General features: G+C 71.7%; 47 protein-coding genes and 2 pseudogenes (1 of these 49 running past the window's edge). 19 read left to right on the plus strand and 30 right to left on the minus strand.

From position 1 onward, the window contains the following. Positions 1-47: 47 nt before the first annotated feature. The 6 genes from ACFTWP_RS24085 to ACFTWP_RS24110 form a co-directional block, all read right to left on the minus strand. The gene (locus ACFTWP_RS24085; protein WP_380266785.1) at positions 48-1640 is read right to left on the minus strand and encodes an amino acid adenylation domain-containing protein; all 1593 of its coding nucleotides are present in this window, start codon (positions 1638-1640) and stop codon (positions 48-50) included. A 35-nt stretch (positions 1641-1675) separates the two neighbouring features. Further along, positions 1676-1912 carry a phosphopantetheine-binding protein gene (locus tag ACFTWP_RS24090; RefSeq protein ID WP_380266787.1) on the minus strand — a complete coding sequence of 79 codons (237 nt, stop codon included), beginning with the start codon at positions 1910-1912 and terminating at the stop codon, positions 1676-1678. Positions 1913-2021: 109 nt separating this feature from the next. Continuing rightward, complete coding sequence (locus ACFTWP_RS24095; protein WP_380266789.1) at positions 2022-2306, minus strand: DUF6059 family protein; 285 nt, start codon at positions 2304-2306, stop codon at positions 2022-2024. Beyond that, positions 2303-3283, minus strand: a complete 981-nt coding sequence (locus tag ACFTWP_RS24100; RefSeq protein WP_380266791.1) for an SRPBCC family protein — start codon at positions 3281-3283, stop codon at positions 2303-2305. The genes ACFTWP_RS24095 and ACFTWP_RS24100 overlap by 4 nt, the downstream gene beginning before the upstream one ends. Before the next feature lie 162 nt (positions 3284-3445). Then, positions 3446-4267, minus strand: a complete 822-nt coding sequence (locus tag ACFTWP_RS24105; protein ID WP_380266792.1) for a BTAD domain-containing putative transcriptional regulator — start codon at positions 4265-4267, stop codon at positions 3446-3448. A 251-nt stretch (positions 4268-4518) separates the two neighbouring features. Beyond that, entirely contained in the window at positions 4519-6729 is a 2211-nt protein-coding gene (locus tag ACFTWP_RS24110; RefSeq protein WP_380266793.1) for an MMPL family transporter, read from the minus strand. 439 nt (positions 6730-7168) lie between these two features. On the opposite strand from ACFTWP_RS24110, the gene ACFTWP_RS24115 reads away from it, so the two are divergent. The 3 genes from ACFTWP_RS24115 (at position 7169) to ACFTWP_RS24125 (ending at position 8919) form a co-directional block, all read left to right on the plus strand. Next, on the plus strand, positions 7169-7909 hold the full coding sequence (locus ACFTWP_RS24115) for a hypothetical protein (protein ID WP_380266794.1): 741 nt from the start codon (positions 7169-7171) through the stop codon (positions 7907-7909). A gap of 177 nt (positions 7910-8086) precedes the next feature. Continuing rightward, a complete protein-coding gene (locus ACFTWP_RS24120) occupies positions 8087-8482 on the plus strand; it encodes a DUF5958 family protein (RefSeq protein ID WP_380266795.1) in 396 nt (131 codons plus the stop codon). 101 nt (positions 8483-8583) lie between these two features. Then, on the plus strand, positions 8584-8919 hold the full coding sequence (locus ACFTWP_RS24125) for a toll/interleukin-1 receptor domain-containing protein (protein ID WP_380266796.1): 336 nt from the start codon (positions 8584-8586) through the stop codon (positions 8917-8919). Between the two features lie 125 nt (positions 8920-9044). Here ACFTWP_RS24125 and ACFTWP_RS24130 read toward each other — a convergent pair whose 3' ends face one another. Further along, positions 9045-10553, minus strand: a complete 1509-nt coding sequence (locus tag ACFTWP_RS24130; RefSeq protein WP_380266798.1) for a glycoside hydrolase family 6 protein — start codon at positions 10551-10553, stop codon at positions 9045-9047. Between the two features lie 439 nt (positions 10554-10992). Further along, positions 10993-11664, minus strand: coding sequence for an NAD(P)-dependent oxidoreductase (locus ACFTWP_RS24135; RefSeq protein ID WP_380266799.1), 672 nt, complete (start codon positions 11662-11664; stop codon positions 10993-10995). A 132-nt stretch (positions 11665-11796) separates the two neighbouring features. On the opposite strand from ACFTWP_RS24135, the gene ACFTWP_RS24140 reads away from it, so the two are divergent. Beyond that, positions 11797-12195 (plus strand): winged helix-turn-helix transcriptional regulator, encoded by a 399-nt coding sequence (locus ACFTWP_RS24140; protein WP_380266800.1) that lies wholly within the window; start codon positions 11797-11799, stop codon positions 12193-12195. Between the two features lie 224 nt (positions 12196-12419). Then, entirely contained in the window at positions 12420-12923 is a 504-nt protein-coding gene (locus ACFTWP_RS24145) for a hypothetical protein (protein ID WP_380266801.1), read from the plus strand. 76 nt (positions 12924-12999) lie between these two features. Here the strand turns inward: ACFTWP_RS24145 and ACFTWP_RS24150 are convergent, their stop codons facing one another. Continuing rightward, positions 13000-13506: a hypothetical protein gene (locus tag ACFTWP_RS24150; RefSeq protein WP_380266802.1), complete on the minus strand. Its 507-nt coding sequence runs from the start codon at positions 13504-13506 to the stop codon at positions 13000-13002. Positions 13507-14197: 691 nt separating this feature from the next. On the opposite strand from ACFTWP_RS24150, the gene ACFTWP_RS24155 reads away from it, so the two are divergent. From ACFTWP_RS24155 to ACFTWP_RS24175, 5 genes are all read left to right on the plus strand, one after another. Next, the gene (locus ACFTWP_RS24155) at positions 14198-14839 is read left to right on the plus strand and encodes a LysE family translocator (protein WP_380266803.1); all 642 of its coding nucleotides are present in this window, start codon (positions 14198-14200) and stop codon (positions 14837-14839) included. A 284-nt stretch (positions 14840-15123) separates the two neighbouring features. Beyond that, positions 15124-15882, plus strand: a complete 759-nt coding sequence (locus ACFTWP_RS24160) for a hypothetical protein (RefSeq protein WP_380266805.1) — start codon at positions 15124-15126, stop codon at positions 15880-15882. A gap of 224 nt (positions 15883-16106) precedes the next feature. Further along, entirely contained in the window at positions 16107-16985 is an 879-nt protein-coding gene (locus ACFTWP_RS24165) for a nuclease (RefSeq protein ID WP_380266806.1), read from the plus strand. A 348-nt stretch (positions 16986-17333) separates the two neighbouring features. Next, a complete protein-coding gene (locus tag ACFTWP_RS24170) occupies positions 17334-20912 on the plus strand; it encodes a hypothetical protein (RefSeq protein ID WP_380266807.1) in 3579 nt (1192 codons plus the stop codon). Positions 20913-21094: 182 nt separating this feature from the next. Continuing rightward, positions 21095-21601 (plus strand): hypothetical protein, encoded by a 507-nt coding sequence (locus ACFTWP_RS24175; RefSeq protein WP_380266808.1) that lies wholly within the window; start codon positions 21095-21097, stop codon positions 21599-21601. A gap of 294 nt (positions 21602-21895) precedes the next feature. Here the strand turns inward: ACFTWP_RS24175 and ACFTWP_RS24180 are convergent, their stop codons facing one another. Continuing rightward, on the minus strand, positions 21896-22453 hold the full coding sequence (locus tag ACFTWP_RS24180) for a winged helix-turn-helix transcriptional regulator (protein WP_380266810.1): 558 nt from the start codon (positions 22451-22453) through the stop codon (positions 21896-21898). A gap of 60 nt (positions 22454-22513) precedes the next feature. Between ACFTWP_RS24180 and ACFTWP_RS24185 the strand changes: the two genes are divergently transcribed. Next, positions 22514-23938 (plus strand): MFS transporter, encoded by a 1425-nt coding sequence (locus ACFTWP_RS24185; protein WP_380266812.1) that lies wholly within the window; start codon positions 22514-22516, stop codon positions 23936-23938. Positions 23939-24114: 176 nt separating this feature from the next. Here the strand turns inward: ACFTWP_RS24185 and ACFTWP_RS24190 are convergent, their stop codons facing one another. After that, on the minus strand, positions 24115-25095 hold the full coding sequence (locus ACFTWP_RS24190; protein ID WP_380266813.1) for a LysR family transcriptional regulator: 981 nt from the start codon (positions 25093-25095) through the stop codon (positions 24115-24117). A gap of 107 nt (positions 25096-25202) precedes the next feature. On the opposite strand from ACFTWP_RS24190, the gene ACFTWP_RS24195 reads away from it, so the two are divergent. Together ACFTWP_RS24195 and ACFTWP_RS24200 are read left to right on the plus strand one after the other, a co-directional pair. Further along, complete coding sequence (locus ACFTWP_RS24195; RefSeq protein WP_380266815.1) at positions 25203-26096, plus strand: NAD(P)H-binding protein; 894 nt, start codon at positions 25203-25205, stop codon at positions 26094-26096. A gap of 175 nt (positions 26097-26271) precedes the next feature. Next, positions 26272-26862 (plus strand): GNAT family N-acetyltransferase, encoded by a 591-nt coding sequence (locus ACFTWP_RS24200; RefSeq protein WP_380266904.1) that lies wholly within the window; start codon positions 26272-26274, stop codon positions 26860-26862. Between the two features lie 155 nt (positions 26863-27017). Here ACFTWP_RS24200 and ACFTWP_RS24205 read toward each other — a convergent pair whose 3' ends face one another. Beyond that, the gene (locus tag ACFTWP_RS24205) at positions 27018-27749 is read right to left on the minus strand and encodes an SDR family oxidoreductase (protein ID WP_380266816.1); all 732 of its coding nucleotides are present in this window, start codon (positions 27747-27749) and stop codon (positions 27018-27020) included. 107 nt (positions 27750-27856) lie between these two features. Between ACFTWP_RS24205 and ACFTWP_RS24210 the strand changes: the two genes are divergently transcribed. Beyond that, a complete protein-coding gene (locus tag ACFTWP_RS24210) occupies positions 27857-28345 on the plus strand; it encodes an RrF2 family transcriptional regulator (RefSeq protein WP_380266817.1) in 489 nt (162 codons plus the stop codon). A 221-nt stretch (positions 28346-28566) separates the two neighbouring features. Here the strand turns inward: ACFTWP_RS24210 and ACFTWP_RS24215 are convergent, their stop codons facing one another. From ACFTWP_RS24215 to ACFTWP_RS24280, 14 genes and pseudogenes are all read right to left on the minus strand, one after another. Continuing rightward, positions 28567-29250, minus strand: a complete 684-nt coding sequence (locus ACFTWP_RS24215; protein ID WP_380266818.1) for a DUF402 domain-containing protein — start codon at positions 29248-29250, stop codon at positions 28567-28569. Positions 29251-29695: 445 nt separating this feature from the next. Then, positions 29696-30325, minus strand: coding sequence for a class I SAM-dependent methyltransferase (locus ACFTWP_RS24220; protein ID WP_380266820.1), 630 nt, complete (start codon positions 30323-30325; stop codon positions 29696-29698). 142 nt (positions 30326-30467) lie between these two features. Beyond that, positions 30468-31001 (minus strand): DinB family protein, encoded by a 534-nt coding sequence (locus ACFTWP_RS24225; protein WP_380266821.1) that lies wholly within the window; start codon positions 30999-31001, stop codon positions 30468-30470. Between the two features lie 139 nt (positions 31002-31140). Next, the gene (locus ACFTWP_RS24230; protein WP_380266822.1) at positions 31141-31476 is read right to left on the minus strand and encodes a hypothetical protein; all 336 of its coding nucleotides are present in this window, start codon (positions 31474-31476) and stop codon (positions 31141-31143) included. 114 nt (positions 31477-31590) lie between these two features. Continuing rightward, a pseudogene (gene araD, locus ACFTWP_RS24235) lies at positions 31591-31704 on the minus strand (L-ribulose-5-phosphate 4-epimerase); the annotation flags it as partial. Next, positions 31703-32095: pseudogene (locus tag ACFTWP_RS24240) on the minus strand (ribulokinase); the annotation flags it as partial. The pseudogenes ACFTWP_RS24240 and araD, both read right to left, overlap by 2 nt. Before the next feature lie 286 nt (positions 32096-32381). Beyond that, positions 32382-33356, minus strand: a complete 975-nt coding sequence (gene yjfF / locus ACFTWP_RS24245; protein WP_380266823.1) for a galactofuranose ABC transporter, permease protein YjfF — start codon at positions 33354-33356, stop codon at positions 32382-32384. Next, positions 33353-34393, minus strand: a complete 1041-nt coding sequence (locus ACFTWP_RS24250) for an ABC transporter permease (protein WP_380266824.1) — start codon at positions 34391-34393, stop codon at positions 33353-33355. The genes yjfF and ACFTWP_RS24250 overlap by 4 nt, the downstream gene beginning before the upstream one ends. Then, entirely contained in the window at positions 34390-35907 is a 1518-nt protein-coding gene (locus ACFTWP_RS24255) for a sugar ABC transporter ATP-binding protein (RefSeq protein ID WP_380266825.1), read from the minus strand. The genes ACFTWP_RS24250 and ACFTWP_RS24255 overlap by 4 nt, the downstream gene beginning before the upstream one ends. Positions 35908-36014: 107 nt before the next feature. Further along, complete coding sequence (locus tag ACFTWP_RS24260; RefSeq protein WP_380266826.1) at positions 36015-36998, minus strand: ABC transporter substrate-binding protein; 984 nt, start codon at positions 36996-36998, stop codon at positions 36015-36017. Between the two features lie 897 nt (positions 36999-37895). Then, on the minus strand, positions 37896-38969 hold the full coding sequence (locus tag ACFTWP_RS24265; protein ID WP_380266827.1) for a LacI family DNA-binding transcriptional regulator: 1074 nt from the start codon (positions 38967-38969) through the stop codon (positions 37896-37898). A gap of 888 nt (positions 38970-39857) precedes the next feature. Beyond that, positions 39858-40466 carry an SMI1/KNR4 family protein gene (locus ACFTWP_RS24270; RefSeq protein WP_380266828.1) on the minus strand — a complete coding sequence of 203 codons (609 nt, stop codon included), beginning with the start codon at positions 40464-40466 and terminating at the stop codon, positions 39858-39860. A gap of 442 nt (positions 40467-40908) precedes the next feature. Beyond that, positions 40909-41667, minus strand: coding sequence for a DUF2071 domain-containing protein (locus ACFTWP_RS24275; protein WP_380266829.1), 759 nt, complete (start codon positions 41665-41667; stop codon positions 40909-40911). After that, the gene (locus ACFTWP_RS24280) at positions 41664-41996 is read right to left on the minus strand and encodes a metalloregulator ArsR/SmtB family transcription factor (RefSeq protein ID WP_380266831.1); all 333 of its coding nucleotides are present in this window, start codon (positions 41994-41996) and stop codon (positions 41664-41666) included. The genes ACFTWP_RS24275 and ACFTWP_RS24280 overlap by 4 nt, the downstream gene beginning before the upstream one ends. 613 nt (positions 41997-42609) lie before the next feature. On the opposite strand from ACFTWP_RS24280, the gene ACFTWP_RS24285 reads away from it, so the two are divergent. Then, positions 42610-45075 carry a glycoside hydrolase family 9 protein gene (locus tag ACFTWP_RS24285; protein WP_380266833.1) on the plus strand — a complete coding sequence of 822 codons (2466 nt, stop codon included), beginning with the start codon at positions 42610-42612 and terminating at the stop codon, positions 45073-45075. A gap of 203 nt (positions 45076-45278) precedes the next feature. Here the strand turns inward: ACFTWP_RS24285 and ACFTWP_RS24290 are convergent, their stop codons facing one another. From ACFTWP_RS24290 to ACFTWP_RS24305, 4 genes are all read right to left on the minus strand, one after another. Then, entirely contained in the window at positions 45279-45794 is a 516-nt protein-coding gene (locus ACFTWP_RS24290; protein WP_380266835.1) for a hypothetical protein, read from the minus strand. Positions 45795-45804: 10 nt separating this feature from the next. Further along, a complete protein-coding gene (locus ACFTWP_RS24295) occupies positions 45805-47520 on the minus strand; it encodes an alpha/beta hydrolase (RefSeq protein ID WP_380266836.1) in 1716 nt (571 codons plus the stop codon). Between the two features lie 2 nt (positions 47521-47522). Next, positions 47523-47930: a hypothetical protein gene (locus ACFTWP_RS24300; RefSeq protein ID WP_380266837.1), complete on the minus strand. Its 408-nt coding sequence runs from the start codon at positions 47928-47930 to the stop codon at positions 47523-47525. Between the two features lie 428 nt (positions 47931-48358). Next, the gene (locus ACFTWP_RS24305) at positions 48359-51631 is read right to left on the minus strand and encodes a LamG-like jellyroll fold domain-containing protein (RefSeq protein ID WP_380266838.1); all 3273 of its coding nucleotides are present in this window, start codon (positions 51629-51631) and stop codon (positions 48359-48361) included. Between the two features lie 895 nt (positions 51632-52526). Between ACFTWP_RS24305 and ACFTWP_RS24310 the strand changes: the two genes are divergently transcribed. The 4 genes from ACFTWP_RS24310 to ACFTWP_RS24325 all read left to right on the plus strand — a co-directional run. Continuing rightward, a complete protein-coding gene (locus tag ACFTWP_RS24310) occupies positions 52527-53624 on the plus strand; it encodes an ABC transporter substrate-binding protein (protein WP_380266839.1) in 1098 nt (365 codons plus the stop codon). A gap of 127 nt (positions 53625-53751) precedes the next feature. Then, positions 53752-55434: a sugar ABC transporter ATP-binding protein gene (locus ACFTWP_RS24315; RefSeq protein WP_380266840.1), complete on the plus strand. Its 1683-nt coding sequence runs from the start codon at positions 53752-53754 to the stop codon at positions 55432-55434. Further along, on the plus strand, positions 55431-56402 hold the full coding sequence (locus tag ACFTWP_RS24320) for an ABC transporter permease (RefSeq protein WP_380266841.1): 972 nt from the start codon (positions 55431-55433) through the stop codon (positions 56400-56402). The genes ACFTWP_RS24315 and ACFTWP_RS24320 overlap by 4 nt, the downstream gene beginning before the upstream one ends. After that, positions 56399-57017, plus strand: the 5' portion of a protein-coding gene (locus tag ACFTWP_RS24325; RefSeq protein ID WP_380266842.1) for an ABC transporter permease. The gene runs 395 nt beyond the window's last position; the window shows 619 of its 1014 coding nt (coding positions 1-619); the start codon lies at positions 56399-56401; the stop codon falls past the right edge of the window. The genes ACFTWP_RS24320 and ACFTWP_RS24325 overlap by 4 nt, the downstream gene beginning before the upstream one ends.

The following is a 57017-nucleotide window of genomic DNA, read 5'->3' on the forward strand; positions in this document are numbered from 1 at the left end:
GGGACCGGGGCGCGCCGCCGTCCGCGCGGGCTCAGGGCCTCCCGCTCTCAGTCCAGGGTGGCGAGCAGCGCCCTCTCGTCGATCTTGCCGTTGGGCGTCATCGGGAACCCGGCGACCACCCGGACGACCTCCGGTACCAGGTAGGCGGGCAGCGCGACGGCGAGCGTCGTGGCCAGCCCCGCCGGGTCCTCCGGCGTGGCGTCCTCGGCCGGCGTCTCCTCGGCGGTGACGCCGGTGCCGGCGACCGTGTAGAAGAGGGCGATCCGCGCCCAGGCCGCGGTGGTGCCGGGGACCGGAACGGCCACGGCGCGGCCGATCCCGGGGGTGTGGACGGCCGCGGCCTCGATCTCACCGAGTTCGATCCGGTAGCCGCGGACCTTCACCTGCCGGTCGGACCGGCCGCGGTAGTGCAGCACCCCGCTCCCGTCCACCAGGCCCAGGTCGCCGGTCCGGTAGACGCGCACCGGGCGGCCGTCCAGCAGCAGGGTCGGGAACTTCTCCTCGGTCAGCTCCGGCAGGCCCAGGTAGCCGATCGCGAGCCCGGCGCCGCCGATGCAGATCTCGCCCTCCTCGCCGGTGGCGGCGACGCTCTCCCCCGCCAGTACGAACACCTCGGTGGCGGCGACGGGCGTGCCGATCGGCAACCCGCCCGGGGTGGCCAGGTCGTCCGTCCCGAGCTCGTGCGTGGTGGCGAAGATGCAGTCCTCGACCGGGCCGTAGGCGTTGAAGAGGCGGATCTCCGGATGCCGGGCCAGGAAGCGCCCGACGTGCGCGACGGAGTGGCGTTCGCCGCCGGTGTACACCTCGCGCATGCCCGCGAAGCAGTCCGGGTCCATGTCCACGAACAGGTTGAACAGGGAGGTGGTGAGGAACACCGTGGTCACGCCGTGGTCCGCGACGGCGTCGCGCAGCACGCCCGGCAGCAGGTAGTCGTCCTCGCAGATCACGACCGTCCCGCCGGAGGTGAGCATGCCCCACAGCTCCAGGCTGAACGCGTCCCAGGCACAGGGCGCCGCCTGCAGGGTGGCCCGTCCCCGCGCGTAGCCCGGCAGCCCGTCCGCGCCGAACAGGCGGGTGGTGGCCGAGTGCGGGGAGAGCACGCCCTTCGGCACGCCGGTGGTGCCGGAGGTGAAGAAGACGCAGGCCGGGTCGGCCGGGCCGACGACGACGGGGCCGGTCCGGCCGCCGCGTCCGGTGGCAGCCGTCAGCGGCTCCGCGGGCGGCTGCCAGCGCGGCACGGCCGGGCCCTCGACCGGGGCGTCCGAGACGAGGACCTTCGGCTGTATCCGGTCCAGCAGCCCGGCCACGCGCTCGGCGGGCCAGCGGTGGTCGAAGGCGGCGTAGGCCGCACCGGTCGCCAGTACGGCGAGCAGCACCGCGGCCTGCTGCGCGGAGCGCGGCAGTCGCACCGGCACCACGTCGCCGGGGCCGACCCCGAACTCGGCCAACCGGGCCGCGTACTCGCCCGCCGCGGCGTCGAGCGTGCGGTAGCTGATGGCTTCGCCGCGGAAGACGATCGCGGTCGCCTCCGGGCACTCGGCGGTCCGCGCGGCGAACGCCGCGTGGATGGTCGGCAGACCGTGGGCCGAGGTCCCGATGCCCTCGACGGCCGAGGTCGGGACCGTCAACTGGTCGGACATGTCAGCTTCCTTCCTGGTGGGGGCAGGCTCTGCGCTCAGGCCGACGCGGACAGGGCGCCGTAGATCGCGCTGATGCGCTTGTCCGCCAGCAGCGGGCCGACCGGGAGGCGGACCCCGGTCTCCTTCTCCACCGCGGCGACCAGCCGCAGCACGTGCAGCGAGTCCCAGGTGACCCTGGCCTCGGCGGGGAGCCCTGCCGACAGGTCGATGCCGTTCAGCGGCAGGGACAGGTCGTCGCGGACGATGCGGATGAAGGTGTTCTCGGAGATCATGCGAACCTCTGCGGTGAGCGGATCCGGGGGCCCCGGGCCGGAGACGGATCCGGCCGTGCCACTCTGCGCCAGCCCGCTGGAGCGCGGCTCGCGCCGGACCGGGCACGCCCTAGGGTCCGTCGGGGCCCCGCCGGAGCACCGGCCACAGGGCGGTGAGTTCGACGAGCTGCGCCGCGAGGTGCGACTCGGTCTCGGACAGCGGGACATCCGCGCAGACACTCTCCGGGTGCCCGGTGGCGGGCCCGCGCAGGCGGCGCGGGGCGGCGGGGAGGCCGGCCGTGAAACTGCCCTGCCAGTCGCCGGGAGGTACCAGGGTGCTCATCGCCCCCAGGACGGCCAGCCCGTCCAGGACGGCGAACAGCAGGCGGCGGCAGAGCCGGAGCGCCCGCCTCACGAGCGCCCCCCGCCGGTCCCGGGGGCCGCGTCCCGCAGTCCCTCCAGCAGCAGCGCGTCCTCGGCCAGGATCGCCGCCCGCAGCTGCTCCCTGGCCCGAGGCAGCGTCACATCCGGTCCGAACTGGGCGAACAGCCCCACCGCGTCCAGGGTGACGACGCGGCGCACGGTCACCGCGACACTCCCCGGGCCCGTCGGATCCGCCGTCCAGCGGCCGGTGTGCGCGGCGACGGAGGGTGGCGGGTCCAGCTCCTTGAAGACGAGCTCGTGCGCGCCGAAGGGGGCGATCTGCATGATCCGGCGGGCCGGGCGGCGGTCCTCCGGCTCCGCCGGGCCGAGATCGACGCACGTCACCCGATGGCCGTCCGCGACCCACGGGCCGCTCTCCGCACGGACACGCGCGCCGGCCAGCGGCAGCCGTCGCCACAGCGCCTCCTGCTCGCACAGGGCGATCGCCCGCCCCGCGGAGCCGCCGGGCAGCAGGGCCGTCGAGGCCACCGAGATCTGCAGGTCGGCGTGGACCGAGCCGGTGTGCACGGACACGCCCAGCGCCTGCAACTGCTCCACACTCGCGGCGCCGAGCTGCTCCCTCAGCACCGCCTCCTTGGCACGGCTCGCGACCTCGGCGGTCGAGTCCTGGCGCAGCATCACCCGGCAGCGGCCGTTGCCGCGGTCCACGACCCGCCACTCCCCGCTGACGAAGGCGGGCGGGTCGACGGACCCGAGCCGCCGGAAGCCGATGCTGCGCCGGTCCCAGTCCAGGGTCCGGGCCGAGGCCCACATCCGGGGGCACCCGTCCGCGACGGACCAGATCCGGCCCAGCTGGCGGGTCCCGACCTCTTCCAGCAGTTCGGTGTGGATCACCGCGGGAAACAGCTGCGGCCAGACGGCCAGGTCGACGAGCAGGCCGAAGGCGCTGTTGGCGTCCAGGAGGAGGTCGACCCCGTGCGCGGTGGAGAGTCGCGCTGCGTCTGCCATGGAAGTCCTTTCGGTGCCCGGGTCGCGGGTTCCGGGGTGGGCGGGTGGCGGCGGAGCCGCGCGCACGGCGGCCTGCGAAGCGGTGGCGGTCCCGAACCGCGACCGCCGCAGCCGCCGCGACCGCCGCCGTCCCTGACACGGCGGCTGCCGCGGCGCCTGCGGTCAGGCCGCGAACATCTCCAGCAGCGGGCGCTCCCGCAGGTCCGTCGCGTCGAGGCTCGGATCGGCGGAGAGGATGGCCTGATGCAGCCGCTGCAGGCCGGCGCACGGCTCGATGCCCAGCTCCTCGACGATCCGGTGGCGCAACCGCTGGTAGATCTCCAGCGACCGCCACTGCTTGCCCGACCGGTAGAACGCCGTCATGCACTGGGCGTGCAACTGCTCGTTCAACGGATGACGTGCCGTCAGCTCGACCAGTTCGGTGAGCAGTTCAGCGTGGCGGCCGAGTCTCAGCTCCGCCTCGATGCGGCACTCCAGCACGCCCAGCCGGCTCTCCTCGAGGCGGGCGAGCTCGATCTCCAGGACCGAGCCGACCGGCACGTCCACCAGGCCGGGCACGCTGCGCCACAGGCCGAGCGCCCGGGTGAACAGGCGCACCGCCTCGGCGTCCTCCCCGGCGTGGAAGAGCGCATGTCCCTCGGCGACCAGCCGGTCGTACCGCTGGACGTCGACGGCGCCCGGCTGGAGCTCCAGCAGGTACCCGCGGTGCCGGGTGACGAGGATGCCCTTGGCGACGCCCGGGTTGTCCCCGCCGTACGCGGCGGAGAGCAGTCGACGCAGCTGGAGGATGTAGGTCTGCAGGGTGGTGAGCGAGCTCCTGGGGATGTTGCTGCCCCAGATCTCCTCGATCAGGGTGGGGACGGGGACGACCTGGTTGGCGTAGACCGCGAGCAGGGCCAGCACCTGGCGCGGCTTGCCGGCGCTGGGAACAACCGAACGGCCGTTCACTTCGGCCGACAGGGGCCCCAGAATCCCGATCTCCATTGTTCCTCCATCGACTGTCTACCCGAGACGCGTCCGGGCTTGAGGGTGTGTCGAGTTCTCCGACGCCGCAACTGTCACATTCCGGCCGGGGCGACCGACAGTGACAGGCGAAGCAGTCCGCCATGAGAGTGCAATGGTCGGCGCATGAAGATCTCATGATTCGGACGCCCGGACGGGGCCGACCGCCCCCGTGCGCGGCGGCGCGGGGACGGTCGGTCGGCGCCGTGGAGCACGCGGATCCCGACAGCGGCTCAGCCCGAGCCGACGACGACCGTGGGGCTCGCCGGGTCCTGCACCCGCGCCGCGGGTGGCGGGCCGAGGTGGCGGTCGGCGCGCCGCCAGTTGCGTTCGCCCAGCAGTGCCATGACGGCGGGCAGCAACACCCCGCGGATCACGGTGGCGTCTATCAGCACCGCGACCGCGAGGCCGACGCCGACCTCCTTCAACGAGGTGACCGAGAGCGCGCCGAAGATGGCGAAGACGCCGACCATGATCAGTGCGGCGCTGCTGACGACCCCGGCCGTGCTGCCGATCCCGCGGGCGATCGCGGTGCGGGTGTCCAGGCCGTGGTCGTGGCCCTCCTTGATCCGGGAGACCACGAACACGTGGTAGTCCATGCTCAGGCCGAACAGGATGACGAAGAGGAACAGCGGCAACCAGGACGAGATCGCGCCGACCGTGCGCGCGCCGATCAGCGACGCGGCGAAGCCGTGCTGGAAGACCAGCGTCAGCGCGCCGTACGCGGCACCGACCGAGAGCAGGTTGAGCACGGCGGCGGTGATCGCCACCACCACGGACCGGAACGCGACCAGCATCAGCACGAAGGCCAGGGTCAGGACGAAGGCGAAGACCGGAAGGGCGCTGCGGGAGAGCCGGTCGCTGAAGTCCACCGAGGCCGCGGTGGCTCCGGCGACGTCGACCTCGGCCCCGTCCACCGCGGCGAGGGTCGCCGGGATCACCTCACCGCGCAGCGCCTTGAGCGCGGCGACGCTCGGCGCGTCGGTCCCGGCGCCGTCGAGCACCACCGAGATCACCACCAGGCCCTTGTCCGGGTACGCGGTCTCGGTGATCGGCTCGTGCAGCCTGCCGGTGGCCAGCGCGGCCTGCCGGAACCGCGTGAAGGCCTCGGTCACCGCAGGGCCCCGGGGGTCGGGAGTGCGGACGACGACGGTGGCCGGCAGCGGGCTGCCGGAGAAGGCGCGGGCGATCAGCTCCCCGTTGTGCACCACCGGGTTGTCGGCGGGCAGTTCCTGGGCGGCCGTCAGCGAGGCGGTCCTCATGCCCGCCACCGGCACCGCTAGGGCCAGCAGTGCGACGGTGGCGGCAAGGGCGAAGGCCAGCGGCCGGGCCAGCACCCGGCGCAGCAGCGGCGCCCACAGTCGGCCGCCGCCCTCGGGGGCGGTGCGGCGCATCCGGCCGATCAGCGGCGCCTGCAGCCGGTCGACCCGGTCGCCCAGCATCGACAGCAGCGCGGGCAGCACGGTCAGCGAGCCGAGCACCGCGACCAGCACCACCACGATGGTGGACACGGCCATGGCCCGCATGTCGGCGATCCCGGTCAGGAACAGCCCGGCCATGGCGGCCGTCACCGTCAGGCCGGAGACCAGGACCGAGTGGCCCGAGGTCGCCGCGGCGGTACGCAGCGCGGTCTGCGGATCGTGTCCGGCACGACGCTCCTCGCGCTCGCGGACGAGGTAGAACAGGCAGTAGTCGACGCCGACCGCGAGGCCCACCAGCAGCATCACGGAGGTCGCGTCGTTGCTGGTCGGGATGAACCGGGTGGTCAGCGCGACCAGGCCGAAGGCGCCCATGAAGGCGGTGACGGCCAGCACGACCGGCAGCACGGCGGCGACCGCGGCGCCGAAGACCACCAGCAGGATGCCGAGCGCCAGCGGCACCGCCGTCCACTCCGCGCCGGCGAAGTCGGAGGCGAAGACGTCGTTGAACGACTTCTGCGCCCCGGCCGTGCCGTACTCGACGACCAGCGCGTCGGGATGCGCCCGCTGGACCTCGGTGACCGCGTCGAGGACCGGCTGCACCCGGTCACCCGCCGTGTCGGGGTCACCGGTCATCACGAAGGCCACCAGCGCGGAGTGCCCGTCGGCGGACACCGCACCGCTGGTGTAGGGGCTCTGCACCGCGTCGACCCGGCCCGTCGCGGTGACGGCGGCGACGGTGGCGTCCACGATCGCGTGGAAACGCGGGTCGGTGGCGCCGAAGCCGTCGGCCTGGACGAGCACGGACTCCGCGGCGGGCTGCGCCAGCCCGGCCGCAGCCAGGGCGCGTACGGCCCGCCCGGACTCGCCGACCCCGTTGTCGGCGTCGGTGATGCTGCGGCTGCCGGCCATGCTGCCGAGCGTCGTGGCCAGGACGACGAAGAGCAGCCAGCCGAGGACGGCGGTCTTGCGGTGCCGGGCGCTCCAGTCGCCGACGGCGACCGTGAGCGGGGACCTGGTGGACATGAAGGGCCTCCTTGGGAAGGTCCGCAGGGCGGGCCCCGGCGGTCCGTGACTGCCACGCCGGTGCCGCCTGCGGTCGGACGTCGGTACGAGCGCGCCGGCCCGGCCCGCCCCGCGGTCCGCCGCGGTACGGGCCGGCTTCGGTGATCGCTCGTGGTCCGGCGGTCAGGCGGTCAGGCCGTCAGGTGGCCAGGTGGCCAGGCAGACGACTGTGCCGGTGTGCCGGAACAACTTGCTCTCACCTTCGTTCCGCCGCGGCCGACGGGCATGGCTGGGAGGCCACAGTGCCGCCTCCCGCTCGAACGAGGCTGGAGAGGTCCGTAGCCGGCAGCGCCCGGCAGACCGGGGAGAGGCACGATGACAACCCCGAACGCTCCTGGGGCCTGTCCGATGGATTGCAGGGCTGTTCACCTGGGCTACCTGAAGGCGATTGAATGCCTACGTGGTGAACTGGGCGCGGATGCGGGACTGCTACGGGGATGTCGATCGCGTTCCTGGACTTCTGGACCGGGTGGAAGGCGAGGACGACGCCGAGGCCTGGGAGGAGTTGGGATACCGGCTGTGTCTTGAGCACGACCTCCTCTTTCCCGCCAGCTTCGCGGCCTTCCCGCGCTTGGTACGACTTGCCCGGAGGAGCGAACAGGCGCGTGGACTGGCCGGAACAATCGTGCAGCGCGCGGCCGGAGCCCACGGCTGCGACGATCTGCTGGCGGCCTGTGCCGGTGCGATCGCCGAGTTCGACGGGCTGCTGACCCGCCATCTGCAATCACGGCCGACCGACTACCTCGCGAGCTTCTGCGCCGCGCTCGCGGCCAAGGGGCAGTACCACTGGAGCGCCGTCCTGGGCGACTGCACCGACGACTTCTACGAGGTGAACTGCCCCCACTGCCTCGTGGAGGTGACCATCGCGATCGGCGACTACGGACATCATTCGGCGATACGGGACTGGAACCTGGGGGACGTGGACCGGCGCGACCTGCGGCCGGCATCCCACCAGGAGCTCTCCGGCACTGGACGCTGGATGTACGAGACGGCCGTCCGCGACGGGGAGGAAGCGCTCGCCGCGGGAATCGCCCTTCTCTTCGGGAAGGCCGAATGTCCTCGCTGTGCCAGCGTGTTCAACATCGCGGACGAGTACACCTCCGCCAACCGCCCCGTCCTGCGCTTCGCCGAGGAGATGTGATCCGGAAGGTCTCACGGGCGGAGCCACAGCCGGGCCGCAGCGACAGTGACGCGGAAACGAGAGCGTTGACCGTTCGTTCGACCTCACCGTCTGGGCCGCTCCCGAGGAAGGATGCCTCGCGAGCTGCTTCGATACCCTGCACAGGTGCCGGCCCGAACTGAATCGTGGAGTGGGTGGATGGACGAACGCACGGTCGGACTGAACGAGCTCGCGCAGGGACTGCGTCCGCTCGTCCGGGGTGTCGAGTGGTTCGAGGGACTCGCCGCCGACGAGCAGTTCGAGGTCCTGCGGGACCTGAGCGGGTTCTGCATCCAGGCCCGCGCGACGGTGGAGGACGGCCCCGAGAGCGTCCGTGTGGCCGGTATCCGGCCGACCCATACTCCGGCGGTCCTGATCACGCGCGGGCAGCTGCCGGCACAGCTGACAAAGATCATCAACCTACCGCAGGACGAGCGGGTGAAGGCATTCCGGTTGCTGGTGGCCCTGCTCGGAGTGGCCGACAAACGCCGCCGGGAGCGGTTCTGCGCCGGCGGATGCACCCATGCCTGGCACCGGTTCGCAACGGGCCGATAGGTAGGGGAATGCCAGCCTGTCAGTCGCCGCAGGCCCTGCTGGCAACGGAAGGTCCGGTGGCGTAAGACGGTTCGAGCAGTGGCGTCGGGCGGGGAGGCTGGATGGGCGACGAGCGCGGGCAGCGGCAGGTGGACTTCTTCATCAGCCATGCCGGGCCGGACCGGGCCTGGGCGGAATGGCTGGCCTGGCATCTGGAAGACGCCGGGCACACCACCGAGCTGGACCACTGGGACTGGGCCCCCGGGGGGGAACTTCGTCCCGAGGACCTCAGCCTCCAACTGGCCGACCTGGGCGAGACGCAGGCGGACCACGCCCTGGCCCGGGACACCCTCGAACGGCGGCGCCGAGTCCTGGAGGACGACCGCCACGCCACGATGAGGAGCAAGCAGTCGGTCGAACGCACCGAGGCCGAGCAGCGCGGTCCGAACGGGACATAGCCCTTGGACGGCGTCGGAGTCCGCACCCGGGCACCCGGTCCGGTCCGGTCCGGTCCGGTCCCCCGACATGATGCCGCCGCCGACCGGACGGTCCCCGGTCGGCGGCGGCGTTCACTGATTCTGCGTCAGACAGTCGTGCAGGCAGATCCGTTCAGGGTGAACGCGGTGGGAGTGGGGTTGGCGGCGCTGTAGGTGCCCTGGAAGCCGAAGCCGGTCGAGGCGCCTGCGGCGAGGGTGCCGTTGTAGCCGAGGTCGGTGGCGGTGACGGTCGCACCCGACTGGGTGATCTTGGTGTTCCAGAAGCCGGTGACCTTCTGGTCGCCGCCGTAGGTCCACTTGAGGGTCCAGCTGCTGATCGGGGCCGTGCCGGTGTTCTTGACCGTGACGTCGGCGGTGAAGCCGGTGCTCCACGAGTTGGTCCGGTACGCGATCGAGCAGGCGGCGGTACCGGCCGTCGGCGTGGCCGTCGCGGTCGGGGTCGCCGTCGGGGTCGCGGTCGCCGTGGGCGTCGCGGTCGGCGTCGGGGTCACCGTGGCGGTGGGCGTGGCGGTGGGCGTCGCCGTCGGCTGAGGGCTCGGGTCCGGTGCGTTGGCGGCCAACTGGTAGGCGACGTCCGCCGAGAAGGTGCCCGCGGCGGCGGCGCAGCCGTCGGCCTCACCCGGGGGCTTCACCCAGAGGAAGGCGTCGATCGAGGCGTCACCGGTGGCGGCGGTCGGGTAGTTGCCGATCGCGCGGCCGGCCGGATCGCACCAGGCGCCGCCGCCCGCCGGGCCGTTGCCGTTGCGGCTGGTGTCGATGACGGCGTGCAGGTTGCCGGGGTTGCCGAGGGCGGACAGCACCGACTTGCTGTAACCGACCTCGCCTGCCGTGGTGTTGAAGTTGGAGACGTTGGTGAAGAAGCCGTTGGCGTTGGCCAGGATGCCGGCGCTGCGCAGTCGGTCGGCCTGCGTGGCGGCGCTGTTCCAGGTGGAGTGGCCGCCGTCCAGGTAGACCTTCGCGTTGGGGGCGGCGGCGTGGATGGTGGCGCCGGCCCGCGAGAGGGAGGCGAAGCGGTCGCTCTGCTGCTGGGCGGACAGGCAGGTGGTGAGGGCGATCGAGTCCGGCTCCAGGACGATCAGCGAGGGGCCGCTGCCGAGGCCGGCCGCGAACTTGCCCACCCACGCGTCGTACGAGGCGAGGTCGGGGGCGCCGCCGGCGGAGGCACCGCCGCAGTCGCGGTTCGGGATCTCGTAGACCACCAGCACCGGTACCTGACCTGCCCCGGCGGCCGCCGTGGTGATCGTCCGGACATCCGACGTGACGGTGTCGGGGCGGTAGTTGGCGAACCAGATGCCCTGCGGCTGGCTGGCCACGCGCTTGGAGATCACGGAGGTGCGGGAGTCGTTCGGGTTGGCGGCGACCCACTTGACGACCTGGGAGGCCGGGTCCTTGTAGAACTGGGTTCCGCCGGCCAGGCTGCCCTGGACGGCGGCGCCGGCGCCGGTCTGGGTGGCGAGCAGCATTGCTCCGGCCGCGGCTCCGGCGGCCAGTGCCAGCAGGGCGGTGCGGCCGCGCCGGGATGCTGGGGGCTGCGCTTCGGCGGCGCGGCCTCCGGGGGAGGGAACGGCGTGCCGGACGGGCTCGGGGGTGCTCATTGGTGTCTCCGCGTGCTCTCGGGTGGGAGAGAATCCAGGACGGTCGAGATGGTCGTGGGAGCGCTCCCGCGATCGGGGTAGAGCGTAGCCAAGCGGCGGCCCCGGCGTAATCCCTGACGCGCGAGCAGTTTTCTCGATCATCCGCCGCCGTGATCGGCCACGAATGGGAGCGCTCCCTCATTCGCGGCAACTCGGCAGCCCCACCGGGTGCCCCGCAGCCGCACCTTCCGACAGATGACCGGCGCAATCCCCCGTACCCCTTCGCGACCGTGCGGGAACACCTCCGGCACGGTCGCGTGCACCTCGCAGCCGAGCGGCTGCCGGAGTGCGACCGCCCGGTCGAGCAGGTGGGCGGCCGGCGCCCGGGCCGCGCCTGATCAGCTTCCCTCCCCCCGTACCGACAACGCCCCGGTACCGACAACGCCCCCGTGCCGCCGCTCTACTCGGCCACGGCGATCTGCTCACGGTGGTGGCGGGGCTCGGTGAGCTCGTCGACCACGGCCACGGCGAGGTCGGCTTGGGCGATCCGGGTACCGAGGACCTGCGGGCCGCCGGACCGGTAGCGGCCGGTGCGCGGGGCCGTCCGGTCGAGGTCGAGGGGCGGGGTGACGACCACCCAGTCCAGGGCGGGGCCGACGGCGCGCAGCACGTCCAGGGCGACGGCGTGGCCGAGCGAGAACGTCCGGTGCGCGTCCGGGAACTCGGGGGCGTCGAGCACACGGACGCCCGGTGCGGTCTCCAGCGTGGTCGCGACGCCGATGCTGACCAGCCGGCCGGTGGCGGCTCGACCGAGCCCGTCGGCGAGGGCGGTGGTGGCGGCGCGGTAGAACTCCTGCGAGGGGACGTCCGGCGTGTAGACGGAGCTCACCGCGAGCCGGTGCCCGGCGGCGACGGCCGCCACCGCGTCGGCGTCGGTCACGTCGCAGCGCACGAGCGCGACCCCTTCTGCGACGAGGTCCGCGTGGCGGGCCTCGTCCCGGACGGCCGCGGTGACGGTCAGGCCGCGCTCGCGGGCCTCGGCGACGACGGCCCGACCGACCTGCCCGCCCGCGCCGAAGACCACGACGTCTGCCACGGTCCGGTTGATGTCGACGGTGGTGTTGCTGCTCACGATCGCCCCTGCCTGCTCGTTCCGAACGGGGGCGCTGTCGCCCGCCGTTGCCGAGACGGTAGACCGGGAGGTGCCGGTTACTTCAACGATATCGGCGCCGCCCCGGCTGGCCGGTCGGCTACCGTCGCAGGCATGACGCAGACCGCGATCGAACCGCTGACCCCGGACTTCTTCGACCCGTCCTGCCCGGTCGAAGCGGTGCCGGTGCTGGGCAGCAGGAAGTGGTCCTGGAAGATCATGCGCTGCCTGGAGGGCGGCCCGCGCCGCTTCTCCGAACTCAAGGTGCCGCTGCACGGGATCACGGCCAAGGTGCTCACCGAGTCGCTGCGCGCGATGGAACGCGACGGCGCCGTCAGCCGCACCGAGTACGCCGAGAACCCGCCACGCGTCGAGTACGGGCTGACGCCGCTCGGCCGCTCGCTGCTCGGGCCGATGGACGTCACCTGTGCCTGGACCCGTGAGCACCTCGCCCACCTGCTGGAGGCGCGTGCCGCGTACGAGGCGGATGCCGAGGCGCAAACGCCGGCGTAGGTGCAGGCCGGATCGGCGCAGGGGCCGGTCGGGGCGGCATCGAGCGGGCAGCACGGGAACGCCTCCGGTGACAACCACCGGCAGGTGGCCGTCCCGGACGCATCACCACGGCAGACGACGACGCCACCCGCACCGTCATGCAGGGCCGACCCGCTGAGCGCGGAACGCGATCATCGCCCCTATGATGGGCGCCACTTCACACATGATCATCACATGGGGGGCTGATGACCGGGACGGTCGTGGTGCATGCGGAGCCGCCGGGGATCCGCCGGGCGAGGGGCGCCTTCGGCGTGACCGTCGACGGGGCAAGGGTCGGCCAGGTCGGGCACGGGAGCACCGCGCGGTTCCCGGTGGCCGCCGGCGCCCACACGGTGCGGGTCACCGCCAAGGACGGCACCCGCTCCAACACGGTGACCGTGGAGGTGGTCGAGGGCCGGGAAGTCCTGGTCACCTCCCGCAGCACCGGACTGGCCGTCGCGATACTGCTCCCGCTCCTGGCCGGCATCGCGGTCCCCGCGATCTACGCGGTGGCAGCCGTCCTGCTGACCGGCGCCCTGTTCCACGCCGTCCCCGGTCTGATGTTCCGGGTACGGGCTGAAGTCGCCCCCGAACTCCGGAGCACCCGAGCCGCCGAACCCGCCGGTGAGTCCGGTGGGCAGGGGCAGGGCCTGTGGTGGGAGTCGGACCCGGCGCTCGCCAAGCGGTTCCGGAAGGAGGGCGGCGCCTGACGGGCGGACCTGGACGCTCCACGCTAGCAGCGTCACACGGCGGAGTGGATCGACTTCACGAGGCGCCGAAGCTCGCCTACGGTGTGCGGCTCGGCCCGTCCGGATGCCGTTGGCAGGACGTCCAGGGGGTGAGCGCCGAAGCCGACAGGACCTCTCGGCCTCTGGGGTATCCCAGGTCGATCCGTGCGGCCTGGTCGAAGGGAAAGTCGACCTCGACGAGCCGCACGGCAGCGGCCGGTGCCGCAGGCAGCTCGGACACCAAGAGCGGCTGCGTCGGCACGCCGTATCGCGTGTAGCGATCGTCGTACTCCTCGTCCCAGATGAACAGATAGGGCGCCCGTGCCAGCTCGACGACGCAGTGCTGCGGACAGTCATCCGCCACGCACCCCGCATCGAACCACTCCGGATACCGCGACCTGGCCCAGGCCGTCGCCTCATCCAGGGCCCTTTCATGGGCGTTCGCCGCCGAGGGCACCGGGCCGAACGCGGAGTAGAACAAACCGACTCGGCCGAGCGGATCTACCGCCCACCAGTGGAACTGGAGTCCCCAGCGAGGATGCGTGAAGGTACTCGACACCGTCATGGAATGAGCATATTCGAGGTGTCATAACCCTTCTGCCGTCGGCTCCGACCTACGTCGAAGCCTGGTGTTCATTCCGTTCCGATCCGGTCGTGCCCAGTCGTCCAGGTGGGCAGCGCAGGCAAGCCCCCGGTCTCGAACGACGACCACCCGACCGACTCGGGCGCTGCCATGTCTCGGCGACATCGTGAGCCCGGCACAGCCGAATGCCCGATCCTGTGCCTTCGTCCACGGCATGCCGCTCACGTCCGCGACGGCGGAACGGTGGCAGTGGAGTCGCTCGGAGGCGGGCTGCCGAGTCTGGTACTGATGCGGACGACTGGAATCGAAGGGGCCGTCACGGCTCCGCTCGTCATCCCCTGTTCCTGCGCTACCCGGGCCGGCTCGTCACCGCCCCACCGCCTGCCCCCGGCCCCCGGCCCCCGGCCCCCGGCCAGGCTTCGCCGGCAGACAGGAAATCCTGCGGTGCGACCCCCGGGAAATGAAGATCCCTCCTCAGGCGTGAACCGAAGGATTTCCTGCCCCACAGCGTCCCGGGCCCCGGGCGACCCACGACTGCCGCGTGCGAAACAGCAGGTGACGCCTTCCCCCGGGATCCGTCGCTCCAGCGGCCGGCGGTCACCGTACCGCCGGGGGTGGCCGGCTGCAGGGGCGCTGCACCGGTGGGAGATCCGCACCGATAGGCTGAGTGCCCATGGCATTCAGCACCGCACTGTGGTCCTTCACTCTGGTCGTCGGTCTCCTGACTCTCACGCCTGGCCTGGACACCGCGTTGATCCTGCGCACCTCGGCACTCGGGCGCCGCCGCCGGGCCTGGGGCGTCGTCCTCGGCATCCAGACCGGCACGCTGGTCTGGGGCGCCTTCACCTCGCTCGGCATCACGGCCCTGCTCACCGCCTCGCACCTGGCGTACGAGGTGCTGCGCTGGGTGGGCGCCTGCTACCTGCTCTGGACGGGGGCCCGGATGGTCCTCAACACCTGGCGCAGGCGGACGGCCCTGCACGAACCGGACGAGGCCGCCGGGGTGGCGGTCCAGGACACCCTGGCCGGCGGCTGGCGTCAGGGCACGCTGACGAACCTGCTCAATCCGAAGATGGGTGCCTTCTACGTCGCCCTGCTGCCGCAGTTCATCCCGCCGGGCGCCCCGCACCTCACCACGGGCCTGCTGCTGACCTGCATCCACATCGCCCTGGGGCTGGCCTGGTCCGCCGTGCTGATCGCCTTCACCCGGGTGGTCCGCGGCTGGATCCGCAAGCCGCAGGCCCAGCGGCTGCTGGACCGGGTCACCGGCACGGTGGTGGTGGGCTTCGGAGTCCGGCTCGCGCTCGGCGAGTAGTGCTCGGACCGGGAACGTGCACCGGGTCGGCGCGGCGGCCGAAGCCCTCCGTGGCGCCGGCCGTCCCGTCCGCCAGGCGTGCGTTCACCGATCCCGCGTCTCGTGCTCGACGACAGCGACAGCGACCGCTCTCAGCGTGTTCCGCACGGCGTCCGCACGCTGCCGCGGCGGCCCGACCGTTCGTCACCCGACCGGCCGCGCCCTCTCCTCCGATCGTGTGGCCATGTCCGGTGTCCCGAGCGACGGTCGTTGCGCGAGCACCCTCCGGACGGGATAAGGGGTGCATGGCGCACACTGTCGAGAACGCGGACGTCGAGATCAAGGTCACCGTGTCGGGCGAGGCGACCGAGGCCGCCTGCGAGACCCTGGAGCTGGACCCCGACGAGGGAAAACACCGCACCATCCACTTCTGGGACAGTCCGCGGCACGTCAACGGCGGGGTCGAACTGCCGCTGCTCGACGACGGACTGGTGATCCGCCTGCGGAAGGCCAAGAAGTCGGACAAGGACGATCTGACGGTGAAGCTCCGTCCCTGCGACCGCGACCGGCTGCCGGCCGGTTGGCAGACGCCGCAGGAGCAGGGGGAATGGGAGTTCACGATCGAGGAGGACTGGACCGGCCGCACCCGCGTCTGGGCCGCCTCGTTGAAGGCGGACGGGGACTACCGTCGGCCGACCGCCGACGACGAGCAGTCGAACCAGCCCGAACTGACCGACGAGCAGCGCGACCTGCTCGACCGCTCGGGCTTCGGCTCCGACCGGCTGAAGGACCTGCTCGCGCTCGGCCCGATCGACTCCGTCCAGTGGAAGCCCTCCCTGCGGGACCTGATCCACCCGGTCACAGCCGAACTCTGGAGCGTCGGCGACGAGGGCCTGCGTTTCCTCGAACTCTCCATCCGCACCGGCCCCGCGGAGGCCTCCGCCACACAGGCGCTGCTCACCCGGACACTGCGCGAGCGCGGCCTCCACGTCTCCGACCGCCAGGAGTCCAAGACCCGTGCCGCCATGACCGCCCTCGCCCGCGCCGGCGGCGTCTCCCGCTGAGCGCCGGCAGGGGCGGAACCAGGGCGGCCTCCGTCTGCGGCTCCCCCGGCTCGACTCGAACGAGGCCCCGATGGAAGCCGGCCGCGCGCCTGATGACGGCACGTCAGGTATGGATCCTCCGTGACACGCCACGCCGACCGCCCACCGACTCGCCGGAAGCCGGTCCTAGGGTTTGCGTACGAACGGACTCACAATGAGTCGCAGTCTAGCGACGGGAGGCAGCCATGCCGATGCTGCTCATCAAGGGGACGTACCGCATCCTGGGCACCCAACCGGACGGTGACACCCTCCACTTCACCCCCCAGGACCCGGGCTTCTGGTGCGACGTCCCCGGCAGGAACCGGGTGGCGCGGAACAGCCGCGGCGGCGGCAAACTGCGCCTGGACGGCATCGACGCGCTGGAGACCCACTACCAGGGCGTCGGGCCGGACTTCGTGAACCAGCCGCTGGACGACGGAGCCCACTCCGCCCGGGACGAGCTGCTCAAGTGGCTCGGATTCACCACCGTCGTCCAGGGCGAGGACGAGAAGGTCACCGCCTCCACTCCCGAGACCGTGCCCGGCTACGTCCTCGCCGGCGGCGCCGACACCTACGGCCGCTGTATCGCCATGGCCGGCCGGGGGCCGCTGCCCTCGGGCACCAAGGACGGCGATCGGATCGACGTCGACGTGAACCTCGTGAACCAGAGCGCCAACCACCACCTGCTCAGCCGCGGCCTCGTCTACCCCACCTTCTACACCAACCTTCCGCAGGAACTGCGCCTCGACATGGCCGACACGGCCAAGCAGGCGCGGACCTCGGCGGTCCCGGGCAGCGTCTGGGCCAAGGACGCGACCAGGACCGGGGCGACCGTCACCGGCCTGTCCTCGATCACCACCGACCTGGTGATCCTGCCGAAGCTCTTCCGGCGCCTCGCCGACTACATCCGCCTCTTCGGCCCGTCGCTGAACTGCTTCCCGGCCTACCTCGCCGGCGAGGGCGAGGAGTTCCACGTTCCCGAGCAGGAGGAATCCGTCAGGGGCCTCCAGCACATCGTCACGGTCACCGACAACACCGTGAAGCTCACCCGCGACATCGAGGACATCGTGCTCGTCGACAAGTGAGCGGCGGGCAGTCGGCACCCCTCCTCGACGTGACGCGGCTTCGAGGCGGCGTCGCCACGGGCGCGTCGCGTGCACCGGCTCCGGCAGCCGCACCCGGCCCCCTCCCCCGGCTCCTCCGGGGGCGGGACACCGGCCGGGGCCCTTCTCCGGCAGCCGTGCGGGCCGCGTGTCCGTCACCGCCTGTGAGGGTCGTTTCCCGTCAGACGGAATGATTGACGGGCCCGGGGCCGCGGGGAGAGGCTTGAAGGGAAGCAGTGGCGAGAGGAGCAGCTCATGCCCTCGATCAAGCACCTGCGGCGAGAGACGGTCCGCTTACTGTGGTCGTGGCCCCCTTACGGTGCGAGGCGTTTGCGCCGACTGATCCAACTGTTCCGCTGGGCTTTCGGGGGCAAGCTGATCGTCCTGTTCCTCGGTATGACGCTGTTCGGGCTCTCCCTGGCCGGGATCGTCGACCGCGCGGCCCACTGGCGCGGGACGCTGCCCGCCGTGCTGGCGCTGCTGCTCGGGGTGTTCCTGATCGCGGTCAGCCTGCGCGGCTTCCGCACCGTCCGCATCCTCCCGTTCCGGAACCTGGTCGGCGGGGCCGGGCGGGACGACGTGGAACAGGTCGCGGTCGGCTTCGCCGAGCTCCTCGACCGTGAACTCGGACGAATTCGCGACCTGGTGACGCAGGAGCCGTTCCACCAGCCCGCCGATGTGCTCAACCCGGCCAGCGGGCGCGGCGAGACGATGCTGGTCACGCTGTCGAGGGTGCCGTTCCGGACGGGGGTCGCGGCGGCGGGGCTGGGCGCCGAGATCAAGCCCACGGAGGTGGGCACGGTGGCCCTGGGGCCGTTCAAGCTCCAGGTCGGAGCGGTGCTGACGCTGTTCGCGCGCCTGCTCGGGCAGGCCATGCAGGGGTCCCTGGTGCAGAACCAGGGCATGCTGGTCGCGGTGGCCGCCAAGTCCGGCGGCAGGGGCCAGAGCTGGACCGCACAGACCGAGGTCGACGGAGACCCGTGCCGGGCGGGGGCCGTCCTGGCGCGCGAGCTGGCGCACCGGATCCAGCTGGAGCAGCCCAAGGGCCACGCCGTCGGCGCCGACGTGCACAGCTTCGAGATGCTCGTCGACGGCCTCGAATGCTACGACCACTTCCTGCACGAGGGCGATCTCCAGTACCTCGACCGCGCGGAGCAGCACTTTCGGGCCGCGCTGGTGCACAGTCCGCGGTACGCCGCCGCGTACCACAACCTGGGGACGGTCAAGAGCGAGCAGGACCGGGTCCGCGCGGCCATCGGGTTGCCCGTCTCGCCCGCCACCGAGAACGCGGCCAGCCGGCTCTGGCGGCAGGCGATCGACCTCGATCCCGATCTAGCGCCCGCCCGCTTCCAGCTGACCAGGACCTACCTCGACCGGGCCGCGCGCGAGCAGGACGTCGACCGCCGGGATCTCCTGCTCGCGCAGGCGGTGCAGTCGGCCCGGGCCGCCGAGGTCGGTGCGGACCAGCCCAGGGAACGGACGCTCGCCGCGTACTGGCTCGGCCTGGCCCTGCTGCGCCAGGCCCGCAGCCGCGCCGTGCGCAGGGGCAGGGCCCGACGGCGGCAGGTCCTCGCCGAGGTGTCGGAGGCCAATCGGCTGCTGCGGCGTGCGACGGAGTACCTCTTCGACGAACGGGCCCGTCGCCTGGTCGCCGGTGGCGAGGAGGCGGGCGTGCGGCCGGTGGCCGATCGCATCGCGAGCGTCTGCCTGGAGCAGGCCGAGTGCGAGCGGGAGCTGGCGCGGCTGCGATCCGTCCGCGGCCGGGCACGGCACCTGGCCAGGGCCGAGCGCCATCAGCAGGCCGCGCTGAAGTGGGGGGCGAACACCGGCGAGATCGAGGCCAGGATCGGCAGGCTGATCGAGGATTCCGCCGAGGGCCGGGACTACCGGGACGAGGCACTGAGCCGGTATCTCAGTGCCCTGACCATGGATCCCCGGCAGCCCAACGCCCTGAAGGCGATGGCACACATCACCTCGGGACTCCGGTGGAGTGAGGAGACCGCGACCGGTGCCTTCACCGTGGCCGCGCACCAGGACCCGGACGACCCCGAGCCCTGGCTGATGCTCGCCCGGGCCCGCCGGTGCGAGCAGGACGTCGTCGGAGCCCTGGGCCTGGCCGGAATCGCGCTCACGCAGCACCCGGAGGACACCCACCTGCGCAGTTCCGTGAGCGCGTTCGTCGCGGACCTGGAGAGCTCGCCGCCGGCCCGCCGGACGGGCCGGGCGATCGTGCCCGGCACCGCGTACTACGCCCACCTGCCGGATCTGAGCGACGAGGACCTGCTCGCCGAGCCGGATCCGCACGCGGACCCCGACCGCAGACCCCGCGAGCGCTGGGTGCGGGCCTGGGCGCGCGCCAACGCGGCCGCCAGCGATCTCGACCGGTCGGCCAACCGGGCGCGGCTGGGAGCGGCCGTCTCGGAGATCGAGCACCTGCGCGACACGTGGTCCGTCGAGCTGCCGGAACTGCGACTGGTCTCCCGGCAGCTGGGGCTGTTGCACCTCCAACTGGCCACCGCGCACAGTGCGTCGGAGGTGGAGCGGCGGCATCTGGCGCGGGCCGCCGACTGCCTGCATGAGGCGGTCGCCACCGAGTTGCCCGGCGACGTGCCGAGGCCGTTGCTGTGGCGGGTGGAACATGCCGAGATACAGGCGGCCCTCGGCGACTCGCAGCGAGGTGTCTGGCACCGGCCCGAGGCGGCCCGGCTGCACCAGGCCGCGATCGACGCCTACACGCTGGCACTCGAACGGCAGCCGCTCAGCATGACCATCGAGACCGGCTCCGAGGTCATCGAACTCGTCGGCGAGCCCCCGAACCTGCCCACCCACGCCCGCGCACTCGCCGGACGGGGACAGGTGTACGCGGCGAAGGGCCGGGCCTCCGACGCCGTACCCGACTGCCAGGACGCGCTGCGCCTCGCCCCGCTGTACGCCTATCCCCGCTTCACCCTGGCCGGCGTCTACCGCGAACTCGCCCAGTACGAGCTGGCCGAGCAGCACCTGCGACGGCTCGTCGAACTCCTCCAGGTCGGCGCCGAGCGGGACCGCGCCCGGTGCCAACTCGCCGCCACCTACCGGCAGCAGGCGGAGACGAGGAGCGGCGAGGAGCGACGGCGGCTGCTCGAAAGGGCCCTGCACGAGCTGGCCGTCATCACCCGGGAGCCGGGACCGCACCGTGCCTTCGACGCCGGCGTGCAGGAGGAGGAGGCGGAGGTGCTGCACCTGCTCGGCCGGACCAAGGACGCCGTCGTCGCGCTGCGGGCCGCCCTGGCCGCCGGCGGCAGCTGCCCGGGTGACGCCCGGCGGCATGACCGGCTCGCCGAACTGCTGGCCGAGGAGGAGTGCCCGGAGGCCGTGGTGCAGGCCCTGGAGGACGCCGGCACGGCCTGCGCCCACGAGCTGGCCCGCAGCAGGGGCACCGACGACGAGATGCCGTTGCGGGCCCGGATGGTCATGCTGACGATGCGGCAGGCCCAGTACCTCGCCGACCAGGGCACCCGGCTGGACCAGGCGAACCTGCTGGCCGAGGGCGCGCTGCAGCGGGCCCGGCGTGCCCGGCTGGACTCCGGCCAACTCGCCGACTGCGAGGACGCCTGCGGCTGGATCGCCTACCGTCGGGCACGGTTCGACGAGGCGATCGCCCACTTCGAGGCCGCCCTCGACACCTCGCGCGGCAAATCGGGGGAATGGGCGCACCTCGCCCTGAGCCTGGAAGCCCGCGCGGCCGGTGCCAACGGCAGCCGCCCCGAACGGCAGCGTCGCGTGGACGACCTCAACCGGGCCCGGGACATCTGGCAGCAGATCATCGAGAGGTTCCCGCACAGCCCGGAGGCGGCCACGGCTGCCGAGCACCTGCGCCGACTCCCGGACCGGCCGCACGCCCCGATGCCGCTGGTCGACGTGCGGTGATCGCCCCGGCCGGCCGGCGGCCGCGAGCCCCGACGGCAGGTGGAGCAGTCAACTGCAATCGGATTGTGACAAGTTGACCTCCAAACAGGGAACTGTGCCTGCTGCAATCGAACTGCCGGAGGCCGGCTTCGGCGCACTCTCATTCATCCGGGCAGGACTGCCCGCCAGCCGTGGGAGAACCCGTGGAGTCTGCGATCGTCTCCGGAATCGTCGCACTGCTCGTGGCCGGAGCGGGTGCCCTGATCAGCATCGTGCAGCTACGCCGGGAGCAGCGGAAATGGATCAAGGAGTTCAAGGTCACCTGGTCTCTCGACCTGCTCCGGGCCCGCCTGGCCTCCTATCCGGACATCTTCCGCATCCTCGGCAGGCTCTCCCACAGTGCCCCCGAACCCACGACGGCCCAGACCGCGGGGCAGGTGGCGCAGGAGATCAACGCGTGGATCTACTCGGCGGGCGGCATGTGCGCGGACGCCACCACGCGAGGCGCCGTGCTGCTCCTACGCCACGAGTGCAAGAAGTGGGCCCGGACCGGGGCGCAGCCTTCGACGCTCTACGGCGCACGCAACCTGGCGCTCCGCTCCCTGCGTCTCGATCTCGAACTGAGCGGCCTGGAGAGCTACGACTTCGACAATCCGGCCAGCATGCTCGACCAGCTCGGGAAGGACCTGGAGCTTCGCCGCGCCCAGTGACGGAAGGCAGGTGACGGGGTGCCGGGCCCGGACGAGGCGCGGCTGAGCACCTTCCGTACCGCCGTTGCACCAGGGTGACGTCTCGGCCGGGGGGCCGTGCGCGGCATCCGGCCGGGACGGTCCAGCAGCCCTGAGTGGTGTCGCCCGGTGGTGGATCAGGAGCAGTACGTCGGGTGTCGGGAAGACTCGAACGCCTCGGCAGCGATCGGGGAGCATGTCGCAGCCCAGGTGGCGCGCCGTCAGTCTCCGGGCGGCGCCTGGACCCCTCGGCTCGGGTCGTGAACCGCGTTCCTGTCAGACGGGGTCGCCCGCGTCAGGGCTCGGGGCGACGAGGCCCTGGCGGTCCCAGCCCGGGGAGTGGATCTCCAGGCTGACGTCCGGACTGCGCACCTCCGTCCCGCAGGTGCGGCAGGTCCAGGCCGCGTCCAACGGGTGGTCCGGGTGGCCGGGGTGGTCCGGGTGGTCCGGGTGGTGGCGCAGCACCACCGGCGGTTCGGGTGACAGCCAGCGGTCGCCCCAGGCGAGCAGTGCCTGGGTGAGCGGGGCGAGGTCCCGGCCGGCCTCGGTGAGGTGGTACTCGTAGCGCGGCGGGCGCTCGCTGTAGGCGCGGCGTTCGATCACTCCCGCGTCCTCCAGGGCGCGCAGGCGGGCGGTGAGCCGGTCGCGCGGGGCACCGGTGTTGCGGGCGATCCGGTCGAACCGGTGGTTGCCGTAGAAGAGTTCGCGCACCGCGAGCAGGGCCCACTTCTCGCCGAGGACGTGCAGCGCGGCTGCGATGGAGCAGGGGCGTCCCGGCAGTGCGGCGGCAGCGGGGTGGGTGGCTGCGGGCTGGGCATCGGTGTGCGGGGTCACTCCACCAGCCTGCCATAGGAGGTTGCGTTTTCAAACTCACTACCGCTAGCGTTCCGGGCCATGGACACAGTTGGAATATCAAACCCACTAGTCGCGCCGACCGAACAGGGCCAACCCCACCGCCGGGCCGCGTTCCTGGTGGTCGCCGCCGCGGTCTTCGTCTCGAACCTCGACCTGTTCATCGTCAACGTCGCCCTCCCGGCGATGCAGCAGCACTTCCACGGCAGCAGCCTGACCACCCTGTCCTGGGTGCTGAACGGCTACGCCATCGTCTTCGCCGCGCTGCTCGTCCCCGCCGGACGGCTGGCGGACCGCATCGGCCACCGGAAGGTGTTCCTCGCCGGACTGGCCGTCTTCACCGCGGCCTCCGCGCTCTGCGCGCTCGCCCCGGCCGTCGGTTGGCTCGACGCCGCCCGGGTGGTCCAGGCGGCGGGCGCGGCCGCGCTGATGCCCACCTCACTGGCCCTGCTGCTGGACTCCACTCCCCCGGCCGAACGCCCCGGCGCCATCCGGGCCTGGGCCTCGATCGGCGGGATCGCCGCCGGGCTCGGACCGGTCCTCGGCGGACTGCTGGTCGAGGCCGACTGGCGCTGGGTGTTCATCGCCAACGTCCCGGTCGGCATCGCCGCCATCATCGTGGGGGCCCGCGTACTGCCCAGGGTTCGCGGCAGGGAGAGCGGACCGCTGCCGGACCTGTTCGGCGCCGTCCTGCTCACCGCCGCCATCGCCGCCGTCGCCGTGGCCCTGGTCAAGGGCGACGACTGGGGCTGGGGCTCGACCCGAGTCCTGGGCGGCATGCTCGCCGGCGCCCTGCTGACGGCCTGGTTCCTACGCCGCTCGGCGCACCACCGCGCCCCCATCGTCGAACTGCCGCTGCTGCGGGTGCCCAGTTTCGCCGCCGCCAACACCGCAGCCCTGCTGTTCACCCTCGCCTTCGCCGGCATGCTGCTGACCTCGGTCCTGTGGTGCCAGCAGGCCTGGGGGTACTCGGCGCTGCGCACCGGACTCGCCATCGCCCCCGGACCGCTGCTGGTGCCGCCGGTCGCCCTGGGCAGCGCCGCACTGGTGCGCAGGCTCGGCCCCGGACGGCTGGCCGCGCTCGGCACCCTGCTGTTCGCCGCCGGCATCGGCTGGTGGACCGTCGCGATCGGAGTCCGGCCCGGCTACGCCACCGAACTGCTGCCCGGGATGCTGCTCACCGGCCTGGGTGTGGGACTGACCCTGCCCACCCTCATCGGGTCCGCCGCGGCGGCGCTGCCGCCCACGCGCTTCGCCACCGGCTCGGCGATCACCACGATGGCCCGGCAGATCGGCGCGGTGGTGGGCGTAGCCCTGACGGTCAGCCTGATCGGCACCCCGCACGGGCCGCAGGACGCGCTGGACGGCTTCCGCCGCGGCTGGACGGCGGTGATCGTGGCGACGCTGCTGGCCTGCGCGGCCGCCCTGGTGCTCGCCGCCGCCCAACGCCGGGCCGCGGCCAAGTAGCCCCACCCCCGGGGCCTCGCGGGTCCCAGCACCGCCCGTCGAGGTCGGACGACCGGCGGTGTCCGCGCGGCCTCCGCCCGACCACTCCCCGGCCCGCGCCCGACTCCTCGACCTGCTCCCGGCCTCCGACATGCCGTCGCCAGGCCCGCGTCCGCACCGGCCGGGGCGGTGTCGCCCTACCGGGGGCCGGCCGCGTCCGCCGTGGTGAGCCCGGAGGCCGCCGCCGGTGCGCGGAGGGTGCGTCGGACGGAGTCGCGGAGCCAGCGGTGGGCTCCGTCGGCCGTGTGTCGGGGGTGCCAGGCCATGGCGATGGTCAGTAGTGGCAGCTCCAGGGGGAGGTCCAGGAGGTGCAGTCCGAGGGCGTCGGCCTCCCGGGTGAGGGGCGAGGGGCCGGCGCCGGGGAGTGCGGCGGGCACGAGGCAGACGATGTCGCTGCGAGCGGCGAGGGTCATCGCGGCCAGGTGGCTGGGGAGGACGACGCCGACCCGGCGATGGAGGCCCTGCTCCGCCAGGGCGGTGTCGAGGGGGCCGGTGAAGCGGCCCCGGCGGCTGACCGCGACGTGTTCGGCGGCAGCGAGCCGGCCCGGTGTCAGCGGCCCTTCGGTGAGCGGATGGCCGGGCCGGACGGCGGCCACCATGCGGAGGCCGACCAGGTCCTCGACCCGGGTCTCGGGGTCCACGTGGTCGATGGATCCGATCTCCAGGTCGATCCGGCCGTCGCGCAGGGCCGGCCCGGCCTCCAGCTCCTCGGCCCGGATCCGGAACGACACCCCCGGTGCCTCCAGCCGGGCCAGTCGCAGCAGTCCGGGGGCCAGGGCCGCGCCGACCAGGTCCGCGGCCTGGAGGGTGAAGGTGCTGCGCAGGGTGGCGGGGTCGACGCTCGCGCCGGGGCCGAGCAGCGCCTGGAGGCCGCGTACCACCGTGGCGGCCTCCTCGCGCAGGGCCTGGGCACGTGGGGTGGGGACCATGGTCTGTCCGGCCCGCACCAGCAGCGGATCCTGCAGGACGCGGCGCAGCCGGGCGAGCGTGCGACTCATGGCGGCGGGCGAGGTGTGCAGACGTGCGGCGGCCCGGGTGACGCTCTGCTCGGCCAGCAGAGCGTCCAGCGCGACGGCGAGATTCGCGTCGATGACCGGATCCGGACTGTTCACCAGCATTGTTCCACTTCAGTCAATGATTCCTTGCCGATGTTCCCATTGTGGCAGCACCGGGGTCCTCAACAGGATGGAGGGCGAACCGCACCCGTACGACCCAGGAGGATTTCATGATCGTCATTACGGCTCCCACCGGAAACATCGGCCGTCACCTGCTCGGCCGCCTCCTGGACTCCGCCCCGGCCGCGGGCGAGGAACTGCGCGTCATCGTGCGCGATCCCGCCCGGCTTCCGGACGCGGTGCGAGGACGTGTCGAAGTGATCACCGGCTCGCACGGAGACGCCGAGGTCGTCGACCGGGCCTTCGAGGGTGCGGACGCCGTCTTCTGGCTCGTCCCCCCGGACGCCACCCTGACCCCGTACGACGCCTACAGCGAGTTCACCCGCCCCGCCGTGCGGGCGCTCGGCGCCCACGGCGTCGGCCACGTCGTGGGTGTCTCCGCACTCGGCCGCGGCACCCCGCTCGCCGACCGGGCCGGCCTCGTCACCGCCTCGCTCGCCATGGACGACCTCATCGCCGACAGCGGCGTCGCCTACCGGGCCCTGGCCAACCCGTCCTTCTTCGAGAACCTGCTGGAGGAGTCCGCCTCGATCCGCGAGAACGGCGTCTTCACCGACTCCGTCGACGCCGACCGCAAGGCCCCGCTCGTCGCCACCGCCGACATCGCGGCCGTAGCCGCCGGCCTGCTGCTGGACCGCTCGTGGACCGGCACCGACAGCGTCCCGGTCCTCGGCCCGCAGGATCTGTCCCCCAACGACCTGGCCCGCATCATGACCGAACAGCTCGGCCGCCCCGTCCGCTACGAACGCCAGCCGCTCGACGAGTTGCACACCGTCCTCGTCGGCCATGGTCTCAACGAGGCGTTCGTCCGGGGCGTCGTCGACATGAAGCGGGCCAAGGACCAGGGCCTGGACGCCGGCGTCGCCCGCACTCCGGACACCGCCTCCCCCACCGGCTTCGAACAGTCGTGCGGCCGGACCCTCAAGCCCTCCGTCCGCTGCTGAAGCGCACCGCCGGCGACCGGACGGGGCAGCGGGCAGATCAACGGTGCACGCGCGCTCACCGACCGGGCTGCGCCCCCGGTGGCCAGGCGGCGGGCGGGGCGGGCAGGGCGTGGCAGCTGCCCCCGACAGGATTATCCGATCGACACCGTGAGCCTGATGGCGTTTGCTGTCCGGCATGCCAGAGCTGTGTACCGATCGCCTGCTGCTCCGCCGGTGGCGGGAGTCCGACCTCGAACCGTGGGCGGCGATGAACGCCGATCCCCAGGTCCGGGAACACCTGGGGGAACTCCTGACGCGGGAGCAGAGCGATGCCGCGGTGACGCTCATGCAGGCCGATTTCGACAGGCGGGGTTTCGGGTGGTGGGCACTCGAAGCGCGGGAGACCGGTGACTTCGTCGGCCGCGTCGGCCTCGACGAGGTGGACGAGGACATGCCGTTCGCGGGGGTGGACGTCGGGTGGCGGCTGAAGCGTTCGGCGTGGGGCCGCGGCTACGCCACAGAAGCCGCCCTGGCCTGCCTGGCCTTCGGCTTCGAGACCCTCGCGCTGCCGGAGATCGTTGCGTCGACGACCGTCGGCAACCTCCGGTCCCAGGCGGTGATGCACCGGATCGGCATGACCCGCGACCCGGCCGACGACTTCGAGGATCCCGGTGTTCCCGGAGGGCCGCTTCGCCGGTGCGTGCTGTACCGCGCCCTGCCGCCGATGCCCACCGGCCGCACCGCACCTGCGGGTTCCATCGTCCGCCGGGCTTCCTTCGGCGGGTAGCGGCGCCCGCCCGTACCCCGCTGCACCACCCGTGCCCCGCTGCACCACCCGTGCCCCGCTGCACCACCCGTACCCTGCTGCACCACCCGTACCCTGCTGCGGCCGCCCCGCACGAAGGGCCCTTCTCCGGCGGGGCCGACGACGGTGTCGGGTGTTCAGCGCTTCAGCCAGTCCCGGTAGCGGCTGGGGGCCAGGCGGGCGCCGGGGCCGGGGGTGAGGACGTCGCCGTGGACGGCGGCGAACAGGCCCGCCTGGTCGTCGGTGACGACGGGGCGCTCGTCCTCGCGGGCGGCCAGGGTGATGCGGCCGAGCTCGTCCAGGGTGAACCGCTCGGGGCCGGCGATGTTCAGGACGCCGTCGAGGGGGGACCCGGTGGCCACCTCCGCGAGGACGTCGACCACGTCGGCGCTGGCGATGGGTTGGACGGGCGTGGCGGGCAGCCGGACGGCGGTGTCGTCCGAGGTCCAGGACATCGTGGGCTCCACGAACTCGAAGAACTGCGTGGCGCGGACGATCGAGTACGGGGTGGGACCGCCGCGCAGCAGTTCCTCCTGGAGCACCTTGGCGCGGTAGTAGTCCAGTTCGGGGACCTGGTCCACGCCGACGATCGACAGGACGACCTGGTGGCGGACGCCGGCGCGTTCGCCGGCGGCGAGCAGGTTGCCGACGGTGGTGCGGAAGAAGTCGAGGGAGCGGTCGTCGAAGGTCGGGGAGTTGGTCACGTTGACGACGGTGTGGGCACCGGCGAGGGCCTCGTCGAGGCCGGCTCCGGTCAGCAGGTCGACGCCGGAGGACAGCGATGCCGCCCTCACGTCGTGGCCCTGCGATTCGAGCTCGGCGGCGAGCTGGGAGCCGATGAGGCCGGTTCCGATGACGGTGATCTTCACGGCGTGCCTTCTCTCGTGAGCCGGGGTCGACCCGGACGCAAACTCGGATACATATTGTCCGAGACGCTACTCGGATAGTATATGTCCGAGTCACTTCGGGAGGCGAGATGAAACTGTCCGGCGGCGTCGAGTGGGCGCTGCACGCCTGCGTGGTCCTGACCGCGGCCGCCGAGCCGGTACCGGCCGCCCGGCTGGCCGAACTGCACGAGGTCTCCCCCAGCTACCTGGCCAAACAGCTGCAGGCGCTCTCACGGGCGGGGCTGGTGCGCTCGGTCCAGGGCAAGACCGGCGGCTACGTGATCACCCGGGACGCCAGGGAGATCACCCTCCTGGACGTGGTGCAGGCCGTCGACGGGGCGAGCCCGGCCTTCGTGTGCACGGAGATACGCCAGCGCGGCCCGTTCGCGACGCCGCCCGAGGAGTGCACGAAGCAATGCCCCGTGGCCCGGGCGATGGGAGCCGCGGACGCCGCCTGGCGGGCCTCCCTGGCCGGCGTCACCATCGCCGATCTCGTCTCCTCGGTGGAGAGCGACAACGGACCGGACGCACTCCCCGCGATCGGCACCTGGCTGAACGCCGGATCCGGACCGCACTGAGCCCTCGCCCCAACCGACCTCGGCGGCCCGTCGCCCCGCTCTCCGCTCTCCGCGACCTCGTCGAACGCCCACGCGTGCTCCCGATCGCCGGTCCGGGTTCTCGACCAGGCCGCCGGGCAGGGAGTACTGCCATCCGGCGGGGCGTCGGCGGCGGATCAGGCAGAGGCGGGCGTCGTGGAGCAGGACGGCACAGACCCGTACGGGCGTCACCGCCGTGACCGTCACCGCGCGGTGCCCATCGGTACGCGGTCGGCGTGGTCGGGCAGCTCGGGCGGCGGCCACGCGGGGTCGGGTGCCCAGGTGGGCCACGGCTCCGCGAAGGGGCCGGAGCGGTCCTGGAGGAGGCCGACGGCGCGCATCCGGGCCTGCTCGACCAGGTGGTGGTCGGCGTCGCTGACGAAGCCGAGGCGGCGGCCGTGGTCGTACTCGTCCTGGTCCTTCCAGATCGCGGAGGACAGGTCTGGCTCCACCACCAGATCGACGAGCAGGTCCAGGGTGTCGATCCCGATCCGTGTCCGGCGGGCCGGCTTCTCGAAGTTCACGTACAGGCGCAGTGGTTCGGCGGTGGCCGGGTCCTGGAAGTAGTGGAGGGAGAACCACTCGCCGCTCTCGAAGCGGGAGCGGACGACGGTGTGCCGCCAGGCCCAGGGGCCGAGTTCCCAGCTGCCGGCCGCGAGGTCGGCCAGTCCGCGCTTGCGGACGGCGTCGTCGCCGGTGCGCAGCGCGGTGGCCCAGGTGGTGGGGGCGAGGGAGCGGATGCCGGGCCAGTAGGCGAGGTGCAGCACGGTGCCGCTGTCGGCGAGCGCCCGGTAGGGCTGGGCGGACCACACCTTGCCCGCGTGGATGTCGCGGCGCACCACCGTGGTGCCGGGCTCGAACCGGGCCTGCGGGGCGGGGGCGGTCACGGCCGGCCCCAGATCCCGCACGCGGACTCGTGCCAGGTGGTGCGGACGACCATCCCGCCGAGGGAGATGCGCTCGCTGGACCACGTCCGGCAGCAGCCGGCGCCGCCCGGCCGGGACGGTACGGCGGGCGGGTGGGCGCGGACCGGAGCCGCGGACGACGGAGCGGTGGGCGCGGTGGGCGCGGCCGGGCGGCGCCGGCGTCGGCCGCGCCTGGTGGGAGGGGTGGGAGGGGTGGGAGGGGTCATGCCGGAGGCTCTGCCCACCTGGTGGTCCGCCCAACCCGCGGCCACCCGAAAGGACCAGCCCCGGCGCCGATCGGCTGGCGGTTCCGGGGGCACGGCCGGCTGGAGGCGAGGTCGACCGTACCCTCCGGACCGGCAAGGGGGCTTCTCCTGCCTTCCGAGGATCCGCAGGGAAGCCGGGAGCGACAACTCCCGAGGCCGCCCTAGCGGAGGCGGGCCAGCAAGTGGGCGTCGAGGAAGCCCCGTTCGGATTCCGGGTCGTGGACGAGCCGGGCGACCGTGAAGAGGCCTGCCTCGGCCAGCAGCTCGGCGAACCGGTCCACCGGCCAGCTGTAGGCCGGCGTCACCTTGTGGTCGAACCGGACCGGCTCGGGTCCGTCCACCGCGAAGAACGAGACCAGGAGCAGGCCCCCCGGCGCCAGGACCCGCACCTGTTCGGCGAGCAGCGCCGGCAGTTCCCCGGGAGGGGTGTGGATCATCGAGTAGTAGGCCAGCACACCGCCCAGCACACCGTCCTCGACCGGCAGCGCCTCCATCCGCGCCTCGTCGAACCGCAGCTCCGGATGGGCCCGCCGGGCGTGGTCGACCATGGCCGGGGAGAGGTCGAGCCCGAAGGCGTCCAGTCCCATGTCGTGCAGCAGGGCCGTCAGATGTCCGGGACCGCACCCGACGTCGGCCACCCGCGGATTCCCCGTCCCGCGCACCAGTTCGGCGAAGCTGCCGAGCACGGCCCGCGCGAACGGCCGCGTCTCCAGCCGGTCGGCGAACATCGACGCGTACAGCTCGACGATGCCGTCGTAGGCCGCCCTGGTCTCGTCCTGGTGCTCAACCACGGGAAGGAAGCTAGCACCCGCCCGTGTCGCGGAGTCGACCGGCGGCACTTCCGGCTGCATTCCAGCGCCTCGCCCGCTGCCTCCGACGCCTGGACCGCCCACCGCTGGGACGAGCGCCCGCTCCGACGGCCGTGATCCCGCCTCATTCGCCGCGCGTGCCGTCCGCCATCTCGCGCAGCACGTCCATGTGGCCGACATGGCGGGCTGTCTCCTGGATGACATGGCTGAGCAGCCATCGCACGGTGTGCTCCTCGCCGTCGACGCTCCGCGCAGCGCGGTCGCCCGCGCTCCTGTGAGCCAACGCCCGCTCCGACAGCGACCATTGCGCCCGATAGGCGGCGACGACGCCGGCCGGGGTGTCGCCCTCGCCGACCCGCCATTCCGCGGTGACATCGTCCGCCACCCACAAGGACGGCAGGTCCGAGCCGCCCCCGACGATCGACAGCCAGAAGCGTTCCACCGCCGTGAGGTGCTTGACCACTCCCGCCAGGCTCATGAAGGGAGACGTCGGCAGCGGAGTGGCCGCCGCCTGGTCGATGTCCAGGCCGGCGATCTTGTTGACGACGGTGACCCGGAGGAAGGCGAGGAACTCCCACTGCAGACGGAGTTCGTCATCGGCGGACGTTGACGGCCAACGGCGCTCCAGCGGATCAACCGCCGGACTCGTGTGCGACATGCGGGCAGTCTATGGTCCGCAAAAGCCGGCGCGGCGGCCACGAAGCGTCACCGGGCCAGAACTCGCCGAGGTCAACCCGCACCGCGGCACGCAGTGCCCTGGGACTGCTCGGACTTCGACAACCCGTCCACGTGACCTCTCAGGAAGTCACCTCGATCGATGGAGTGTTGTGAGCCACGATGAGCTGAGCCATCCGATGCAACCGGTACCAGAGGTGCGCGCTCTCGTCCTCGGCGAGCTCGGGCAGGACCGCTTCGAGCTGACCGAGGACAAGCCGCACCGTCCCCATACCCCGCTCGTGGAGGGAGCCGCCGTTGGCGACCCAGGTGTAGGTGCAGCCACCCAGCCTTGTTTCGAGCGACGCCAGGTCGACACCCGCCACCTCGACCCCGTTCAACCGCCCGGGCCACGGCTCGTTCTGATGTTCCGCCCGCAAGCACGCCACCACGGCTACCGGGTCCTCGACAGCATCCATTCTCCGCATCATCGCAGCACCAGGGAAGTTGATGCGATCCCGGCCTCGTCGTCGCAGACGCGTGGACGACACAGCACCGACCGGGAATCGGTGCCGATGGCGAGGCGGGCCCGGTCAGGACGGGGTGCTCTTGCCGTAGTAGGCGCCGGGCCCGTGCTTACGGGTGAAGTGCCGGTCCAGCAGGTGCTGGGGTGGCAGGGCCGCGCCCAGGGCGATGGTGTGGACGGCCGTAGCGGGAGATCCACCTCTCACCGCGGGCATGGGCCAGCGCGTTGATCCGGTCCGCCTGCCCCTGCGCGGCATGGTGCTTCCACAACTTGGGCCACGCATGCGGACGCCCCGCCCACTGCGGGGTCTGCGCCAGCGGCATGCGCGCCGGCACCGCCACACGCAGCACCTCACGCCAGTCCTCCGGATCCTGCAACGCCCAGTCGGGCGGCAACACACAACCCGAACCGGGCAACCGCTCCTCGATGACGGCATGCCGATAGCAATGGACGGCGGAGCCAAGGGTCTCTCCGTCGCCCACCCGCGCGACGACGGCACGCCCGGACAGCGTGCCGAAGTCGACGCCGACGGCGTAGCTCTCCGAGTCCACGGCGGGGGGTGTTGCGGTCACGGTGTCGTCTTTCGTGGGTAGTTGGGGAGGTTGTCGGTCGGCCGCCGGCTGGTCCGCTCCGTCGCGGCCCGGCGGCCGACCCTTACGTTCCGCCGCCTCACCCTCGGAAGGGGCGGAACGGTCCGCAGGACCGGGGGTGGAAGCGGGAAGTCCCCGGTCAGCGAAATCCGGGGTGGCGGCGAGCTGCCGCGCACCTGGGGCCACGGGTGAAGGGCGCTTTCACCCGCATGCGCCGCTCAGATTGTTAACGATCACATGTCGCGGCTCGGTGCGGGCCCGCACCGGGTCAGGCGCGGCGCCGCATGATGATCAGGCGCTGGAGCACGATGAAGACGAAGAGCAGCCCGCCGATGACGATCCTCGTCCACCAGGAGCTGAGCGTGCCCTGGAAACTGATGATCGTCTGGATGAGGCCGAGGACGGCCACCCCGAGGACGGTGCCCAGCAGGTACCCGGAGCCGCCGGTCAGCAGCGTCCCGCCGATCACGACGGCGGCGATCGCGTCCAGCTCCAGGCCCACCGCGTGCAGGCCGTAGCCCGAGAGCATGTAGAAGGTCAGCAGCACCCCGCCGAGCGCCGAGCAGAAGCCGCTGACGGCATAGACGGTGATCTTGGTGCGGGCGACCGGGAGGCCCATGAGCAGCGCCGACTGCTCGCTGCCGCCGAGCGCGTACACGTTGCGGCCGAGCCGGGTGTGGTGCAGGACGACGAAGGCGACGATCACCACGGCCACCGCGATCACGGCGCTCAGCGAGAGGAAGGTTCCCCCGGGCAGCGGGATGTGGCTCTGCGCCATCGAGGTGTACGTCGGGTCGGTGATGGAGATCGACTCGACGCCGATGGTGTAGCAGAGGCCGCGGGCCAGGAACATGCCCGCCAGGGTGACGATGAACGGCTGGATCTCGAAGGTGTGGATCACCCAGCCCATCACCCAGCCGAGCCCGGCCCCGATCGCGAGCACGAGCGGGACGACGACGAGGATGGGCCAGCCGTGCCTCTCCACGAGCCAGGCGGACACCATGGTGGAGAGGGCGACCACCGCCCCGACCGACAGGTCGATGCCGCCGGTCAGCACCACGAAGGTCATGCCGACGGCGACGACCAGCAGGAAGGCGTTGTCGATCAGCAGGTTGAGCAGCACCTGGCCGGAGAAGAAGCCGTCGTACTGCACCGAGCCGGCGCCGAACATGGCGACCAGGAGCACGGCCGTGACCAGCAGCGGGATCTGGTCGCGCAGCTTGGCTACGAGTGTGGTGTTCACGCACCGACCTCCAGGTTCGCGGGTGCCGTCGGCGCGGACTCGCCGCGGCCGGTGGCACGGCGGCGGGCGATCCTGGTGCGGAACTGCGGCGACTGGATGAGGCAGACGGTGATCACGACGAGGGCCTTGAAGACGAGCGTCGTCTCCGGCGGGATGCCGATGGTGTAGACGGTCGTGGAGAGCGTCTGGATGACCAGCGCGCCGATCACGGTGCCGCCGAGCGAGAACCGTCCGCCGTTGAGCGAGGTTCCGCCGATGACCACCGCGAGGATGGCGTCCAGCTCGATCCACAGGCCGGCGTTGTTGCCGTCGGCGGCGGAGACGTTCGAGCTGATCATCAGGCCGGCGACCGCGGCGCACACCGCGCTGAACACGTACACCAGGGCTATCAGTCGCTGGGCGCGGATGCCGACCAGGCGGCTGGCGACGGGGTTGCCGCCGACGGACTCCAGCAGCAGACCCAGCGCGGTGGAACGGGTCAGCAGGCTGGTGGCCAGGACCATCGCGGCGGCCAGCAGGATCGCGAACGGCAGCGTGAGCCAGTAGCCGCCGCCGATCAGCTTGAACGGGTCGCTGGTGACGGTGATGATCTGGCCGTCGGTGATCAGTTGGGCGACCCCGCGCCCGGCCACCATCAGGATCAACGTGGCCACGATCGGCTGCACGCCCAGCCCGGAGACCAGCAGGCCGTTGACGGTGCCGAGGACGAGGGCCACCGCCAGGGCCAGGCCCACCGCGGTCAGGGCCGTCCCCACGCTCCCGGGGTCGGCGGACTCGCTGATGTGCAGGCAGGCCAGGGCGCCGGCGATGGCGACGGTGGAGCCGACCGACAGGTCGATCCCGCCGGTCGCGATCACCAGCGTCATTCCGAGCGCGACGAGGATCAGCGGCGCCCCGAAGTGCAGGATGTCGATCAGGCTGCCGTAGAGGTGGCCGTCCTTGATCCGGACCGCGAAGAAGTCCGGGGTGAAGGCCACGTTGGCCAGCAGCATGGCCACGAGTACCGCGGCGGGCCAGAAGAGGCGGTGCTTGGTCATCCCTGGGCTCCGCTCGCGATGGTCTCCATGATGTGCTCCGGGGTGAGCGTTCCGTCGTTGGCCAGTTGGGCGACCATCCGGTGGTCGCGCAGCACACCGACCTTGTGGCTGAGGCGCAGCACCTCCTCCAGCTCGGCGGAGATGAACAGCACGGCCATGCCCTGCTCGGCGAGCCCGGCGACGAGCTTCTGGATCTCGGCCTTGGCACCGATGTCGATGCCGCGGGTGGGTTCGTCGAGGATGAGCAGTTTCGGGTCGGTGATCAGCCAGCGGGCCAGCAGGACCTTCTGCTGGTTGCCGCCGGAGAGGTTGCGCACCAGGGCCTCGGGGTTGCTCGGGCGGATGTCGAGCGCGCGGATCCAGCGCAGGGCGAGCTCGTCCTGCGCGGTGCGGCCGAGCGGGCGCAGCCAGCCGCGGGCGGCCTGGAGCGCCAGCACGATGTTCTCGCGGACGGTCAGCTCGCCGACCAGGCCCTCGGTCTTGCGGTTCTCCGAGCAGAAGGCGATGCCGTGCCCCATCGCCGTGCGGGGACTGCGCAGGGCGGTCGCGGTGCCCTCGATGTGCACGGAACCGCCGTCGGCGGTGTCGGCGCCGAAGAGCAGCCGGGCCGCCTCGGTTCGACCGGATCCCAGCAGCCCCGCCAGGCCCACGACCTCTCCCTGACCGATGGTCAGGTCGTACGGTTCGACGGCGCCGCGGCGGGTGAGCTTCTCGGCCCGCAGGAAGGAGGCACCGGCCTTCGGCCGGGCGGGCTTCTTCCGGTTCTCGTGTGCCAGGTTCTCCAGCGTCGCCAGCTCGGAGCCGATCATGCGGGAGATGAGCTGGACCTGGCCGAGGTCCCTGGTGAGGTACTCACCTTCCAGGCGGCCGTTGCGCAGGATGGTCATCCGGTCGCTGATCTCGTAGATCTGGTCGAGGAAGTGCGAGACGAACAGGATCGCCACTCCCGCCTCGCGCAACCGCCTGATCACGGCGAAGAGTCGGGCGACCTCGTCGCGGTCGAGACTGGAGGTCGGCTCGTCCAGGATCAGGACCCTCGCGTCACCGTCCACGGCCCTGGCGATCGCGACGAGCTGCTGGACGGCGATGGAGAAGCTGTCCAGCGGCGCCGTCACGTCGATGTCGAGATCGAGCGCGGCCACCGACTCCGCGGCGCGGCGCCGCAGTTCCGCCCAGTGGATGAGCCCACGGCGCCGCGGTTCGCGGCCGATGAAGAGGTTCTCCGCCACCGACAGGTTCGGGCAGAGGTTGACCTCCTGGTAGACGGTGGAGATGCCGGCCTGCTGCGCCTGGAGCGGTCCGGTGATCCGCACCTGATCGCCGGCCAGCGTCACGCTGCCGCCGTCGGCCTCGTACACGCCGGTCAGGACCTTGATCAGGGTGGACTTGCCGGCGCCGTTCTCACCCATCAGGGCGTGCACCTCGCCGGGGAAGAGCCGGAAGTCGACTCCGTCCAACGCCAGCACGCCCGGGAACTCCTTGCGGAGTCCCCGTACTTCCAGGACCGGCTTCATCGGTCCTCCTTTCGTGGTCGGTCCGGGCCGGGGCACGGGCCCGCGGAGCCCGGGGAGCCCGGGGTGGGCTCGGCGGACTCGCGCCCCGGGGATTGGTTCCGACCGGGTCAGTACTGGCGGGTCGGCAGCGCGGCGGTGGCCTGCTCCGGGGTGAAGGTGCCCTCTTCGGTCTTGATGCGGCGCTCGACGCTCTCGCCGGCCTTGACCTTCTTGGCGAGCTCCATCAGCTGGTCGCCGAGCAGCGGGTTGCACTCGACATCGAAGTTGATCTTGCCCTGGGACATCGCCGTGAAGGCGTCCTTGACGCCGTCCACCGAGACGATCTTGATGTCGGTGCCGGGCTTCTTCCCGGCCTCCTCGATCGCCTGGATCGCGCCGAGCGCCATGTCGTCGTTGTGCGCGTAGAGCACGTCGATCTTCGGCTGGGACTTCAGGAAGGCCTGCATGACCTCCTTGCCCTTGGCCCGGGTGAAGTCGCCGGTCTGCGAGGCCACGACCTTGAACTTCGGGCTGCCCTTGATCGCGTCCGCGAAGCCCGACTTGCGGTCGTTGGCGGGGGCGGAGCCGGTGGTGCCCTCCAGCTGGACGATGGTGACGTCGTCGTTCTTGCCGTCGTACTGCTTGACCAGCCAGTCACCGGCCTTCTTGCCCTCCTCGACGAAGTCCGAGCCCAGGAAGGAGCGGTACAGCGAGTCGTCCTTGGAGTCGACCGCGCGGTCGGTGAGGATCACCGGGATCTTCGCGTCCTTGGCCTCCTTCAGGACGGTCTCCCAGCCCGACTCGACCACCGGCGAGAAGGCGATGACGTCGACCTTCTGCTGGATGAACGAGCGGATCGCCTTGATCTGGTTCTCCTGCTTCTGCTGCGCGTCGGAGAACTTCAGCTCGACGCCGGCCTTCTTCGCCGCGTCCTGCACGGACTTGGTGTTCGCGGTGCGCCAGCCGCTCTCGGCGCCGACCTGCGAGAATCCGAGGACGAGCTTGTGGTCGCCGCCGCCCTTGGCGTCGGCGGACCCGCCGGCGGAGGAGCAGGCGGACAGGCCGACGATCATGGCACCGGCGAGGACGGCGGCGGCGGCTCTCTTGGACATCGTGGTCTTCCTTTCGTAGTTCCCCCTCCGAATGCCTCACGGCGAGGCGGAGGCGAGGGCGTCGGGAGGGGTGTCGTGCGACGGTCGGACCCGAAGGCGCGGCCGGCTCTTTGGGGGGACAGGTGGGTCACCTGGAAGGGGGAGCGCAGGGTGAAAGGTCGGCCGACACCGCCTCGTTGTGAACGGGGTGCGGCGGTGGCGTTTCGCTCAGGTGAGATTGTTAGCGCTCACATACGGCTGCGGCAAGAGCCTCTCACCGCGTTACCGAATCTTGACCCGGGCCCGGCAGCCGGCCAGGGCGACCCGTACGGCCGGCAGAGGCGAAGGACGCCCAGGCCACGGGCATGCCCGACGCCCGCCAAGGCGGGTGACGGCGGGACGACGGGATGAGACCCGGCCGTGACGGACCGGAGAGTCCGAGCACGACGGCAGCGACGCACGAGACGCTCGATCGACACCCACGCTTCAGAACCCTCCCTGGCAAGGGAGTTGTCGTGCGAGCCGCGCACCCCCGCACCGCACACGACGGGCCCGTCCTTGCCCCGGATCGCCGCCACGGGGTGGATGCAGGCGGGCTGCCACCGCGCGGGAGTGACCGTGCCCCGACCGGATCGGACGCCGATCGCAGCCGCGGCCCCATGGCCGAAACCCCGGGCGCCGCAAGGCCAGGAACGGCGCAGCGCCGAAGGGCGCCACGTGCGAGGCGGGGCGCCGACCCGCCAAGTGCCCCTCCCCGTAACCGCATTGGCCGCGACCCCGCGCCACAGGCTGACCGGCACGGTGGCGGACATCCCCCGCCTGGGTGCGGAGCCGGTACCGGAGGAAGGCACACCACGCTCCCGGCTGCCGAGCGCCCGGTGACGCGCACGGTCCGGCCTCGCAGACACGGCACCGCACCTACGCGCTGCGCTGCACCTCCGGCTCCTGCCGCGAGGGCAGCGATCGCGCCCGAAGCGAGCCGGGAGCGGGGCCGGTGGAGCCGCGCACGACGAGGTCCGGAGCGATCAGGATGCACTCCCGGGCGTGCCGGACCCCGGACAGGTCGTCGACCAGCAGTTCCAGCGCCCGGCGGCCGACCTCGCCGAAGTCCTGCTGGACGGTGGTGAGCGGCGGGATGAGATAGGCGGACTCGGGGATGTGGTCGAAGCCGACGACGCTGACGTCACCCGGAACGGACCGGCCGGCCTCGTGGAGGGCGCGCAGGACGCCGAGCGCCGTGTGGTCGTTGGCGCAGAAGACCGCGGTGATCTCCCTGTCCCGGGCGATCTCCTGCCCTGCCGCGTAGCCGGAGCGGGAGCTCCAGTCGCCCGCGGCGACCCTGGGCACCGGCGCGCCCGCCGCCTCCAGGGTGCGCCGCCAGCCCTCCTGCCGTTCCCTGCTCTCCAACCAGCCCGCGGGGCCTGCCAGATGGTGGACGGTGCGATGGCCGAGATCCAGCAGGTGCCGGGTGGCGGCTGCGGCTCCGGCCGCGTTGTCGACCGCGACCCGGGGCGTGGCGGAGCGGGCACCGGTGCCGACGGCGACCATCGGAATCGAACTGGACACCTCGGTGATCCGGCCCGCCGTCGAGGTCTGCGGCGCGATGACCGCGATGCCCTCGACGCCCTGTTCGCGCAGTCGATCGACCGCCTCCTGGACGGACCGCGTGTCCAGTGAGCGCAGGGACGCCACGCTGACGTAGTAGCCGGCGCTCCGGGCCGCCTGCTCCAGGCCGTCCAGCATGGACGCCGGACCGTAGAGGGTGCTCGCGAAGCTGACCACCCCGAGGGTCTTCGAACGGCGGGTGACCAGCGCGCGGGCCGCCGAGTTCGGCCGGTAGTCGAGTTCGCGGATCGCGGCGACCACCTTGACCTTCGTCCGCTCCGAGACGTTCGGAGAGCCGTTCAGGACGCGCGAGACGGTCTGATGTGAGACGCCCGCCAGTTTGGCCACGTCGGCCATCACGGGCTGGCGGATTCCCGACCTGGGCATGTCTGTTCCATTCGCGGTGTGCGCCGCGAATCACCGGTGGGGCGCGGCTCGACTCATAGACGGATCGGTCATTGTGCACGCTAACATCAGATGCGCGAATTGGGGCGGTCTGCCCGGTGAGCGAGCCGAAGGGGCGCACCGGTGTTGTAAGGGAGGGAGCGCGGAAGTGACCGACGAAGGAGGGAGCGCGGAAGTGACCGACGAAGGAGGGAGCGCGGGAGCGATGACCGTCGGCGCCGGATGAAGCGCCCCGGAGGCGAGGGAGCCCGGGTGAGATGCGCCGGCAGCCCCATCATGATCGTGCCGTTCGGTACGCAGGACCACCGCCCTCCGCAGGCACGCGCGCCGCGCCCTCCAGGCCTGGCACCGAATGCCGACCAGCGCGAAGTCCTGCTGGCAGCAGCCCTGGAGACCCGGGTTCCGCCTTCCTGACCGCTGCTCCACCGACCGCCGCGGGATGCCGGACAGGGCTTCCCGCGGGCTGTCCGCGGAACTCGGAGCGCAGCGGGGGGTTGCTGCCCGTAGGGCCGATTTCCGGCCCGCAGCCGTCCAAGCACCCACTCAGCCAAGCATCTTCACAGGCATTTTGTGAGCGCTAACACTATCGTCCGAGGCAGCCCGGGGCAGACGACCACCACTCGCCGTCGGCGTACCGAACAACGAACGCGTGGCCCCTCACCCGTTCCCGACCACTTCCGGCGACGGTCCCCTGTCGGTGCCGACCGCGCCACGCCGCCCAGCGCTACGTGCCGGGCTCCGGTGCGCCCAGGCCTGTCCACGTGCCAACTCGGGTCCGCATCTGTAGGTTCTCAGCCTCGATGTCATGCGATCGGCGCGCGACCAGCGCCTCCGGCCCATTCTCAATCGGATGACATGACTTCGGATTTCTCAGTAGCGTGACAGATCCTCGCGATCGCGGTGCTGCCTCAGGATGCGGTCGACCGGCGCTCGCAGCGCGGGTGAGGTCAGTTCCAGGTCGCGGTTGTCGCGGCCGTCGAGCATGTGGTCGAGCCAGCGTTCGTACCAGGCCAGGAAGTCGGTGGCCGACGAGACGTTGGGGCCCCAGAAGCCGTCGGCGTTTCCGGTGACGACGCGGCCGGCCAGGGGACCTGTGATGCCGAGAAGCACCAGATCGGTACACCCGGCCTCGATGATGTGCAGGAAAAGGTCACTTCGGCGAGACGGGCCGCCTTCAAAAGTGAACCCCCGAGCGCGGCCGGGCTCGCCCTGGAGGTTCATCACGAACAGTCGACATGACTGCAACGGCAGCAGGCCGTAGAAAGGCGATGCTCCACCCCCGCCCAGTGTGGTCAGGAAGCTGCGGTAGGGATCGGGCAGTTCGATGTGGTGGTCGGCCTCGAAAGCGCTGAGCTTCGCGTCCGGCAACGGGGGTTCGAGGCGGAAGCCGTGCTTCTCTTCGCCGAAGGAGTGGCTTCGCAGTGCGGCATAGGGCACCTTGGCCAGCTTGCGTCGGATGCGGGCGATCCGGGAGTCCATGTGAACTCTTCTCTCTGTCCCCCGCAAACTACCAGCTGCGACCAGCGAGGAGCGGAACTGACCCGCTCCGGGCCGCGACCCGAGAAGCCGCTCGGCCCATGCCCACCGCCGAAGTCCCAGCGAGCCGTTCGGCCCGAACCCCCTGGACGAGCACCCTGAGCCCCGGCTCAGGTCGCCGCACTCCGCCGCGTCTCCAGGGAGTCGGTACCTGCGGTGTCCGTGCAGGAACGGGGCCGAACAGCCGTCCCGTCCAAGGAGGACAGCAGTGCGAGCACGTGGAAGGCGAAGGATCAGCTCACGAACGCGGCGCCCCCTGGGCGTCCTGATGACCGGCACCCTGATGGTCGATCAGAACGAGCTGTAAGGGAAACACTTGGCGGGCAAGTTCCGCTGCGTCCCGCCCGGTCGCCCGGGCGGGAGGCTCCGGTGAATCCCGGTGCGGTCAGGCAGCGTTCCGGTCGGCCGGTCGGGCACCTCCACCGGAGGCCATGGCCGGTAGGGGCAGCCAACTGGCGGGGACGCCGCGCATGACCAGAGCGCAGTCCAGGGTCGCGCTCCCCGGCGGGAAGCGGTCCGGGTCGTCGAAGAAGGACGACGCGGCGGAGCGAACCCGGATGGCCTCCACGTGCCAGGCGTCGGTCCGCAGTTCCATGCCGTCCAGACGACTGCCGGAGCCGGTGGGCGAGAAGCCCTTCGCACCTCCACGGAAGAACTGGGAGGCCTCGGCGAGATCCGTGAAGAGTTCGCTGCCGCGCAGCTCGTCGGACAGCTCGACGGTGACGTCCACTCGGGTGTCGCCGTCCCGGGTCGCCAGTGCCACATGCATGCGATCGGGCGTCTCGTGCACCTCGAAGTCCGCGCGGCCGTGTTCGCCGGGGAAGAGGCGGCCTCCGGCCCAGACGTTGAACCGCGAGGCGCTGTCGCGCCGCGGAATGTAGACCCCGGTCTCGACGCCGTCGGGTCCGTCCCATTCGACGGCGATCCGATGCGCCACGTTCTCGCTCCGCAGTCCGAACACCTCGGGTGTCCAGGCAGGCCGAACACTCCCCAGGCGCAGCAGGCAGATGCCCGCGACGGCATGGCCGTGCACCAGTTGCGGGCGCAGTGGCCGCGGAAGCAGGCGTGCCGCGGCGTCCGGGGAGACCCGGTAGTTCACCAGTAACCGTCGTTCGACGACGCTGGACAGTCGCGGTTGCCTCATGATCCCTCGTTCTGCGCCCTGGGGCGCCATTTGGTGTGGCGGAGCACGATCTGCTCGGGGCAGACGGCGCTGAGGAACCGACCGATGCAGGCGGCCAGACGAGCCTCCGCCAGCGTGTAGAGGATCCGGTTGCCCTCCCGTCGCTCGGTGACCAGCCCGGCTCCCTTGAGCACGCCGAGATGGCGTGAGATGGAGGGCGCGCTGATGGCGAACCTGGCGGCGATCTCGCCTGCTGCGAGTTCGCCACCTCGTAGGTGCTCAAGGATCTGACGCCTGGTCGGATCAGCCAGCGCACGGAAGGCGCCGGCCTCATCCTGAGCTTCTGTCATGCCAGGTATTTAACAACTTGGCTAAGTATCTAACAAGGGGGCGCTCCGACCTCCCGTCGAGAGTCCCGGCGACACGGTGACGGGCGCGGGCGGGGCCCGGAGGGGCGGCCGGCTCGCCGAACCCTGGAGGAGTGGCCGAACCCGCACCGTGGGCGGAGGCGTGGATCGAGGCGGGCGGCCTCCCCGGACACCCTGGGGCCGTTCCCCAACTCCCTTTCTGCGCTTCTCATTGACACGGGTAGGTCACCCCGACACCATGGACGGCGCCACCCCTGCCCGAAGGTGTCGCCTCCCACCTACACGTGGGAGCGCTCCCACGGCCGAGGTGGAGGACGTCCCGTGCCCGTCACCCCCGGCGGCGGGCCGTCCGACCTCGCACGTCGCCGATCCGTACGCCCCCACCCCCGTACGGTCCCGTGGCGTGCCGCCCACCCCTGCCCGCCCTCTGATCAGCCGCGCGCCGCCCCCACCCCCGGCATGCCCGGTTCACCTGCCACCCCACCGCACGCCATCCCCCGCCCGACCCCACCTGCGGCCCCGTCACCCCCACCTCCGGCGGGCCGAGGTGCGCCCTCCGCCGGGCGCACCCGCCCCGCCGCCCCGGAAGGACGCCATGTCGTACCCCGTCGAACCCCCACCCGACCGATACCTCCCCGCCCCGCCGCACCAGCGCCGCCGCCGCCCCAACCGCGGCGTGGTGGGGTTCGCCCTCGCCGGAGCCCTCGCCGCCGGCCTGCTGCTGCCCCTGCACGGCGGGAACGCCCAGGCCGCCGCGCCGGCGTTCAACTACGGTGAGGCGCTGCAGAAGTCGGTGCTCTTCTACGAGGCCCAGCAGTCCGGCAAGCTACCGGCCACCAACCGGGTGAGCTGGCGCGGCGACTCCGCCCTCGACGACGGGAAGGACGCGGGCCTCGACCTCACCGGCGGCTGGTTCGACGCCGGTGACCACGTCAAGTTCGGCCTGCCGATGGCGGCTTCGACCACCATGCTGGCCTGGGGCGGCATCACCCAGAAGCAGGGCTACACCGACTCCGGGCAGATGCAGTACCTGAAGAACAGCCTGCGTTTCGTCAACGACTACTTCATCAAGGCCCACCCCGCCCCGAACGTCCTCTACGGACAGGTCGGCAACGGCGCCGACGACCACAAGTGGTGGGGCTCCGCCGAGGTGCTGCCGATGGCACGCCCGTCGTACAGGATCGACGCCTCCTGCGCGGGCTCCGACCTCGCCGGCGAGACGGCCGCCGCGATGGCCTCCTCCTCGATGGTCTTCGCCGACAGCGACCCGGCCTACGCCGCAACCCTGTTGACGCACGCCAAGCAGCTGTACGGGTTCGCCGACACCTACCGCGGCAAGTACTCGGACTGCATCACCGACGCCAAGAGCTACTACAACTCCTGGAGCGGCTACAACGACGAGCTCGTCTGGGGCGCCATCTGGCTGTACAAGGCCACCGGTGACGCGAGCTACCTCGCCAAGGCCGAGTCCTCCTACGCCAACCTCTCCACCGAGCCGCAGACCAGCACCCGCTCCTACAAGTGGACCATCGCGTGGGACGACAAGTCCTACGGCGCGTACGTCCTGCTCGCCCAACTCACGGGCAAGCAGCAGTACATCGACGACGCGAACCGCTGGCTCGACTGGTGGACGGTCGGCGTCGACGGTGCCAAGGTCCGTTACTCGCCCGGCGGCGAGGCCGTCCTCGACTCGTGGGGATCGCTCCGCTACGCCGCCAACACCGCCTTCGTGGCGCTCGTGTACTCCGACGGCATCACCGGCGACGACACCCGCAAGGCCCGCTACCACGACTTCGCCGTCCGCCAGGTCAACTACGCGCTCGGCGACAACCCCCGCAAGTCCAGCTATCTGATCGGCTTCGGCGACAACTCCCCGAAGAACCCGCACCACCGCACGGCCCACGGCTCCTGGACGGACCAGCTCACCAGCCCGGTGAACAGCCGCCACCTCCTGGTCGGCGCCCTGGTCGGCGGTCCGAGCTCGGCCGACGACTCCTACACCGACGACCGCTCGAACTACACCAACAACGAGGTCGCCACCGACTACAACGCGGCCTTCACCGGAGCACTCGCCCGCCTCTACAGGGAGTACGGCGGCAGCCCGCTGCCGTCCGCCTCCTTCCCGACGAAGGAGACCCCGGACGGGCCGGAGATGTCCGTGCAGGCCGGCCTCAACACCACCGGCACCACCTTCACCGAGGTCAAGGCCTACCTCATCAACAAGTCGGCCTGGCCGGCCCGCGCGCTGAAGAACGCCGAACTGCGCTACTACTTCACCCTGGAGCCGGGCGTCAGCCCGAGCCAGCTCACGCTCACCACCAACTACAACCAGTGCGGCGCGATCAGCGGGCCGACCCAGTTCTCCGGGTCCGTCTACTACGTGTCGATCGACTGCTCCAACACCGTCATCGCCCCGGCCGGGCAGTCGGCGTACCGCAAGGAGGTGCAGTTCCGGATCGCCTCCTCGGGTGCCTGGGACCCGACCAACGACTGGTCGTACCAGACCATCGGCAAGACCCCGGGTGAGGCACCGGTCGACGCGGCCAACCTCGTGCTGCTCGACAAGGGCGTGAAGCAGTGGGGTGCGCTGCCGGACGGATCCACCCCGTCGCCGTCCGCCTCGCCGTCGCCCTCGCCGTCCTCCAGCCCGTCCCCCTCCCCGAGCCCGTCCCCGAGCCCGTCGCCCACCCCGTCGGCGTCACCGTCACCCAGTCCGTCTCCGTCGACGAGCGCCAGCCCCACCGCGTCCGTCAGCGGTTGCGCCGTCACCTACGCCGTCAACAGCTGGGGTTCCGGCTTCACCGCAACCGTCACCCTGAAGAACACGGGCACCACGCCGGTCGCCGGCTGGACCCTGGGCTGGAACTTCCGGGCCGGTGAAACGATCACCAACGCGTGGAGCGCCACCGTCACCCAGTCCGGCGCCGCCGTGACCGCCAAGGACGCGGGCTACAACGCCGCGATCCCCGCCGGCGGCTCGACCTCCTTCGGCTTCCAGGCCAACGGCGGCCCCGGTGCGGCCCCCGCCTTCACCCTCAACGGGAAGGCCTGCACCGGCTGACCCGCGCCGCTCGCGCTGCGGTCCGGCCTACTCACGGGGGTGGGCCGGACCGCTCGTTCCAGGCCCTGGTGCTCCGTCGGTGGCCCTGTTCGCAGCACCAGACACCACACTCGCCGTCCTCCGGCAGATCGAGGTGCCTGCGGCACGCGGCGGCGAGTGGCGACTCCCGGCCCCGAGTACGCCGGCGAACTGCCGCAGCGGACCTACCTGTTCGCGTCCGGACCTGGCGTACCGTTCGGCCAGACGCACGGGGAGCTGACGGTCAGAGTGAGCTTCTTGCTCGCGTCGCTGCTCTCCTGCAGCTCGGCCGTGAAGCCGTTCGCCTTGTTCTTGTAGTACTCCCAGCCCGCGTCCTTGTTGACGGGCTCGAAGCCCTTCTCCGCCAGATGCTTTCGGAAGGTCTCGAACATCCCGGGATTGCGCTCCACGGCGACGACTCCGAGCCCGTGGTCGCTGCTGTGCAGGCGCACCCTGCCCTTGGGGCCCGGCTGGGAACTGGTCTCGCACTCACTGCTGAAGGGCTCGGACACCATGGCCTGCTGCTCCCCTAGCAGGGTGGACAGGATGTCCAGGTCGTACGCCATGACCTGTTGTTTCGCCTGGACCTCCGTGATGGTCGGCTTACTGGCGTCGGTTTTGCCGCCGGAGGCGCAGGACGCCAGGGCCAGCATCACGACGGCAGCGGTCGCGGCGGTACGGTACCGGGTCGGGGTGTGCATGATCTCTCCGTCACTTCCCTGCAATGATCTTGCCCATGGCGCGCAGGGAGAAGCCCTGCCAGTAGTCGGAGTGCTCGGTTCCCGGATCGGTGGGTATCTCGTTCCCCCCGAAGTGCCCGTTGGCGGGATCCCGACCGAAGGCCAGGTGGTTGTCCGCCTCGGAATGGAATCCGCCGTACGGAACCAGGTCGGTGAAACCGTTGGTGATCTTCGTACCCCACTCGCTCGCGCCGTCCTTGACGTAGTCGGCGGGGTTCTCGGGCAGGGCCCATTCGATCGCGTCGGCATCGCCACGGCCGGCGTAGACGTGGCGCGGATCGACGTGGAGGTCCTTGGCGTTGTCCACTCCGACGCCCGGGCTGCCCACGAAGATCACTTCATCGACCGGCAGTCCCCTGTCCCGCAGGGCGTAGCCCACCGTCGTGCTGCCGTAGCTGTGCCCGAGGACGGTGTTGTGGGAGGGCCCACCCTCGTGGGTCGCGCGCAGACCCGTCTCGAAGGAGTGCAGCTTGTCCCTCGCGCCGTCGGCGTAGGAGTCGTCGGCCGCCTGCGGGAAGATCGTCTGCGGTGCGTCGTAGCCGACCCAGGTGATCGAGGACGTCGTCTTCGCCGGGTCGGCCCGGTGCGCGGCTCCGACCATGTCGTCGGAGCGGGTGATGTCACCGGGGATGCTGCCGAGCCTGGCCCCGGTACCGGGGACGTAGGTGACCACGTTGTCGGCGGTGTCGGGGTTGTTGATCGCCACGATGGCGTGGCCCTTGCCCTCGGTGTCGAAGCCGAGCAGGTACGACTTGGGGTGATCCGCCGACACGGTGTCGTTCAGCCGGTCCTGGATGGCGTTGATGCCCTTGAGCTTCTCCTCGAGATCGGTGTGCTTCTCGCGCCACGTCCTGTGCTCCAGGCTCTCGGCGTAGACCACCTCCCCCGGCATCGGCCGCTGCATCGGCTCCGGGCCGAGCTGGTCGAACTCGCTCTGGAGCTCGTCGTGCCGCCTCTTGAGCGTGAGGCGGTTGGCCTCGTCCCGGCCGACCGCGGGTACGCCGTCGCGGTTGCCGATCTCCTCGGGGTGATTCTGGATCAGCTGTTCCTGCTCGCCCGGCGTCAGCCCGTTCCACCAGGCCTTGACCTGCTCGGGGGTGGCCTTCGCGTCGGGAATGTCCATGCGGGCCTGGTTGGCCTTGCGGTCGGCCTCGGCGGTGGCGCCGTCGAGACCGGTGCCGCTGGTGGCGTTGTCCACGAAGTGCCGCAGCCGCCTGGAGATCTCCTGGTCGGCGTGGTCGGCCTCGTTGAGGGCGTCCCTGAGCCGCAGGCTCAGTGCCTCGGCCTTGTTGGCGGCGCCCGGGCCGGCGAAGGTGCTGGAGTTGCGGTCGTTGTCCCAGGTCATGCCGCCGTCGGGCTTGACGGTGATGCCGGCGGCTTTGGCGTCGTCCATCACCTGGACCAGCTTCGACTGGGCGAGGGCGACGGACCGGTGTGCCTCGCCCAGGGCGGCGGCGACCAGGACCAGCTCCTGGTCGGCGGCCTTGAGCTTGCCGGTGAAGGCCCGGAGGTCGCCGTGGACCTGATCCGCCGTGGAGCCCGTCCACTGGGAGCGTTCCAGCCGGTCGACCACGGTGGTCTGCCAGGCCTCGATGTGTTTGGCGAAGGCGGACGCCAGGCTCTCGTAGGCGAACCGAGCGGTCAGCAGGTTGTTGAGGTTGGCGTCGTAGAGGGTCTTGGTTTCCATGTTCAGGCCGCCTGTCCGGTGCGGCCGCCGTGGAGCACCGTTCCGAAGGGATCCCCGCCCCCGCCCCCGGTCGCGGGCGCCGCGGACCGGGTGCCGATGGCGTTGAGCTTCGCCGCGGCACCCTGATCACTGTTCCGGTACTCCTGCGCCATCCTGATCATCTTGGCGCCGTACTCGTCCATGTCAGTGGCGAGCTTGTCCAACAGGGTCTTCCAGTCGGCAGTGCAGTCGTGCAGGGCTCCGCCGAGCTGCCAGCCCTTGAGCCCGGCTGACGCCTGGTCACTCGGGTCGACCACCTTGGCGGTCTCACCCGGTACCAGCTCGGCGACCTCCTTGGCGCTCTGCCCACTGCCCTCCAGCTCACCCGGGCTCACCCGGTAGCCCCCACCGCCGCCATCCGGTTCGCGCATCGTTCCCCCGTCCAGTCCCCGATTTCGGGCAGCACGAAGTCGATCCAACCCCCGTACCCCCCGTGCGCGCACAGCGCAGCTACTGATCGTCGCACGGACGTCCTTGATCAACGACACGGGGGTCCTGGAGCGAATTCCGGAGCGGGAGGCCGGGTTCTTCGCCGACCTCGGGGTGGGCGCCCCGCTCGCCCCGGACGGGAGGGAGCCCCGTGGCGGCACCTGGTCTCGCTCGGATCACCACGCCGCCGCGGGTCCGATCCGCCTCCGCACGCGGGGTGGTTCACCGGGTGAACGTGGCGGGCCCGAACACCTCCGCCCCCGGCGGGAGGTGAGTCCTCCCGCCGGGGGCGGAGCGGTACGGGCGTTGCAGGCCGGTACCGGCGTTGCAGGTCGGTACGGGCGTTGCAGGCCGGTGCGGACCGCCGGTACTACGCGGGCTGCTCGGCGGTGTGCAGGGCGCTCACCTCCGCGGCGGTGAGCGCCTTGTCGTACGCGTGGACCTGGTCGATCGAGCCGTTCCAGAAGTCCACGTTGCCGCCGTTCCACTTGGCGCGGCCGAGGCTGAGCGGGCCGGTGGAGACGTCGGCCGACGTGGTCGGCACGGTGGCGGCGAGGGTGCCGTCGACGTACAGGGAGATGGTGCCGGCCGCCGCGTCGTGGACGCCGACCAGGTGGTACCAGTGGCCGAGCTGCGGGCTGATCGGCAGCCGGGCCCGGACGCCGCCGGGGACGCTGAAGGCGAACGCGCCCTGACCGTACTGCAGGTAGAACGGGTTCTCGGTGCGGCGGCCGTCCTGGCTGGCCACGGTGGCGTAGTTGCCGGGGAGGGCGTCCAGGGTGGCCCAGGCGGAGATCGAGTAGCTTCCGGTGGTGTCGAGCACGGGCCCGGCGGTCTGGGCGTACTGCGCCTGGCCGTCGAACTTCAGGGCGCTGCCGCTGACGCCGGGGGTCCAGGTGGTGCCGGCGGTCAGGGTCAGCGGGGCCTTGTTCGGGCCCTGGTCGGCCGCGGTGGTGCCGGTGCCCTCGTCGAGGGACCAGGACCCGCCGCCCTTGAGCTCCGAGCGGGCGCCGGCCGCGGCGCCGGCCGCGATGACCTTGAGGTTGATCGCACGGACCTGGGCCGGGTCCACCTTGATCTGGCGGCGGTCGTACGTCCAGAGGCCGTTCAGCTCGTTCTCCAGGTCGGTGACCTGGGTGTAGACGGAGCCGGAGAGTTCGGCGCCGGCGGCGGCGAGGTAGAACGTCTCGGTGTTCTCGACGTACTTCCTGGTGAGGGCGGCCTTGTCGGTCACGCCGCTGTAGATGACGGTCGGGGCGCCGGGCCACATGTGGCCGGGGGCGCGGAGGGTGAAGCCGCCGTGCTCGCCGTCCATCGCCGCGCGCTTGCCGTCCGGGAACGCCGGGTCGTTGTTGCCGTAGTCGTGGTGGTCGATGATGTCGCCCTTGCCGGAGTCACCCTTGGAGGCGCAGCAGTTGACGCCGCTGTGGGCGTTGACGATGCGGGAGGGGTCGGCGGCCTTGACGGCCTCGGTGAGCTTGCCGGTCTCCTCGCGGTTCCACTCGCCCCAGCCCTCGTTGAAGACGATCCAGCCGATCAGGGACGGGGAGTTGTGGAGGAGCTTCATCTCCGCCATGCCCTCGGCGACGAACTCCTGCTGTCCGGCGGTGCTGCTGAAGTCGCCGGAGACGAAGTCCTGCCAGACGAGCAGGCCCAGCTTGTCGGCCTGGTAGTACCAGCGCGGCGACTCGACCTTGATGTGCTTGCGGACGGCGTTGAAGCCGAGGTCCTTCTGCGCCTTGAGGTCGAAGGTGATGGCGGCGTCGGTGGGTGCGGTGTAGAGGCCGTCCGGCCAGAAGCCCTGGTCGAGTTCGGCGAGCGAGAAGATCGGCTTCCCGTTGAGGACGATCTTCTGGTAGCCGCCGACGTCCTGGATGGCGACCTTGCGCATGCCGAAGTAGCTCTTGACGGTGTCGGTCTGCTTGCCGCTGGTCAGGGTGACCTTGAGGTCGTAGAGGTAAGGGTCGTCCGGCGTCCACAGGTGCTGGTTGCTCACCGGCAGGTGGAGCAGGGTGTTGGCGGGGCCGCTGACCGAGCCGACGACGTTGCCGGCGGTGTCCTTGGCGACGGCCTTGACCAGCGTGCCGGCGGGTGCGCCGGGTGAGTTGACGGTGACGGCGAGGGTGCCGCTGTCGATGTCGGGGGTGGTGGTGACGGTGTCGATGGAGGTGGCCGCGACGGGCTCCAGCCAGACGGTCTGCCAGATGCCCGACGACTGGGTGTAGACGATGCCGCCGGGGTTGGCGGACTGCTTCCCGAGGGGCTGGTTGGCGCCGGCGGTGTCGGTGACCGCGACGACGATCTCCTGCGGGCCGGTGCCCTTGAGGGCGTCGGTGATGTCTGCGGAGAAGCCGGTGTAGCCGCCGGTGTGCTCGGCGACCTTGGTGCCGTTGACCCAGACGGTGGCCTGGTTGTCGACGGCGCCGAAGTTCAGCTTGAGGCGCTGGCCGGAGCCGATCTTCCAGCCCTTGGGGACGGTGACCGTGCGGCGGTAGAACATGTGGTCCTCGTGCCGCTCCAGGCCGGAGAGCATCGACTCGACCGGGTACGGCACGATGATCTTCTCGCCGAGGTCCTTGCCGAAGACGGGCTGCTCGCCCGCGGCGGCTCCGGCGAACTGCCAGGGGCCGTTGAGGTTCAGCCAGTCGTCGCGCACCTGCTGCGGACGGGGGTACTCGGGCAGCGGGTGGTTCTTGTCGACCTTGTCGGTCCACGGGGTGGTGAGGCGGTGCTCGGAGGCGTTGGCGGCGGTGCGGGCGATCTCCGGCACGATCTGGCCGGCGGAGGTCAGGCCGCCCTTGCCGTCGTAGCGGACCCGGACCTGCTGACCCTTCTGGATCGGCTCGGAGAGCTTGACGATCACCGACCGCTTGTCGTCGGAGGCGGTGGTGACCGCCTTGACGGGCATCGGCGTGGTGTCGGACTCGACCGTCAGGTGGCCGGCGACGCCTGCCGCGTTGCCGACCTTGCCGTCGAAGGTGGCCTGCACCTTGAGGCCGTCCTTGGCGACGGACAGGGCGACCGGGTAGACGCTGAAGCCGGCGGGCGGGGTGAAGGCGCTCTCCGGCACCAGCTGCTTGGGCAGCGCCGGGCTCGACCAGCGGAGGTACATGTTGGCTCCGCCGACGTCCTGGAACATCTCCAGGCGGAAGTCGTGCCGCTCGCCGGCCTTGAGGTGGAGGACGGCGCTGGTCTGCTCGCGGTCCCAGTCGGGCACCCAGTGGTCGATGACGGGCGCGCCGTCGATGAACAGGCGGAAGCCGTTGTCGCCGATGGCGTAGAAGGTGTAGTCGCCGTCGGCGGGGGCCTCGATCTGGCCGGTCCAGCGGGCGGTGGTGTTCTCCTGGCGACCGGTCGTCTCCTGGAAGGTCGACGCCAGGCCGGGGAGGCTGATCTGCGGGTCGAGCGCGACGCCGCCGAGCTCGGCGAAGTCACGCGCACCCGGGGCCGACATCCGGTAGTACTCGCCCTTCAGGCCGTGCGCCTGGGTGACGGGGTCGGCGGCGGCGAACGTCACGGCGCTGTCGGAGGACTCGGCGGCCGAGGCTCCGGGGACCAGGCCGACCACGGGCAGCGAGAGTGTCGCTGCCAGCAGCAGTGCCCACGTCCTGCGCCGGTGTCGGGTGGCTGGCTGTCGTGTCATGCGGTGGCTCCTCACACGGGGGGCTGGAGGGTGGTGGGGCACCCCTCGGGCGGCGATCCGCCCGTCCGAGGGGACGTTGGGGGGTGTCACGGGGCTGTAGCGGGGGGACGCTCCTGGGGACGGGGTGCCCCCGTGCTGGTGCGCACGGTGGTGGAGCCGTCCGGTCACACGGCGCCCGGGTCGTGCGCACGCCCCTCGGTGTGCAGGCCTGATGGTGTACGGACCTGAGGGTGCGCAGACCTGACGGTGTGCAGGCCCGGCGACGGAGCGCCGGGCGGTCGAGCGCCGGGAGTGGTGGGACGCCGGGCGGCGCCCCTGCGACCGGGGACGGTCGGGGCGGGCCGGGAGCGGAGGAGCCGGGGCTGGTGGCGGGCTCGACCACGGTGGAGCTGGTTTGGAGAGGCGCTCTTCCAACGTTGGAAACGCTGCTGCCAACGGCATAAGAGCATGCGTCAGGAGTCATGTCCAGACCCCTGACGCAGTTCGCCCGAAACCGACACGACCGCGCCGCCGAGGCCTCGCCGGTAGCCCACACGGCCTGGCCGGCGCTTACGCAGCGCTCGGACGTCGTGTTTCGGCGACCCGCGCGACGACCTCCGCGAGGCCGCTCAGGTCACGGTCGGGAAATGTTCCGGAAACCGGGAGAGCGATCTCTTGGCACGCTCGCTTCCGATGTGTATAACGTTGTAAACGCCAGCGACCCGGCACCCCCGGAATCGCTCGGCGGCACCCGGAACCACCGGAACCACCGCACTGTCCGCTGACATCAGCGCAGTTCACGTCCCGCCCGACGTACAGCAGTCGCCCGGATCCGACCGGCGCCGGAGACGGCTCCGGCCCCCTCAGGACCGAACCCCCAGCGGTCCCACCGCCGCCCCCAAGGAGTGTCGTGAGCATGACCATTCGCAGATCCCGCACCCTCACCGCCGCCTGCCTGCTCACCGTGGCGGCCGCCCTGACCGCCTCCGGCTGCGCGAAGCAGGAGGGCTCCTCCTCGTCCTCCGCCGCGAACTCCAGCGCCGGTGCCCAGGTGGTCGCCTCGCCGAGCGCGGCAGCGGCCGGCGACGCGGCCGGCGGCTGCAACCTCCAGAGCTACGGCGCAGCCAAGCTGGACCTCAAGGACGCCGTGGTCGGCTTCTCGCAGTCGGAGAAGGAGGCCAACCCGTTCCGGATCGCCGAGACCCAGTCGATCAAGGACGAGGCGGCCAAGCTCGGCGTCAAGAAGCTCCTCACCACCAACGCCCAGTCCCAACTGCCCAAGCAGATCAGCGACATCCAGGACATGCTGAACCAGGGCGCGCAGCTGTTGATCATCGCCCCGCTCAACTCGGACGGGCTGGAGCCGGCCCTGCAGGCAGCCGCCGCCAAGCACGTGCCGGTCATCACCATCGACCGCAAGCTCAACGCCACCGCCTGCAAGGACTACCTGACCTTCATCGGTTCCAACTTCGTCGAGCAGGGTAAGCGGGCCGCCGACGCCCTGGTCAAGGCGACCGGCGGCACCGGCAAGGTCGCGATCCTGCTCGGCACCTCGGGCAACGGCGTGACCACCGACCGCACCAAGGGCTTCGTCGACCAGATCGCCGCCACCGCCCCCGGCCTGCAGATCGTCGCCCAGCAGACCGGCGAGTTCGCCCGCGACAAGGGCCAGCAGGTGACCGAGCAGCTGCTCCAGTCCCACCCCGACATCACGGCCGTGTACGCGGAGAACGACGAGATGGGCCTGGGCGCCGTCACCGCCGTCAAGGGCGCCGGCAAGAAGCCCGGCACCGACATCAAGATCGTCTCCGTGGACGGCACCCGCAACGCCGTCCAGGCGCTGGCCGGCGGCGAGTACAACGGCGTCATCGAGTCCAACCCGCGCTTCGGTCCGCTCGCGTTCGCGACCGCGCAGAAGTTCTTCGACGGCCAGGGCATCCCGGCCAACGTGATCATCACGGACCGCGCCTACGACCCGGACAACGCCAAGTCCTCCCTCGACGGCGCCTACTGACGGGAAGCCGCCGCGCGACCGCCGTCCGGGCGGTCGACGAGCAGCCGGGCCGTGCGCGCCCGCACGGCGCCGTACGGCCCGGCCCCTCCTCTCCCGAAACCCCGCCCAGCCCTGGAAGGCCATCACCATGGCACCACTCCCAGCCGTCCCGGCGAAGCCCGCACCGGCGGCCACCGACGCGTCGACCGTCCTGGAGGCGATCGGCGTCAGCAAGCGCTTCCCCGGCGTGGTGGCACTGGACGACGTCTCCTTCACCCTGCGCGCCGGCGAGATCCACGCCCTCGTCGGCGAGAACGGCGCCGGCAAGTCCACCCTGATCAAGGTCCTCACCGGCGTGCACCGCCCCGACGGCGGTGAACTGCGCCTGGGCGGCGAGCCGGTGTCGTTCGGCCGCCCGTCCGAGGCCCAGCAGGCCGGCGTCGCCACCATCTACCAGGAGGTCAACCTCGTCCCGCTGATGAGCGTGGCGCGCAACATCTTCCTCGGCCGCGAGCCCAAGACCCGCTTCGGCCTGATCGACTTCCACCGCATGCACCGGGAGGCCACCGAGCTGCTGGCCGGCCTCGGCGTCACCGCCGACGTCCGGCGCCCGCTGGACACCCTGGGCGTCGGCACCCAGCAGATGGTCGCACTGGCCCGGGCCGTCTCGGTCCAGGCCCGGGTGGTGGTGATGGACGAACCCACCTCCGCGCTGGAACCGCGCGAGGTGGAGACGCTCTTCCGGGTGATCGGCGAGCTGCACGAGCGCGGGATCGCCGTCGTCTACGTCAGCCACCGGATGGACGAGCTGTACCGGATCTGCGAGCGCGTCACCGTGCTGCGCGACGGAAAGCTGGTGCACACCGGCCCGCTGGCCGAGCTGAACCGGATGCAGCTGGTCGCGATGATGCTCGGCCGCGAGCTCACCGCGGTCCGCCACGACGGAGTCACCGCCTTCGGCGACGGACACCACTCCGAGCGCGAGCCCGTCCTGACCGCCACCGGCCTGACCCGCGGCCACGAACTCCACGACATCGACCTGGCGTTGCGGCCCGGCGAGGTGCTCGGCCTCGGCGGCCTGCTGGGATCCGGCCGGAGCGAGACCGCCAAGGCGCTCGCCGGAGCCCTGGCCCTGGACGGCGGCGAGATCCGGGTCGCCGGACAACCGCTGCGCCGGCACAGCCCCGCGGCGGCGATCCGGGCGGGCATCAGCCTGCTGCCGGAGGACCGCAAGGCCGAGGGCATCGTGCCCGGCCTCTCGGTGCGCGAGAACATCGTCCTCGCGGCGATGCCCCGGCTCTCCCGGCTCGGTGTCGTCTCGCGCGCCAAGCAGGACAAGATCGTCGAGATCTTCATGAAGCGGCTGCGGATCAAGGCCTCCAGCCCCGAGCAGAAGGTCGGCGAACTGTCCGGCGGCAACCAGCAGAAGGTGCTGCTGGCCCGCTGGCTCTGCCTGGAGCCCAAGGTCCTGCTGCTGGACGAGCCGACCCGCGGCATCGACGTCGGCGCCAAGGCCGAGGTCCAGGCCCTCATCGACGAACTCGCCCGGGAGGGCCTGGCCGTGCTGCTGATCTCCTCGGACATCGAGGAGCTGATCGAGGGCGCCGACCGCCTCCTGGTGCTGCGCGGCGGCGCGGTCGCCGGCGAGCTGGCCGGGGAGCAGGTGACGGAGGACGACCTGCTGGCCGTGCTCGCCGCCCACTCCCCCGACGCGCACTCCCCCGACGCCCCCGCCCTCCACTCCGCCGACGCCCCCACCGGGGGCACCGCCCCCCACTCCCCCGCCCGTGACGGCCACGACGCCCCCGACGGCCAGGACGGCCCCCGATGACCCACGCCCCCCTCACCGTCCCCCGGACGGCCGCCGCCCGGCCGGACGTCACGCGGCTGCTCCAGCAGTACGGCGTCTACCTCGCCGTCGCGGTGCTCCTGGTGTTCAACGCGCTCTTCACCGAGCACTTCCTGACCGTCGCCAACCTGCGCACCCAGCTCGTCCAGGTCGCCCCCGTGGTCATCGTCGCGCTCGGCATGGCCCTGGTGATCGGCACCGAGGGCGTCGACCTGTCGGTCGGCTCCACGATGGCGCTGGCCAGTTCGCTGCTGCCGCTCTACCTGGGCTACGGCCTGGTCCCGGCGCTGCTGGTCGCCCTGCTCGCCGGGGTGGTGGTCGGCGCGGTCAACGGCTCGCTGGTCTCCCTGGTCGGGCTCCAACCGATCGTCGCCACCCTCGCCCTGTTCGTCGGCGGCCGGGGCCTCGCCCTGGTGATCGCCGACGGCCAGCTCAAGCAGATCCAGAACACCGACCTGCTGGGGCTCGGCACCGACAGCCTGCTGGGCGTCCCGCTGGTCGTCCTGATCGCCGGAGTGCTGGCGCTGGCCGTCGCCTTCCTCGTCCAACGCACCACCTTCGGAAGGCAGTTGGTCGCCGTCGGTGGCAACCGGGCAGCGGCCGCGCTCGCCGGACTCCCGGTGCGGCGGGTGCTGATCGGGGTCTACGTGCTCTGCGGCGCGTTCGCCGCACTGGCGGGTGTGCTGGCCACGGCGCGGCTCACCGCCAGCGACCCGTCCGCGCTCGGCAACCTGATGGAGCTCTCCGCCATCACCGCCGTGGTGGTCGGCGGCACCCCGCTGACCGGCGGCTCGATCCGGGTGCTGGGCACGGTGACCGGCGCGCTGCTGATGCAGCTGCTGCACGCCACCCTGGTCAGCCACAACCTGCACGACTCCACCGCCCAGCTGGCGCAGGCCGCCATCATCCTCGTCGCCGTCTACGTCGCCCGGGAGCGTCGATCCCGATGAACCTCCTCTCCACCGCCAACGCCACCACCGCTCCACGGCCGGGCCCGCTGCCCGCCGGCGCCCCGGCCAGGGCCGTCGAGTTGCTGCGCCGTCAGGGCGTGCTGGCCGTCCTGCTCCTGGTCGTCGTCGTCTCCTCGCTCGTCTTCCCCGCCTTCGCCAGCGTGGACAACGCCCGCAGCATCACCGTGCAGGTCTCCTTCCTGTCGATCGTCGCGCTCGGCATGACGATGGTGATCATCACCGGCGGGATCGACCTGTCGGTCGGCTCGGTCTTCGCCCTCGGCGGCGTGCTGGCCGCCTGGGCCTCCCAGTGGGGCGCCGTCCCGGCCCTGCTGGTGCCGCTCGCGGTCTGCGGCGCGATCGGCGCGATCAACGGCCTGCTGGTGGCCAGGGCCGGGATGGCGCCGTTCATCGTCACGCTGGCCTCCCTGCTCGCCGCCCGCGGCCTGCTGCTCGCACTCACCCACGAGGGCGCCACCACCTACCTCGTCCCGCGCGGCTCGTTCTTCGCCGAGCTGGGCCAGGGCACGGTGGGCGGGTTCGGGTACCCCGTGCTGATCGCCCTGGCGCTGTTCGCCGTCGGCGGCCTGGTCCTCCAGCGGACCTCGCTCGGCC

The organism is Kitasatospora sp. NPDC057015 (genome assembly GCF_042673745.1).
Lineage (GTDB): Bacteria > Actinomycetota > Actinomycetes > Streptomycetales > Streptomycetaceae > Kitasatospora.

Coding starts and splice junctions, on each gene's coding strand:
- ACFTWP_RS24260 (WP_380266826.1), bottom strand. CDS start 36,998: ATGTCCAAGAGAGCCGCCGCCGCCGTCCTCGCCGGTGCCATGATCGTC.
- ACFTWP_RS24190 (WP_380266813.1), bottom strand. CDS start 25,095: ATGCTGGTGAACAGTCCGGATCCGGTCATCGACGCGAATCTCGCCGTC.
- ACFTWP_RS24195 (WP_380266815.1), top strand. CDS start 25,203: ATGATCGTCATTACGGCTCCCACCGGAAACATCGGCCGTCACCTGCTC.
- ACFTWP_RS24275 (WP_380266829.1), bottom strand. CDS start 41,667: ATGAGGCAACCGCGACTGTCCAGCGTCGTCGAACGACGGTTACTGGTG.
- ACFTWP_RS24145 (WP_380266801.1), top strand. CDS start 12,420: ATGACCGGGACGGTCGTGGTGCATGCGGAGCCGCCGGGGATCCGCCGG.
- ACFTWP_RS24120 (WP_380266795.1), top strand. CDS start 8,087: ATGGACGAACGCACGGTCGGACTGAACGAGCTCGCGCAGGGACTGCGT.
- ACFTWP_RS24270 (WP_380266828.1), bottom strand. CDS start 40,466: ATGGACTCCCGGATCGCCCGCATCCGACGCAAGCTGGCCAAGGTGCCC.
- ACFTWP_RS24090 (WP_380266787.1), bottom strand. CDS start 1,912: ATGATCTCCGAGAACACCTTCATCCGCATCGTCCGCGACGACCTGTCC.
- ACFTWP_RS24285 (WP_380266833.1), top strand. CDS start 42,610: ATGTCGTACCCCGTCGAACCCCCACCCGACCGATACCTCCCCGCCCCG.
- ACFTWP_RS24250 (WP_380266824.1), bottom strand. CDS start 34,393: ATGACCAAGCACCGCCTCTTCTGGCCCGCCGCGGTACTCGTGGCCATG.
- ACFTWP_RS24320 (WP_380266841.1), top strand. CDS start 55,431: ATGACCCACGCCCCCCTCACCGTCCCCCGGACGGCCGCCGCCCGGCCG.
- ACFTWP_RS24150 (WP_380266802.1), bottom strand. CDS start 13,506: ATGACGGTGTCGAGTACCTTCACGCATCCTCGCTGGGGACTCCAGTTC.
- ACFTWP_RS24130 (WP_380266798.1), bottom strand. CDS start 10,553: ATGAGCACCCCCGAGCCCGTCCGGCACGCCGTTCCCTCCCCCGGAGGC.
- ACFTWP_RS24125 (WP_380266796.1), top strand. CDS start 8,584: ATGGGCGACGAGCGCGGGCAGCGGCAGGTGGACTTCTTCATCAGCCAT.
- ACFTWP_RS24230 (WP_380266822.1), bottom strand. CDS start 31,476: ATGGATGCTGTCGAGGACCCGGTAGCCGTGGTGGCGTGCTTGCGGGCG.
- ACFTWP_RS24310 (WP_380266839.1), top strand. CDS start 52,527: ATGACCATTCGCAGATCCCGCACCCTCACCGCCGCCTGCCTGCTCACC.
- ACFTWP_RS24225 (WP_380266821.1), bottom strand. CDS start 31,001: ATGTCGCACACGAGTCCGGCGGTTGATCCGCTGGAGCGCCGTTGGCCG.
- ACFTWP_RS24105 (WP_380266792.1), bottom strand. CDS start 4,267: ATGGAGATCGGGATTCTGGGGCCCCTGTCGGCCGAAGTGAACGGCCGT.
- ACFTWP_RS24300 (WP_380266837.1), bottom strand. CDS start 47,930: ATGCGCGAACCGGATGGCGGCGGTGGGGGCTACCGGGTGAGCCCGGGT.
- ACFTWP_RS24160 (WP_380266805.1), top strand. CDS start 15,124: ATGGCGCACACTGTCGAGAACGCGGACGTCGAGATCAAGGTCACCGTG.
- ACFTWP_RS24315 (WP_380266840.1), top strand. CDS start 53,752: ATGGCACCACTCCCAGCCGTCCCGGCGAAGCCCGCACCGGCGGCCACC.
- ACFTWP_RS24185 (WP_380266812.1), top strand. CDS start 22,514: ATGGACACAGTTGGAATATCAAACCCACTAGTCGCGCCGACCGAACAG.
- ACFTWP_RS24155 (WP_380266803.1), top strand. CDS start 14,198: ATGGCATTCAGCACCGCACTGTGGTCCTTCACTCTGGTCGTCGGTCTC.
- ACFTWP_RS24200 (WP_380266904.1), top strand. CDS start 26,272: ATGCCAGAGCTGTGTACCGATCGCCTGCTGCTCCGCCGGTGGCGGGAG.
- ACFTWP_RS24265 (WP_380266827.1), bottom strand. CDS start 38,969: ATGCCCAGGTCGGGAATCCGCCAGCCCGTGATGGCCGACGTGGCCAAA.
- ACFTWP_RS24210 (WP_380266817.1), top strand. CDS start 27,857: ATGAAACTGTCCGGCGGCGTCGAGTGGGCGCTGCACGCCTGCGTGGTC.
- ACFTWP_RS24255 (WP_380266825.1), bottom strand. CDS start 35,907: ATGAAGCCGGTCCTGGAAGTACGGGGACTCCGCAAGGAGTTCCCGGGC.
- ACFTWP_RS24295 (WP_380266836.1), bottom strand. CDS start 47,520: ATGGAAACCAAGACCCTCTACGACGCCAACCTCAACAACCTGCTGACC.
- ACFTWP_RS24110 (WP_380266793.1), bottom strand. CDS start 6,729: ATGTCCACCAGGTCCCCGCTCACGGTCGCCGTCGGCGACTGGAGCGCC.
- ACFTWP_RS24165 (WP_380266806.1), top strand. CDS start 16,107: ATGCCGATGCTGCTCATCAAGGGGACGTACCGCATCCTGGGCACCCAA.
- ACFTWP_RS24290 (WP_380266835.1), bottom strand. CDS start 45,794: ATGCACACCCCGACCCGGTACCGTACCGCCGCGACCGCTGCCGTCGTG.
- ACFTWP_RS24305 (WP_380266838.1), bottom strand. CDS start 51,631: ATGACACGACAGCCAGCCACCCGACACCGGCGCAGGACGTGGGCACTG.
- ACFTWP_RS24085 (WP_380266785.1), bottom strand. CDS start 1,640: ATGTCCGACCAGTTGACGGTCCCGACCTCGGCCGTCGAGGGCATCGGG.
- ACFTWP_RS24100 (WP_380266791.1), bottom strand. CDS start 3,283: ATGGCAGACGCAGCGCGACTCTCCACCGCGCACGGGGTCGACCTCCTC.
- ACFTWP_RS24140 (WP_380266800.1), top strand. CDS start 11,797: ATGACGCAGACCGCGATCGAACCGCTGACCCCGGACTTCTTCGACCCG.
- ACFTWP_RS24280 (WP_380266831.1), bottom strand. CDS start 41,996: ATGACAGAAGCTCAGGATGAGGCCGGCGCCTTCCGTGCGCTGGCTGAT.